Below are 57,671 nucleotides of genomic sequence, written 5' to 3'. Positions count from 1 at the left end.
TTCAGAAACGTTATATCCTTCTACATTTACTTTACATCATTGTTTTCAGCAGGACTTGCTCCATATTACCTTCTGATGACACAGACTTATAAGCTCAACGACAGCTACCTTGCAGTATTTTTCCCACTGCTCATGTCACCTTGGCTTATAATCCTCATGAAGAACTTCGTTAAGGCGATTCCTCATGAGATCACAGAGTCAGGTAAGATTGACGGAGCTGGAGACCTTAGGATCTTCACAAGCCTTATCCTTCCAATGCTTAAGCCTGCACTTGCTACAATAGGTCTTTTCCTTGCACTTGGTTATTGGAATGAGTGGTATCAGTCATCACTGTTCCTTAGCAGTAGAGTAGCAGTTAAGCCTCTTCAGTGGCAGCTTTACAAGGTTGTTAACGAGACACAGGCCCTTAAGAACTCTATCGCTGGTCAGTATATCCAGCTTACAGATGTTCCTACAGAGTCACTTAAGATGGCAACAGCAGTAATGGCTACGGGTCCTATCGTATTCCTGTACCCATTCGTTCAGAGATATTTCATTGGTGGTATTACAGTAGGTGCCGTAAAAGGTTAAGTTGAGCAGAACTATCTTGTTACAGGTACAAAAACACGGGTATAATTAACTATGTATGTAACCCCGAGGGGGGTTCAGATATTTTTCTTAAAGGAGGATTGAAATGAAGAAAAAGTTATTAGCAACATTACTTAGCTTAAGCATGGTAATGGGTATCGTAGCTTGTGGTAAAACACCAGCTGATACTAACACAGGATCTGACAACAGTCAGTCAGGAAACACAACTCAGGGAACAGATTCAACTGGATCTGAGACAGCTTCTGATATCGATCTTTCAGAGCACGTTGTTATCACTTACATGACAACTGGTGGTGCTCCAGAAGGAAACCAGACAGATGAGATGCTTAGACAGCTCAACGAGATCCTTACAGAGAAGGTAAATGCAGAGCTTGAAGTTTACTACATCGACTGGACAGATTACCTTTCAAACTACAACCTTACACTTGCTCGTATGGATGGAACAGTAGACCTTGTTGGTACTGCTTCTGACTGGCTTGATGCTTGGCCAAATGCTAAGAACGGCGCTTTCCTTGAGCTTTCAGAGGAAATGCTTCAGACATACGCTCCTAAGACATGGGAGTCAGTATCACCTGAGCACTGGGATCTCTGCAAATACAACGGCAATATCTACCTTATGCCTGAAGATAACTATGCACAGTGGACTAACCACGGTTTTGCATATCGTCTTGACTGGGCTAAGGAAGCTGGACTTGCTGATGGCGTAAAGAGCTGGGAAGACCTTACAACATACTTCAGATATGTAAAAGAGACATATCCTGATGTTATTCCTTGGGATTCAGACGGAACACAGTATGCAACAATGGTAGGTGGATGGATCACATCTCACTCTAACTATGTACCTATCGATGGTATCAACGCTGGCGCTATGTGGGGCGGTTCTAAGGACGACCTCTACACAGTATATTCTCCTTACATGACAGATACAGATTCACTTGTTGAGTTTGCTAAGATGATGAAGGAATGGGATGAGATCGGCGTTTGGAAGACAGACGTACTTAACAACACATCTTCAGATAACAGAGAAGATTACAAGATCGGTCGTGTAGCAGCTGAGCAGCACCACACACAGACTTGGACAGATCTTTGCTCACACAAGGATGGTTACACAATCTATGACGATCCTAACGCAGAGACAGGCTTCTTCTACTTCGGTGAAGAGACAAAGAACGTTGTAGCTCTTTCTATCACACACGGTGCTATGGCTGTATCAGCAGCTTCTAAGAACCCTGAGAGAGCACTTATGGTTTATGACCTTATCAGAAATGATGAGGAGTGCTACAGGCTCTTCAACTATGGTGTTGAGGGTGTTTCTTACGAGATCACAGAAGACGGCATGAGAAAGACTCCAGACGGATACAACTCAGCTACAGACGGAATCTCAGTTAACTACTGGTGGGGACGTAACGACGACCTCGAGATCAAGGATTCTACACTTAACTGGGATGCTATCGAGAAGCTTTACAAAGAGTATGATGCAATCAAGATCGACTATCCATATGGTCAGTTCGTTCCTGATGTAGATGATATTCAGTCTAAGATTGATAACATCAACGATATCCACACAACATACATGAAGCAGATCGCATTTGGTAAGTACAACGGAACTCCTGAGGAGATTGTTGCTGAGTACCAGGCAGCTCTTCAGAAGGCTGGTATCGATGAAGTTACTGCAGCTCTTCAGGCTCAGTTCGATGCTCTTTACAAGTAATTGACAGGCATATAGAATTCGAGATCAGAATAGCTATATTTGATGCTTGATTTAAAAGGGAATACTGTTAATTTTTGGCAGTATTCCCTTTATTAAAAAGAAAAGGAAACCAAAATATAATTTGTGGTTTACTTAAGGCTTTTATTTCTATATATTTATTTGGCTTTAAACTCAAGTAAATATATAGGCACAAAAGCTTATAGTTATTGTTATATGGGAGATCATACTATGGGAAAATTTGAGATCAAGGATACTTTTTATTTGAATGGTGAGCCTTTTAAGGTTATAGCTGGTTCTTTTCACTATTTCAGAACTGTTCCTGAATATTGGACTGACAGATTGCTTAAGCTCAAGGCTCTTGGCTGCAATACTGTAGAGACCTATATTCCATGGAATCTTACAGAGCCCAGGAAGGGTGAATTTAATTTTGAGGGCTTCTGCGATGTGGAGAAGTTCATTCAGACAGCTACTGAGCTTGGTCTTTATATCATAATCAGACCTTCTCCATATATCTGCGCAGAGTGGGAATTCGGCGGACTTCCAGCTTGGCTGTTAAAAGACAGAAACATGCGCCTTAGAGTCAGCTACAAGCCATTCCTTGATGCAGTAGAGGATTATTATAAGGTTCTTATGCCTAAGATCACCAAGTATCAGATTGATAACGGTGGCAACATCATCCTCATGCAGATTGAGAATGAATACGGATATTATGCTAATGACCATGAGTACATGAAGTCTATGAGAGATCTTATGGTTAAGTACGGTGTAACAGTTCCTCTTATTACTTCTGATGGCCCTTACCATGAGAGCTACAGAGGCGGATATGCTGAGGGTGCCCATCCTACAGGTAACTTTGGATCCAAGACAGAAGAGAGATTCAATGTTATTAAGGAGTACACCAATAACGGACCACTTATGTGTGCTGAATTCTGGGTTGGCTGGTTTGACCATTGGGGAAATGGCGGACATATGAAGGGCAATCTCGTTCAGAGCACAGAGGATCTTGATAAGATGCTTGAACTTGGTAATGTCAGCATCTACATGTTCCAGGGTGGCACTAACTTTGGCTTCATGAACGGCTCTAACTATTACAACGAGCTTACTCCTGATGTTACAAGCTATGACTATGACGGAATCCTTACAGAGGATGGTCAGATTACAGAAAAGTATAGAAAGTACAAGGAAGTTATTTCCAAGTACGTTGATATTCCTGAGGTTGAGCTTAAGGACGATATCAAAAGAACTGCCTATGGTAAGCTCACATGCAAAGAAAAGGTATCTCTTTTCTCTGTAGTTGATGATCTTAGCACACCAGTACATCTTCCATACACAGTTAACATGGAGGAGCTTGATCAGAGCTATGGTTACATTCTCTACAGATCAAGACTTCATTCCGAGGCAGGAATTGCCAAGCTTAAGCTGTGGGAGACTTCAGACAGAGCCAATGTATTTGTAGATGAGAATCCACTTATCACTCTTTACGATCTTGAGCTTAACGATGAGCACAACATTCCTATGGAGAAGTACCTGGCATGCTCACAGCCAGCTCAGATGCTTGCTGGTAAGTTCATGATGGAGCATGGTCTTACTCCTGAGACAGCAGCTGCTGCAATTGGAGAGGCAGGTCTTTCTACAGGCACATTACAGGGCCTTAACGAGAAGTTTGATATTCTTGTTGAGAATATGGGTAGAGTTAACTTTGGACCTAGAATGGAGACCCAGAGAAAGGGTATTAACCGCTGCGTACAGATTAACGGTCATATCCACAATGATTGGGATATTTACACTCTGCCACTTGATAACGTGAATAAGGTTGATTTCTCCAAGGATTACAAGGAGGGAGTTCCAGCCTTTTATAAATTCACCTTCGATGTTACAGAAAAGGGTGATACATTCCTTGATTTCGAGGGATGGGGTAAGGGCGTAGCCTTTATCAATGGCTTTAATCTTGGTAGATTCTGGGAGATCGGACCCCAGAAGAGGCTTTACATCCCAGCTCCACTTCTTAAGGATGGCGAGAATGAGATCATTATCTTCGAGACAGATGGTAAGGTTAGAGACACAATCGAGCTTAAGGATGAACCAGATATCGGTTGATCATATTAGATAATTCAGATTTTGGCGGTTCCGAAATCTTGGATTATAGATAGTTTTTTGCTTTTTGTTTACAGGAAGAGGCTGTAGTTCACTGGTTGGACTACAGCTTTTTTCTGTGTTTTTATGCCATTATTAGCGTCAATCCATGAATCTAATCTTGAAAAACAATATAAAAATCGTGAGAAACAATATAAATATATCGAAAAACAATAAAAATATATTGACATTCAATTTTGGTAGGTGTATTCTCTGAAATATAAAGAATATTCTTTTATCAAAAACGGAGGAAATTAGTAATGGAAAGAGATAAGAAGGGCAGATACAGTGGAGAGACACTTAGCATTTTTGCAACCAAGGCATTCATCATAGTTCTTGGAATCGGAGCAGTACTAATGTGCATCTTTGGACCATCAATTGTGGACATCATTATGCACAAGGCCACTCCACTTCTTCCAGACATCATCAGATATTGGGTGATGTTAATTGGCGGATATATCTGCGCAGCATTATTATTTGCAGTTCTTTTCTTATTATTTGGATTAGTTGTAAGGATTGAGAGAGGAGAGGTGTTCACAACTCAGAACGTTAAGAGCCTCAATCTTCTTAGTAAGCTGGTGTTTACAGCTTCACTTTCAACTTTCCTTATCGGTGTCACCTGTACCTACATGATACTGATCATTACTCTGGCAGCTTCATTTATCACATCCATTATCTGTGTCATCAAGCACGCTTTTGCTAAGGCAGTTGAGATGAAGGATGAATTGGATCTTACAGTATAAGGAGGCGGCCATGATAAGAGTTAATTTGGATGTTGTAATGGCGATGCGCAAGGTTGGCGCAGGAGATCTGGCGGAGCGAGTGGACATTACTCCCGCTAATCTGTCTATTTTGAAAAATAATAAGGCTAAGGCAATCAGATTCTCAACCCTTAACGCTATTTGCAAGGAGCTGAATTGCCAGCCAGGAGACATACTTGAATATGTCGATGAAGACGAGGAGTCTTAAGGAGACGAAAATGGAAGAAACAAGAAATAAAAAAGTATTTGTTTGGGCGGCTATAGCCAGCTACTTTGTTGGATATTTCTATATTAAAGAGATTGCCTTTGAAAACGGCATTTTTCATGGGGTTACTAATCTGGGCAGACTTGTATTTGTAGTTCTTTTCCTTGGTCTGGTTGAGGTATTTGCTCAGAAGATGGGCGTTACCTACAAATCCCTACGAGAGAGGAAGGTGTCTATCGTAGAACCAGCGATTTTCCTTCTTTGCTGCATTTTACAGACCGTTGGTATTTTCATCCGCGGAGCTTTCTATCGTGATGATAGCCTGACTTTTCTTGTGATCATGATGTGGTATTTCACAATTATCTACTATATTCTTGCAAGAACCGGCTCATTGTCCGCAGGCAGAAGTGGAATACTTTTCCCACTGGACGGTTTTCAGGGATGCTTCTCAGTGCCTGTGTTTAACGGCTTTTTGAGAGCAACAACTCTTTTACCTAAGAAGAAAGCTGACACTCCTAATTATGTAGCACCTGCAGGCGCTGATACACCATCTAACGGGGCTATTAGTAACGATGGGCTTGAGATGGTAGACCTTAATGCAAAAGAGCTGTCTAATAAGAAGGAAGAAGAGAAGAAGAGTTCAGTTGGAATCATTGCGATCAGCGTAGGTATCGCACTTGTAGTATGCATCTATGCAGCAGCGCAGCTGTCTGCAGCATCAGATACCTTTAAGGGAATTGGTAATAATTTGCTTAATAGCATTGCACATATCTTTGATAAGGATTTCCTTCGCAAGGTATGGCATAATTTGTGGCTCTTTGTTATGTCTATTCCTGTTGGAGCTTATCTCTTTGCTCTGGTAGCTGGCTCCATCAAGAAAAAAGGCCCATATTGCCCAATGGTCCGCTTTGAATATGAGACAAGAGACTGGCACAAGCTTCCTGGATATTCAGCTTACATCGTAGTTGGCAGTGTGATCCTGATCTACACCTTGTTCCTTGGCTCAGCAATTTATGATTTTGTAACTCATCAGGGCCTGTTCGCACAGTCTGCCCACATTGCAGCGATGCGTGCAATAGGTAGCTTCTGGAGCCTTATCAAGGTTGTTCTTCTTAACATTGCCATTATTGCCGGCTCCTGTCTGTTCTCTAAGAAGGCCCTGTGGGAGGATAAGAAGACTAAGGGACTTATCACAGTTCTTTTCATCTATGCCCTTGGATTTGCAATCCTTGCAGCCTTCAACCTCTATGTGGGCTACATTGGCCAGTACGGATTCACACCAAGAAGACTCCTTTCTGGCTGGGTGGTTGGAAACGTTATCCTGTGGTGCATCCTTCTTATCATCCGTTTCTACAAGAAGATTCCTGCAGCCCAGATTGGAATCGTAACAGCTGCCATCACCTTCTCAATGCTTTGCTGCGCATTCCCTGCTGGGGTTATGCACTAAAAATAGCGAATGCGGATAAGACAGTTCTTATCCGCATTTTAAATCTTATCCTACATGTCCATAAAAGTGACCATCAAATTCTTTGAAATAAGTCTCTTCAATCTTTCTCATATACAAAACGATGTCGTCATCGCCGAAATAGAGCTCAATACGGATAGATCCGACACTTTCGCCGATAAGATGTACCTTTATAAAGAGGACATTATCTCTAAGCCAGGTAGCACCTGCGGTGTAGGCAGTGTTGTACTTCTTAAAGACGCCTTCTTGCATAGAATCTATACCAAAGACAATTTGGCGGTCTTCAGATTCGGTGCTTAATACAATAGAAGAAGCGCCGTCATTAGATAAGGAGACCATAAGCTTTTTGTAACCGTGTTGGTTCTCTGATAGGCTATAGCTGTAACATCCAGATTTAGCAGAAGAGACTGACCTTTTAAGCAAATAGCTCTCCGGAACCCTTGGTGGTGCAATAACTAGTGCATCAGCATATTCCATAAGATTCTTGTAATCAAGCTTCAGATTAGTATTAGAATTATTATTAAAATCATTACTAACTTTATCTACACTATTTATTGTATTCAAACTTTTAGAACTATGCTCATCCTCCTCAATCCCCGGTAGCAGAACATCATATATCCCATCATAAATAATCTGATTTCCTCCAGCCATTCCCTGAGTATCAGCAGTAGTCATCACCAGCAGATCATAGGAAGGAATAGAGATTGCCAGCTGTCCGCCCATGCCGAACAGCACATAGCCGCCCTTTTCATTCTGCCAGATCTGCATGCCATAGCCCTGGCCCTCGCTTGGAAGAGGAGAGGTCATGATGGTATCACTGATATTAGAAGTGGCAGCCCCGATGTATTCAGGATTTATCAGGGTCCTGACCTGCCCATCAGAACAGCAGATAGTTCCTTTCTTACTGAGAACATATAGAACCTTAAGAACATCCATTGGTGTAGCCATAAGCCCCGAACCGCCCATAGAGACGCCAAAGGGATCCTTCACCATATATGAATCCTCACTAAAGTCCACATGCTTAAGGAGTCTGTTCTTCATGAAATCAAGAAACTCCATCTCAGAAACCTTCTCAATCAAGGCGCACAGCACATGGGCTGCAGAAGTGTCGTAGTGGAAGATGGTGCCAGGCTTATGAGTTGGAGCCACGGTAAAAAAGCTCTCCACCCAATCAGAAGTCATGTCCACCTTGTAGGTGCAGGCAGCGTGACAGGTTCGCATCTCTAGCATATTCCTTATAGTGGTAGCCTTGATCCAGGGATGAGTGTCAGCAGTAACATATTCTGGGAAATAGTCGCAGATAGACGCATCCATGGACACCTTTCCCTCATCTGTCAAAAGAGCTATGCCAATCCCCACAAGACTTTTAGTAATAGAGAACATGCGATGAAGTGTGGCAGCTTTGTATGGAGCATAGTATTTCTCAAATACTAGCTCATCGCCCCTCATAATAAGGAGAGAGTGCATAGGCACATCCTTCTTATTCCAGTATTCAAGCATGTTACGGATTGCTCCTGATGGAATTCCCTTTTCTTCTGGAAGTGCAGTTTTTATAGTGAACATAGGTTACTCCTTGATATTAGTAAAATGTTAAGGATTTCAGCAGTCTTATAAACCTTATTTATAAATCTATAATAGTGCATTTTTAATATAAAAATCATCTGGGATATCTGCAGCAATTACAGACAATTATGAACAGGAGGCTTTCTATTAGTCCTCGATAACCCAAGGCTTAGGATATGCAAATACATTTTCTTTGCTTTAATTATTATAATTGAATAAGGATGGCGATTTGTGTATAATTAATAGCTAGAATAATTGTTTTTGCGAGGGAATTATGTCATCTATTATCCAGAATAATCAGGTTTTTAATAATGAGATTCCATTCTGTAGAGTCTACAGCATGGACAGTAAGAAGCAGTTGGAAGAGAGATTTTTAGCCCACAGGATTTCTTATTTTATCGAGTGGCAGGATAAATCAATTCTTCAGAGACTCTTCGATAGAAGCGGTAGCAAGATTGTATGTACCTTCAAGATCAACAAGGGCGAGCTTGCAAGAGCAAGAGAGTTAGCTCAGGGAATCGAAGGCATCAAGTTCAAGGACCACGGAGAACTTAAGGACGACAAGATCAAGAGACGCAGCGAAGCGGTCAAGGAAGAGGACACAGGAATGGATCTTCCTAAGCTTAAGTTCGAAAACGGAGCCGAGAACACAGAAGAGGAAACACAGGAATAATTATTAGCGAGTAGGGGAGCAATTACTCTACTCGCTATATTTGAGTTTTGATACATTGAGTTTATGTTTTAAGGTAGAAGATTATGAGTGAGAAGAAGACAACAACTAGTAAATTTGGCAAGCCATCTAATAGCGGTAAAAGAACTACATATAAAAAGGCAGCACCAAAGCCTGCCCAGGAGAAGTCCACCCCATCCAAGAAGTCCCGTTGCCCATACTTCAAGAAATGCGGCGCTTGTCAGATGATCGACACCCCATATCCTAAGCAGCTTCGTCAGAAGCATGCCCACGTGGCAGAGCTTCTTGAACCATATACAAGAGTTGCATCCTTTATTGGAATGGAAGAGCCAGAGCACTACAGATGTAAGGTTCATGCTGTCTTTACCCATGATAAGAAGGGCAATCCTTTATCAGGTATCTACAGGGAGGGAACCCATGACGTGGTTCCTATTGATACATGTCTTTTAGAGGATCAGAAGGCAGATGCAATCATCGCTTCTATCCGCGGAATGCTCAAATCCTTTAAGATCAAGACCTACGACGAGGACAACGGCTATGGTCTTCTTCGTCATGTCCTTATTCGTATCGGTAAGAACACAGGGGAGATCATGGTGGTACTTGTTACTGTATCCCCAATTTTCCCATCCAAGAACAACTTTGTGAAAGCTCTTTTAAAAGAGCATCCAGAAATTACCACAATCGTTCTTAACGTCAATGACAAGCAGACCAGCATGGTACTTGGAGACAAGGAAAAGCCCATGTATGGCCCAGGCTTTATCTATGATATCTGCTGTGGCATGAAGTTTAAGATCAGTCCTAAGAGCTTCTATCAGGTTAACCCTGTTCAGCAGGAGGTTCTTTACAACACAGCCATCGAGATGGCAGATCTTAAGGGTGATGAAGTGGCCCTTGACTGTTATTCAGGCGTTGGCACTATCGGAATTATAGCAAGTCCTCATGTTAAAGAGGTTATTTCCGTTGAGCTTAACAAGGACGCTGTTAAGGACGCCAAGATCAATGCCAAGATTAATGAAGTTAAAAATATTACCTTTTATGAGAATGATGCCACACGCTTTATGCAGCAGATGGCGGAATCAGGAGACAAGGTGGATTTGGTGTTCATGGATCCTCCAAGGGCAGGCTCCACCCCGGAGTTCATTGAGTCCATGGCTGCACTTGCCCCTAAAAAGGTGGTTTACATATCATGCAGTCCCGATTCCTTAGCAAGGGACCTTAAGCTCATTGCCAAGAAGGGCTTCAAGGTAGAGAAGGCGGTGCCTGTAGACATGTTCCCATTTACAAGATCTATCGAAACAGTTGTTCTCTTGAAGAAGTCAAGCGTAAGCGTAGACTGAGTCTAGAGAACACTGTTGTTCTGGCGAGCACGAAGTGCGAGAGCAGAACTTCATTGTTTAATTCTCGCTACAATTCTTGAAGAAACATCGATATAATCCGCAATAATTGTCGCAAGAACAGCAACAATTGAAGAGAATGTGTAAAAAGTATGAACAAATTTTGATTTTTTCATACAAAATAGGAAATTTTGTTGAAACTACGTACACTTTGCTATTATAATCAAGATGAGACTGTTGGTTTCCTGAAAAGAGGTACATATGATTTATGTTGTATGTTTCTTTATTGCGTTACTAGTCCTTCTTTTTATAATAGCATTTGGGGAGATAGTGGATGTCAATATTGTACTTCTTGTGGTTGTAGTTTCCATAAGTAATGGTGGATACTATGCGTTAACCTTTTCCAAGAATATCGATGAGGCTCTTCTCGCTAGTAAGATTATTTACGTAATAGGAATATTTGCACCAGTTCTGGTGTTTCTAATATTATGTGATCTGTGCCAGATTCACATTTCTAACATTATCAAGTCTATTCTATACGCAGTTCAGTTAATACTTTATATGAACGTCTGCACAATTGGAAAGTCTCAAATTTTTTACAAGATAGTTGAATATCACGTTGAGGATGGCTTTGCCTACCTCACTAAGATTTATGGACCTATGCATACGGTTTATCTTTTTTCGTTGTTCTTTTACTCAGCCGCCTGTGTAGTGGTGGGAATGTACGCCATTAACAAGCGCAATGTAGTGAGCCGTATCAATGTGGACATCCTTCTTTTTGTAGAGATTTTAAATGGAAGTGTCTACTTTATAGAGAGATTCGTGCATTTAAATTATGAGTTAACACCGATCTTTGCAACCCTGTCCCTGTTTGTGATAATCTTGCCCACCGTCAAGTTGTCCATGTATTCGGTTTCCAACAACATGGAGATCTTTAAGGATGAAATAAGGAACATGGGGTGCATTATTTTTGATAAGAACCTTAAGTACATGGGGTGTAATGATTACGCCATAGCTCTTTTTCCAGAATTGTACAGCTGGGAAATAGATAAAAAAGTACCGGGGAACGGCGGAAGATTCAATACCTTCCTAAGACAGCCCCTGCTTAAATATATAAGAGATGATGACCATGAAAAATCCGAAAGCATGACCTACACCTACAAAGGTGAGGTGTACCAGTACAACCTTGGTACGCTGCTTAGGAACGGAAAGAGTGTGCGAGGCTATTTTATTCAGGTTTCGAACGTGACAGACAGTTTAGAACAACGGAAATTAAAACGGGAGAAATGAAAAAATGAAGTTTTTGAAAAAGATCAGATTTCTGCAACTCTTAGAAGATGGCATCAGAATAGCTGTACTTGTTCTTATTGCCATGGTTCTGATCATTATGGGGATAGCTATTTTTGATAAGAATGAAACTGGGGAAGCTCCTACCGGATCCTTTAAAGCCACTGACTTTAACGACGGCTGGTGGGTTTATGGAGGTGACCATTCAGACACTTTCTCTGTGCCTAAGGACTTTAACGGCTCAGAGGGAGGGGAGATAACCATTGTTAATACACTTCCAGAGGATCTGACTGATGGAACCAGCATCATGTTAAGATCATCCATGGAGGATGTATTTGTCTATGTGGATGGGGAGCTTAGAAGCGAATATTCTTCCCATTCTCTTGGGAATATTTCCTATTATGTTCCAAGCGCTTACGTAGTTACAGAGCTTTCAGCTCAGGATGCGGGAAAAGAGATCAGAATTCACCTGATCTTTAAGACCAACACTGTAATTAATTCAATATATATAAGCCATGGCAACAATGCCTGGTTTTCAATAATTCAAAAGGGCCTGTTCGTGAACCTTAGTGCCTTGTTCATTTTTGTACTTGGAGTATTTTTGTTTGTACCTGCTATCTTTTTGGATAATTCCTTTAAGGTGGGAGCAGCCAAGAACCTGGGACTTCTCATGATCAACATTTCCCTTTGGCTTATAAGTGAGTCTACACTTAGACAGCTCTATTTCCACAGGCCAAGCTTTGCAGTTTACTTCTCCTTTGTGCTGGTGGAACTGATGGGAGCAACGACCTGCCTTTACTTTGATGAGGTTCAGCATAGGAACTACCACAAGAGATATGTGATATTTGAAAGCATAGTTCTTTTCCAGATCATCGTGAACATTATCCTTCAAGCAGGTGGAATCGTTGAGCTTTACAATACCATGTTCGTTTCTCACTTCCTGACACTGGCATGCTCAATCCTTTCTCTTGTTAATATCCTCACGGACGCAAGGACAAAGAGAATCCGGGAGTATCACTTCACAGTCCTTGGAATGATCGGATTTATCGTCATGTCCATGGCAGAGCTCCTTGGATTTTTGCTTAACAGATTCCACGTATTTGGAACAGAGGTCTGCATCGGACTTCTCATGCTGACAGGTGGCACCATTGTCCAGACTCTTTATGATGAGATAAAGAACTACAATCAAAGAGCCGCAGAATACACCCAGATGACCATCAACACCATTGAGACTATCGCCAGTGCCATTGATGCAAGAGATGAGTACACCGGAGGCCATTCTGAGAGAGTAGGAATGTACGCTGAAAGACTTGCCAGAGAAATGGCAGCGGACTACGACCTTTCTGAAGAGGACATTCTCAGGATCCACTACATTGGCCTTGTTCACGACATCGGTAAGATCGGTGTTGCAGATAACGTACTTAATAAGCCAGGTAAGCTCTCTGATGAAGAAGCAAACCTTATGAAGAAGCATACAGAGATTGGCTACGAGATCATGAGCTCCCTGGGAGGCGGAATTGAGGGACTTCTTGATGGTATTAGACACCACCATGAGAGATTTGACGGTCTTGGATATCCAGATGGCCTGTCCTATACAGATATCCCTCTGGTTGCCAGAATCCTTGCCATCGCTGACTGTTACGACGCTATGACCTCTAACCGTGTCTATAGATTAAGACTTTCAGACGAGGAAGCCAGAAACGAGATCGAAAGATGCGCAGGAACTCAGTTTGATCCAACTCTTGCAGATATATTTGTAAGACTTATTGATTCCGGGGAGATCAGCGCCCTTACTGTTGAGGGCTCTGCTACAGACAGCCTTGGAATAGTGAGAAATTCAGCACTTCTTGAAAGAAGACTTCAGGACGACCTGTTCAAGGAGATGGATATTGTGAATCCTACCCACGTCAGAATGCTTTGCTACATCATGAAGCTCATGGAGAATAAGGGCAAGGATTACAAGGTGGTATTTGTGACAGTTCCAGATATGCAGGAGACCTACAGAGCTATATCCAGCGAGAACCTGGATGCCCACGACATCAACATCCAGTACACCAAGGACGTGTTCGTTGTTGCCTTCTACGATAAGGAAGAGCAGCAGATCCGGAGCTTTCTTGACACCGTTAAGGAGTCCTGCAAGAAGATAGAAATAGAAGAGTTTAACGCAGATACTTACAACAGTCCAATCACAGAGTCAGCAATAGCATGAGCTACAGCCAGCTTGTAAGCCTGGCGACTGTCCATAGGATCAATACTTATGTTAAAAGAGCTTTCTCTTTCTTCTATAATAATTGCATAATAGACAATTCCAGGAACGCTATCGTTGTTAACAGGATCCACGTTACCCATGGTACCTGTAACACCTATAGCTATATCTGAACCAAGATTATTCTTAGCAGCTCTTGCCATGGCAAGGGCTGTTTCTTTTGAGTAGACTCCAAACTTATCTATTGTTTCCTTAGGGACCCCCTGAAGGACCTTAGCCTCGTTACTGTAGGTGACAAAGGCCCCCTTTATTACGTTTGATGAACCTTCAGTATCTGTTAAAAGAGATGAAAGCAGCCCTCCAGTGCAGCTTTCCATAGTAGTGATGTGTAGCTTTCTATCTATGAGGGTTTTGACGATTTCCTCATATTCCCTGCTCACTTTACTTCTAAGCTCATCTACTGTAAGATTCTTGATTTCACTGATGCTTGTAGCAGTCATGTGCCTTTGCACTCCTTATTTCCTGATTCTCTTGTTTTCGTGATTCTATCATAATTGTACTCACAATTAACTATTCTTTCCAAGTATATTCTAAGAGTTTCCCTGTAAAAAGAGCTATTTGTCAGATTACGGTTATGGATTTTTTATAAGTTTACAAATTTTTTATAGGTGCCTTACAAAAAATCGGTCAATTATGATGACTTTTATGATTATGGTTACGATATCCTAGTTATGGATTTTTTTTATTTGGTGTTTTTTTATACTTTTTTTACAATTTCATATTTTTTCTAAAGAGGGGGACATTATTATGTCAAAGAAGCTGGAAAAACTCTTTGCGTTTATTCTGGCTATCGCTCTTGTGATAACCACATTTGGCAGTGATTTCGCAAGTGCAGTAGCTTACGCAGCAGAGGACAATGGCGAAAATGCAACAAACAGCGAAAGTATCTGGGAAGATGTATCTAATGAGGATGAGGGTCCAGTAATCATTGATACACAGGAACTGGGTACAGAAGACTCATTTAATGAAGATCAGAATACTTCAGAGGATGAGCAGTCCGACGTCGCAATCGACGAAAATTCATCTGATATTTCAAATGAAGGCTCTGTAGCCTATGATGCATCTTCAGATGCTGCAGCAACAGAGAATACAATTACAGGAGACGATGAAAGCGCTTCAGAGGATGCTTCTACAGCAGGCTCAAGTGATGAGGATGCTGCAACTGATGCTTCTTCAGAGGAGTCTTCAGAGGATGCTTCTGCGCTCCTTAGCTCAGAAGTAGTAGAGGAAATCGAGCTTGAGTTCAATCAGTCTGAAGAGATTGATGGAATCAAGGTTTCTCTTTATGCAAAAGAGGGAGTTCTCCCTGCAGATGCTAAGCTCGAGATCACAAAGGTAGAGTCAGAGGTCGAGGAAAAGATCGCTGATGTTATTGACGAGGAAATCGGAAAAGATAAGGATGTCATTAAGACATTCTCATATGATATCAACATTTACTCAAAGTCTGAGGGCAAATACGTTCAGCCTGAGGATGGAACAGTAAGCGTTAAATTTGAGAAGATTGAGGAAGCTGCAGATACAAGCAAGACTCTTGCTGTATTCCATGTAGAGGATGATCTTTCTGATGCTACAAAAGTAGCAACAGCTTATTCAGATGCAACGGAGGTTTCATTTGAGGCTGAGCACTTCTCAATCTATACAGTAACTTTATTTGAGGATCATTGGAACGACCGTAATGATAAGAGTTATGTTGCTAAGATTTCTGTAGTTGATGAAAAGGGAAAAGATATTACTGAAGGCAAGAACATAACTGTAAATCTTGATAGATATGGACAATCAAATACTTATTATGTTTATGTATCAGACATGGCATATACAGTATGCGATAAAGTTAATAACCAGAGATTTGCACTTACCAGCGCTACATGTAGAGGTCAGGAATTCGACCTTTTCTATAAGCCTGCAGACGAGAATAAGATCCAGCTTTTTAACGGCAATACATTTGTTGCCAACTTAGAAGACCTTGGCGAGGGCGATATTGTATTTACCTATGCACATACAACATATCACCACCTTGATCTTGGATTCATGGATCCAGATGAGTATTCATTCTATGTAAAGAATGCTTATATTACAGCTACAGTAAATAATCATACATATACAATGTATAAGACAGATCAGGACTCAGACATTAAGTCTTATGAATTCAGAGCAGATCTTAATGGAGCACAGGTTCTTTCTACAGATGAAGTTACCTTTAATATTTACTATGGCCAGCAGACTTTCACCTATACTACAACAGCAGAAGACAACTATACAGCAGCAGTTCTCTGCTATGATTCACATAAGCACAGAAATCAGAATGTATACGGCTTTGACTATGTACTTAGCTTTGGTTCAGACTTCCAGCTTAAGGGTGATGTAGTATATCACAAGAATGATGGAACAGAGGCTAAGTGGGCTGATACCGTTAATTGGAAATGGAGCGAAACAACAAATACAAAGTCATACAAAGTTCTTACAATCGATGAGGTTGCTAAGAAGGGCGATGCTCCAGCAAACTTTAACAAGGTTGATAAAAAGAAATTTGCAGGATGGAAACTTGCAGATGGTACAGCTGTTAATGGCAACATCACTATTACTAAGGGTCAGACAATAGATCTTTATGCAGCTTGGGAAGATGATCAGCCAGCTGTTTACTTCTATGTGCTTCTTCCTAACAAGAAGGTTCCTGCATCATCAGCTGGGCAGCCTAAGGCTGACTATTACCCAGTTGAGGGAAATAACTATTATTCATGGGCAGGAACAGCAATAGATCTGAAGGATGCAAGCCTTAACCCATATCGTGATAGTCTTGGAAACATCTTTGATGTTACAGGTATGAAAGTAAGAAAAGCTAATTACACAGCACCTGTAACTACAATCAATACTGATCTTGCAAATTCTGCATACTTTAAGAATGTTGTTATGATGGATGGCTCAAAGCCTACAGCAGACGACATCGTTTGGTACGTATATAAGCAGGCAGAAACCACTAAGTATCATATCGATGGATACATCAGAGGCGCTAAGATCACAGTAACATACCATGCTAACTATACAGATGCACCAGCAAATGTTTCTGAATATGCAGCATCTGGTAATAATTATACAGTCAAAGAGTATGGGAGAGTATTCGGAGACAGACCTGGTTATAAGTTCCTTGGTTGGAATTCACAGGCTGACGGTAAGGGAACATCTTACAAAGAGCTTGCTACAGTATTCCTTATGGCTGGATGTGATTTCTATGCTCAGTGGGAGGCTGTAGACTATACAACTACTTATGTTGACGAAGATGGTCAGACACTTCTTGGACAGCAGACACAGAAGTATGGCGATACAACATATACACTTCCAGCAGATCCAACTAAGAAGGATCATGTATTTACTGGTTGGGTAAAGGTTGGCGACGAGACTCAGACAAAGGTTACAACTGATGCTATCAAGCAGACAACAGTAGAAGGTAATGTTACATACAGAGCTACTTATGCTCAGAACATTTACGAAGCATACTACAATGTAGAGTATTATTATCAGGACAAGGAAGGAAAGAACTTTGTTAAGGATGCAAAGTCAACAAGAAAGCTTATCCCTGTCAGCATTGATACTCTTGTAAATGAAGGTAAGGTAGAAGTTTCTGTATCAGAAGATGATAAGAAGAGAACTACCTACAACAATTACACCTACGTTCTTGATCCTACAGATACAACATGGACAGGATATGTAACAAAGGACAATACAAAGCAGAATCCTCTTGTACTTAAGGTTTATTACTTAAGAGAGCATACAGGAATCCAGATGGTACTTACAGCTGGTTCAGCAACTAAGTACTATGATGGAACACCTCTTAACAACGATGAGATTACAGTTTCTGTAGTTGATAAGGATGGAAAAGATCTTTCTGCAAACTATAAGGTTACTTATACAAAGACAAGTGGCGGCGAAGAGAATGCTAATGATGCTGCTACTGAGAACATCATTATTGGATTCAAGGTTGAGAATACAGTAAATGGTGAAGTTTATTACTACAACACTACTGCTTCAGGAAATGCTAAGAAGGTCGAGTTTAAGAAGGGAAGCAACGTTTGCGAGATCAAGGATGATAAGTTTGAAGTATCCAAGATCACAATCAAGAGAGGATCTTTGAAGGTATTACCAAGACCTATTACCATTAATGTTCCTGGTGCATCCAAGACTTATGATGGAAAGGCTTATGATGCTGCAACATACACAGGTACTGTTACATACTCATTCTACTATACAGAGGAAGAGCAGGCAGTCGGTAAGACTCTTTCAAACATCACTCTTGAAGGAACAAAGGTTACTATTCCTACAGATGTAGTAACTGTTAATAAGAGTAAAGAATCTACAACAGAGATAGCTCTTTCTGACAGCTATTACTTCAAAGTAAATGGCAAGACATTAAAAGAGAAGTATAAGAAGAGAAATTTTGTTATCACAATCAACAACGGTGATCTTGTTATCAATCCTGCAGAGGTTAGACTTGAGTCAAAAGACCTTGAGAAGGAGTTTGATGGAACTAATCTTGTTAATGGTGAAGAGCCTCTTAAGGTAGAGGAAGGCTTCGCAGAAGGTGAAGGCGCAACATACGAGTTTACAGGTGCACAGCTTGATCCAGGTTCAAGCCCTAACTCATTTAGATATGTTCCTAAGAACGGAACAGACTTTAGCAACTACGTATTTGAGAAGGAAGATGGAACTTCACTTGTTAAGTTCGGTACCCTTACAGTTAATAAGCCTACTCAGCCATGGAAGATCGTGGTTACTTTCCAGGCAGATGCAGAAGGAAATGGCGCTGATACATACGTTAAGTACAGCGGAGCATCCCAGACAGCTAACCTTAACGTTACTGTTCATATCGTAACTAATGAGGAGTCTAAAGAAGTTCCTGATGTTCCTGAAGAGGATACAACACCAGGTGATGAGGGAAGAGCATTTGGCTACAACTTCATCAACGGTATGAAGAGTATGGCTGGTTCACTGGCTGCTGGCTTTATGGATCTTAGATCATTCTTCGTTCTTACAGCACAGGCTGCAGAGAAGGAGATCACAGAGACAGTAACAGTAAATGGAACAGAATTTACATTAACAGGACTTAAGGTTACTGGTGGTGAAGGAACAGATGTTGGAGATTATCCAATCAATCTTGACTACACAAATCTTAAGATCACAACACCTGATGGAGAAGTTACAACAGATATCCTTGATAAGAGCACAGATCCTATCGGATATCTCCACGTACTTGAGCGTGAGATCACAATCACATCTGCATCAGATAGTAAGACTGATGATGGTTCACCTCTTACAAACCACAACTACACACTTAGCGGTGAAGAGTTCGTAGAGGGTGAAGGTGTTGATATTACATTTACAGGATCACAGAGTGGTGTAGGTAGCAGCGCTAACTCATTCACATACGCAGCTAAGGAAGGCACAAAGCTTTCTAACTACAAGATCACTCCTGTATTTGGAACCCTTACAATTAATGGTACTGGCGGAGGCAATCCACCTAGTGGACCAAGCAATCCTCCATCAACATCTACAGTTGATACACCAGCACCTGCTCAGGCAGTACTTGGTGCAAGAAGAGAAGAGCCTGTAGCTGCTAATGGCCAGGCAGTTCTCGGTGCAAGACGTGGTGGCACAGCTGATGAGACCAACACAGTTCGTAGAATCCTTGCAATACTGGTTGCAGCAGGTATTGTAGGCACAGTTCTTCTCACTGGAAAAAGAAAAAACCTGAAGAAGAATAATACGAAATAATAATTCAAAAGTGGGGTATCTTTTGGGATATCCCACTTTTTATTTGACGTAAAAATGGTATAATTAGGTTATCAAAACTGAACATTGGAGGTAATGCTCATGACGTTTTTTGAAAAAACATTTGGATCAATTATCGACAAGGAAAAGAATAGTGCTGACACTGATCTCCTCTTGGAACAGACGGGTTCAAAAGAGAGAAAGCCAAAGGCTGAAATTTCCGAAGAAAACACAATTATCCTTACAGAGCGTGACCGAATCTGGGAAGGAATGAAGTAAATAATTTTAATGAAAAAATCCTAAAGAACTAGTATAATCTTCTTGTGTAAGTTTTTATTTAGTTCTGGAGGATCATATTTTGAAAAAGAATTCTAATAAAAAGCAGACACTTACACTTAAGTTCTGCTTTTTTTATTTTGCGTATACTTGTCTTTTTGCCCTGATGGTGTGGGCGGTCTTTGGACATTTCTTTAAGAACAACGTATCACTTATCAATACAGCAGATGCCTTCAGGCAGCATATCAAAGCCCTTGCTTATTATGCTAAGTGGATGAGAGGCATCATATATCACCTTTTCACAGACCACAGCCTTGATATTCAGACCTTTTCCTTTGGAATGGGCTATGGAACAGACATTTATCCAACACTTCAGTATTATGCTATTGGCGATATCCTTAATATCCCAGCAGCCCTTGTGCCTAACGAGTATATCTACATTTACTTCCAGGCTGCTATGCTGCTTAGACCTTATATTGCAGGCATTACCTTTTCAGCCCTTGTGTTCTATTTAAGACCAAAGGCTTCCAAAGTGGCAGTAATGGCGGGAATGTTCACCTATTCCCTTTGTACCTTTTACATGTTCCTTGGAATCTGGCATCCATATTTTGCCAACCCAATGATCTACATGCCACTGGTTATCCTTGGCGCTGAGAAGATCTTCAGAGAGGAAAAGAGCTCCTTCTTTGCCTTTGCAATTTTCCTTGCAGGCACTAACAATTTCTTCTTCTTTTACATGATAGTTCTTTTAACAGTTGTATATTGCATCGTCAGAGCAGCCTTTAGCTATGGCAAGGACTTTGCAAGCTGGGGCAAGACTATCGGAAAGTTTGCTATCGCTGGCGTTATAGGAACAGTGATGTCCATGGTGATACTGCTTCCTGTTATATTTGCATTCCCTGCTAATCCACGTACCAACACAGGGATTACATTCTCTCTTTTGTATAGCAAAGAGTACTATGACCAGCTTATCAGGAACTTCTATTCCTTTGTTTATCACGGCCTTTATGATACACAGATCGGCTTCCACGGCATAATCCTTCTTGCCCTGTTCATGCTGATCATTAAGGCTCTTATTACTAAGAACAATGCCAATAAGAAGAACAACCTTCAGCTCTTTGTAATTGGCCTTATACTTACAGCCTTCGTATCAATACCTTTCTGCGGATACGCTCTTACAGGCTTTGCTTACGTTATCAACAGATGGACCTTTGCATTTGCTCTTTTTGCAGCATTCATGCTGGTTGATATGTGGGAGGATCTCTTTAATCTTAAAAGGGCTGAGATCATTGCCCTAGTGGTGCTGGCTGCAGTCTTTATTTTGGTGTGCAAGCTCACAGGTAATCTTGGAAGCGACTTTGAGAACTCAAGAGCAGAGCTTATTCTTATGGGAATAGGCGGCGTTATCTGTATTATCACAAGTCTCTTTAACGCAGATAAAAGAGCTATCAAGACCATTGGGCAGTCACTTATACTGGCACTTTGCCTTGTGGGAATCGTACTTAATGGCTACTATGCCTACGCTCCTGAAAAGGGCAATATGATAGGTGAGTACTACGCTGATATCGATACAGAGCAGATGCATATTCTTCTTGAAAGCACTGAGGTTCAGGCTGTGGAAGAGGCTGCAGAATCAGAGGGCGTGGATAAGAACAGCTTCTACAGATACTCTGGAAGAGACCTTGTCTGGAATGCTTCCCTTATCGACGGTATCTCATCAACCCAGTTCTACTGGAGCCTTGCTAATGGCGTTGTTTCTGACTATTTCAAGGAAATGGGTAACAACGACCAGCAGAACTTTGCTTATTTTGCTTTGGATGACAGAGCAATCCTTAATACCCTTGCTGGTGTTAAGTATTATTCTCTTAGATTTAACACAGAAGAGGAGCAGAGGTTTGTTCCTTATGGCTTTACTCATCTGTATGACAAATACAACTTTGCTGTGTTTAAGAACACAACACCTTTATCTCTTGGATACACCTACTACAACGTGATCCCCAAGAGCCTTTACGATGGCATGAGCCAGGTGGAGAGACAGGAAGCTCTTTTGTATGGAATCGTTCTTGATGAGGACGATGCTTCATATCCGGAGGCTGAGGTTATGATCAGCTCCTATGAGGTTCCTTGCGAGATTACAGGTGAAGGCGACGTTGTGGTTGAGGATGGCAAGTGGACAGCCAAGGGAGGCTCTTCAGTTCACATTAAGTTTAGCGGAGCTGCAAACTGCGAGACCTACCTTAGACTTGATGACTTCTACGTAGAATCTGACAATGATTATCCTCTTATGGATGTGGTCTGCTACACTCAGGGACAGGAATTTACCAAGAAGCAGATCTGGTACAAGACAGAAGAGAACCAGTTCTACAGTGACTGGCACGACTATGCTGTAAACATGGGCTATGGCGGAGTTGCCATGGATGAGATCGTGATCAGCTTCTATAGAGACGGCGTATATACCTTTGATAATCTTGGTGTTTACTGTCAGCCTCTTGAGGGATTTGCAAATCAGGTTCAGGTTCTTTCAGAGGATATGCTTGAGAACATTGAACTTAACAAGAATCCTATATCCTACGCTACTAATACCGTTACCGGCGATATTACCCTTAAGGACAGGGGAGTAGTATGCCTTACTATTCCTTACTCAAAGGGCTGGACAGCTTATGTTGACGGCGTTAAGACAGATATTTATAAGGCCAACACCATGTGGATGGCTCTTAAACTTGATGAGGGCTCTCATCAGATTACACTTAAGTATCACACTCCAGGACTTACTCTTGGACTGATTCTTACAATACTTGGAATTATCGCGTTTATTATCCTTATCAGGGTGGAGGAAAAGAAAAATGCAGGCAAATAAACAGAAGTCTATTCTTAAGTTTTTACCATGGGTATTCATGGTTCTGGGGGCAATCCTTACCCTTATTCTTATTTACAACAAGGACTTCTATATGGAGAACAGTGATATTGCTTCGGACATGATCCTTGGTAAGCTCCTGTCACAGGAGGGAGGAATCCTTAGTAAGAACTGGTTCTATTCCACAGAGCTTCACGTTATCCATACTCAGCTTGTGTACAAGCTTCTTTTCTACATCTGGCCTGAGAACTATCTCATGGTAAGACTGGTAGCTGCAGTGATCTTCCTTGTGCTTATTGTGGCGAGCTTTATCTACATGACAGCCAGCGCAGGACTTAAGGAAGAGGGCATTCTAGCTGCATCTATCCTTACATGGCCTTTCTCACAGTGGTATGTAAGAATTGTGACCTTTGGTCAGTCCTACGTTACCTATTTCATTATTGCCTTTGTATCTATGGGACTTTTCTTTGGCATCGTAAAGGGTGGCAAGGGAATCGGTAGAATAGTTAAGATAGCTCTTTTAGCAGTGCTTGCCTTTGTGGCCGGCCTTGGTGGCGTAAGACTTCTTATGATCTGCTATGCGCCTTTATTTGCCACAGGCTTACTTATTCTTGTCTATGCTCATTACAACAAGTTCAAGGGACAGGATAGTGATGGAAAGGGCCTTTCCAAGGCACTCTTTGTGCTTGTCACATCCTTTGTGGCATTTCTTTTTGCAGTAATTGGCCTTTTCGTTAACAGGAACATCCTTTCCAAGGAATATCAGTTCCAGGATCAGTTTAGAGAGCTTTGGAAGGACTTCTCCTTTGATGGCTTCATGAATACACTGACAGATGCCCTTACATTGTTTGGATGGCATGCCAATGTTAACTTTGTAAGCTGGCAGGGTATCATCAACTGCCTCAACTTCCTTCTTGTGGTTCTTATTGTTGTAAGTATTGTAAGAGTTTATAAGAGATTTGCAGGATTTGATAAGGTTGTTCAGCTGTTCCTTACATATGTGGGCGTTCTTACTCTTATAACTGTAGTGACTCTTTCCTGCAGCTATAAGTATTATGTTTATTACTGGCTTCCAGTTATTCCTTATATCCTGGTGGTCCTTGCCATGGAGATAAGATCAGAAGACTTTGATTACTTTAGAACCTATAAGAGCGTAGTGGCTTCCTTTGTAGCTCTTTCTATAGCTCTTGCCAGCGTTTCAGTTTATGCAGACCCTAACCCTGATGATATCTATCAGGATTACGATATCGTAGATGCCATTGAGTGGCTTAAGGACACAGATTATACAGATGGCTTTGCCATGTTCTGGTCCAGTAACGTTGTTATTGCCCTTACTGATGGTAGGATCGACATGCACACAGTTAAGAGCATCGACCACTTGGATGACCTTTCCAATGAGTATGAGTGGCTTCAGAGTATGGATCACACCAGGGCTCTTCCTGAGGGCAGATTCTTTGTTCTTGTAAGTGCAAGGGATTATGATCTTGGTAACACCTATTCAGCAGATATTTTCAAGCTTTCTGACCACCTGGTTTATGGAACAGACAGCGCCTATATCTATTCCTTTGAGAATATGGATGACTACATTTACGCCATCAGTAACGCTGAATAAGACTTAAATCACGCTAAGGGCGGTGATTTCTGATAATAAGAGAAGGTACCGATTATGAAAAGAAATTATAAGCTGGCCATAAGCTATGATGGCACCAGGTTCTTTGGATGGGAGAGACAGCCTGGGAAGGATATGACAATTCAGGGAAAGCTTGAGAGCGTTTTCTCCAAGATGGTGGGTATGACCGAAGGAGAGCACGTTGATGTTATAGGCTGTGGAAGGACTGACGCCGGCGTTCACGCAAGGGGTATGATCGCCAACGTTGTCCTTGATACCGATATGACTGAGGAAGAGATCATGACCTACGCCAACACCTATCTTCCTGAGGACATCAGTGTCAATGACGTTAAGGTGTGCTCCGACAGATTCCACGCCAGATATAATGCTTTGGGCAAAACTTACCGATATACATGTTGGTATGGTCTGTCCAAACCAGTCTTTGACAGGAAGTATGTTACTGTACTTCCCCAGAAGCCAGATGTGAAGCGGATGGAGGATGCTGCACAGTATCTCATCGGAACACATGATTTCAAGAGCTTTTGTGGTAATACCAAGATGAAAAAGTCTACAGTCAGGAACGTAGACAATATTAAGATTGAGGAAAGTGGTAACTATATCAGGTTCTATTTTCACGGAAACGGCTTTTTGCAGAACATGGTAAGAATCCTTACTGGGACCCTGCTTGAGGTGGGCTATGGCAACATAGAACCTCTGGAAATGAAGGGTATTCTTGAAGCCTGTGACAGACAAAAGGCTGGTCCAACTGCCAGACCCGAGGGTTTATGCATGATGAAGGTGGATTACTGATTGTCTTTTAGACTGAGATTAGTTATCATTAGAGTACAACTATATAAAATGAGGGGTTAACAATGACAAAGAGAATCTTTTCAGCACTTCTAGGTACCGTTCTTGGCGCGGTAGTAGTACTAAGTGCCTTTTCTAAGTGCGGTGTGAGTTCACAGGCCGCTGGAACTGGCGCAGTTTCAATCGGCTCTGCATCTATCGCAGGATCTAACGTAGTAGTAAATGTCAGCGCATCTGACCTTCCATCCAGCGATGATGGACAGTTCTATTTATTCGCAGAAAAAGTTTATCAGGCAGGTCCAGCGGGAGCGCCTGTAGCGTCTGCACCTATCGGGGCAAGCGTTTCCTTTACAGTTCCTCTGGAGTACAAGACAACTTCCTGCCATCTCTATGACAAGTTCCAGGTTGCAGTTAAGCAGGGTGGAGCCTTTGTTGCGGTTACAGGAGCCAGGTATATCACCAATCCTGAAGCCCTTGCCACATCTTCACCAGCCCGTAAGAATAACGGCAAGAAGGGCCTTATTCTCGATGGAGCCAAGATCGGTAACGGCAACACAGAGTCTGTTACTCTTGGAGTTCAGCAGGGCGCATATAACATCAATCTTGAGGATGTAATCGGCGGCAACTCACAGGTTGCCTATGAATATAACGGAAAGACCTATCACTTTGATTCATCATATCTTAGCCAGTATGATCACTGTGTAAGGACCAGCACCTCACAGGGCATGGGCATGACCATGGTTCTTCTCAATCCTTATGCAAAGGGAGAGGAGTTCATGATCTCTCCATACGCAAGGGGCGGTCTTGGCAGATGCAGTTATTATTTGATGAATACCTCTGAGGATACAGGTCTTGAGTACCTTGAAGCAGTAGTTTCTTTCCTTGCCTGGAGATACAACGGTCAGAACGGCTTTGGACAGGTTGATAACTGGGTAATCGGCAACGAAGTTAATGCCAAGAACGTCTGGAACTACGCAAGTAACATGGATATCGGCACCTATGCTCAGTTGTATGCAGATTCCCTCAGAGTTTGCTATAATGCCATCAAGAGTAGAAATGCCAACGCTTATGTATGCTGCAGCTTCGATCAGAACTGGACCAGCATCAACAATGCTAACTACTTCTCAGCAAGAAGCCTTATGGAGACCATGAATGCGGTTATTATCGCCCAGGGTAACTTTGACTGGTGCCTTGCAGAGCATCCATACAATTATCCTATGAACTGGACCAGCTTCTGGACTCCTAAGAACGAGAAGGCAGCCAGCATGATCCAGCACAATATTGACACACCTTATATTTCAATGGAAAATATAGAGCAGCTGACAGATTTCATGTGTCAGCAGGGCATGAGAAACACAAAGGGCGCTGTCAGACCTATTCTTCTTACAGAGGTGGGCTATTCCTCAACTCAGGGAGAAGAGGCTCAGGCTACAGCCATTGTATATGCTTATCAAAGAGCAGTAACCAATCAGTACATCAAGATGATCATCTTTAACAGACAGACCGATTACCCTGTGGAGGTTAACCAGGGCCTGGCTGTTGGTCTTACAAGACAGGATGGTACAAGAAAGCTGGCGTTTGAATTCTATCAGCAGATGAACGGGGCTAATGCTGGTGCCTATATTCAAAGAGCCGCAGCCTATGCCGGTATCACCGACTGGAATGCTGCCATGCACGCCAGATAATAGTTGGGGAATCACAAATGAGAATAATTGACTATTACAATTATATAGCTATGGCTGCCTGCATCATTATTGGTGCAGCAGCCATTATTATTTACTATAAGAGGTCCACTGACCCCTATTATGTCAAAAAGAACTATGAGAATCCTTTAGACAATCCATACGTTCACAGGACAATTCTCTTTGTGATAATGCTTATTGCAGCCTTTTTGCGCCTGTATAAGCTGGGAAGCATTCCCTATGGCCTTCAGGCAGACGAAGCCTCAATTGGCTACGAAGCCTACAGCCTTTCTTATTTTGGAATAGACAGAAACGGCTATGCTTATCCTGTTTATCCAATAACCTTTGGATGCGGCGGTGGAAGCCCACTTCTTATTTATCTTAACGCAGTATCTGTCTGGTTCTTTGGAACCGGCGTCTTTAAGCTGCGCCTTATTCCTGCAATTCTGGGAATCCTTACAGTATTCGTTTTTTATCTTGTGTTAAAAGAGACCTTTTCTTCAGATAGATTCAGCTATTACAGAAATGTTCTCACTCTTTGTGGTACATTTTTCCTGGCAATCTGCCCATGGCACGTTATCCTTTCAAGATGGAGCCTTGATAGTAACATTATGCCTTTTACTCTGGGCCTTGCTACCTACCTGTTTATGAGAGCCTGCAGGAAGAAGAGGACAGCTCTTTTTATCTTAAGCTCCATCATGTACGGAATCTGTATGTACAGCTATGGCTCAGCTACAATAGTGGTGCCACTTCACCTTATCATCATGTCTGTATACCTGCTTAGAACAAGGAATATAAGGGTTTCACAGCTGGTGGCTTCAATTGTTGCCTTCCTTATTGTGTTTGCGCCGCTCCTTGTGTTCTACTGCATTAACTATCTGGGGTTTCCAGAGATTGTTACCAGCTTTATTTCTTTTAACAAATTTACAGCTTCAAGGCAGGAGGAGGTGTTCCTGACCTTTGACAGTACTATACTTAGCCAGCTTTGGCGCAATATCAAGACACTGTTTAAAATCCTTACTATAGGCGATGATTCAGATATGCTCTGTCACTATGTGAAGGGCTATGCTACGCTGTTTGAGTTCACATTCCCTATTACCTGTATTGGAATTGGAATCGGAGCAGTGGAGTTCTTTAAGGGCATTTTTGAGAAGGAGAAGAGAAGGAATTACTTTGCAGTGGCAATGTCAGACAGCGACGTGTCTGAGCACCAGAGGATGATCAACAACGCAGTGTGGTTCTCACTTTTCGTATCCGCATTTATCTTTTCACTACTGATCAAGGCAGATATCAGCAGGATGGTCATGATTTTCCTGCCTCTTTGCTACTTCTTTGTAAGGGGTATCTGCTTTGTATTCGAGAATGAGAAGAAGTTATATGGGGTACTGGTGACAATCGTGCTTCTGGCAAGTGTTTCCTTTGCCAAGGACTACTTTACAGGCTTTAACTCTACAGTTATCAGTATCTATATGCCAACCTACGGAGATGCTGTGAAGAGAGCATACCAGGTGGCTGGAGATGAGCGCCAGATCTACTCAACCTATGATGGCCTGTCATCACCTTACATAATCGCGCTTTATTACACCAACTACGATCCAAGGAAGTTCAGCTCAACTGTGGTTTATAAGGACCCATACGCTGAATTCCGCGTAGCACAGAGCTTTGGTAATTTCGTATTTGACGATCTGCCAGAGGACGTGCTCTCTGAGGAGTACCAGGACACAGTATTCGTTATTTCTGCGGCTGAACAGGCACTGTTTGATGGGGCAGAAGGGTACACCGTAGAGGACTTTGGTGGGTATAAAGTTGTATACCAAAGTGCAAATTAATAAATAGTTTAGAAAGCTTAAAAATGCATTAAATATGGGCTTTGCCACTATATTTCTGACCGTTTTTCTTGGATAATATATTTACAGTCTTAAAAATTCTTTTTGGAGGGAAACGGTTATGAAAAAACGGATTTTTTCTGTTATGGTCGCATGCATGATTACAATGGGAATGCTTCTTTTAGCGTGTGGAATTAACAAAACACCCCATGTAGCCTATGCATATGAGCCTTCTGCAAGTGATATCCTTATCCAAAATGAATATGTTATTCCTGATGTATCAGGATTTTTTACGTATTATGTTCTGGTAGCCCAGAACAATTCAGAGATAGATCTTTCTGTAGATGCTGATTTCACAGCCCTTGATGGAAGCGGAAATGCTCTCTACAAGGTCAATGACTACACAGATGCCGTTAAGAAGGGTCAGCAGTTCATTATCTACGGACAGTTTAGAAATGAGAGAATTCAGGGAGTTAAGAACTACGACTACGACATCAGTGTTAAGAGTGCAGATAACTGCTCATATTCTTCAGTAGATGTCAGCGCAGAGGCTGAAGGAAAGCTTATCGAAGTATCAGCCACCAATTATTCCCAGTTTGATGTGGACAGCGTTGGAGTGAGAACAGTGTTCCTCAAGAATGGAAAGGCAGTTGGCTTTGATACAGTAAATATCGCAGACAACGGATGCACCTTCCACGGAGGCAGCACCAATTCTCAGGTTATAGGATATAACACAACTTCATACGATGATTACATCCTTACATACACCTGTGCTTGTGAAGTGGCGTTAAACGACTAACGGCTTATTGAAAATAAAACCTGTTACTATTTACGTAAGAAAATCGTAAGTAGTAACAGGTTTTTCTGTTTTTTGTCTTTTTGAGTTCGCGATAATATGCTATACTTTACATTGGTTACACACATTCTTAGTATGAAAGAAGATTTCACATGACATCGGGGAAAGAGGGGAGCAAGAAGAAAACGTATAGTAAGCGTATTGCACGACTGCGCAAACTAATTGTTGGTGCAGTTATTGCGTCCTGTTTGATTCCCACCTGTATTTGCGTGATCCTGGCAATTAAATGTGACAGACTTTCTACTGCGTATGCCCAGTCTCAGGCAGACCTTGAATGGTACAGAGGTCGCTTCGGCACAGAGATGGAGATCCTGGCCGGTTCTGATTCTGGAGATGCACTGGCAAGTCTTGGCAGTTCAGCCTTTGAAGAGCCGGTTTATGAGGAAGACTTTGAGAGCGATATGGCAATCGTAGATCTTAGTGGTGCTCAGAACCCGGAAGATATCGAGGGTGTGAGATATGTATATCTTACCTTTGATGATGGCCCAAGCTCTTCAACTAATGATATACTTGATATACTGGCTGAATACGATGTTAAGGCCACATTCTTTGTTTGTGGTAAACCTGATGCGAGATATACAGATGTCTACAAGAGAATAGTGGATGAGGGGCACACTCTTGGAATGCACTCTTATAGTCACAAATATAGCACTCTCTATTCCTCTGTGGATGCATTTTCAGAAGATTTCGAGCAGCTAAGACTCTTTTTGGTGAACACCACCGGAGTCTGGAGCAAGTATTATAGATTTCCCGGAGGCTCATCCAATGATGTGAGCAAGGTTCCTATGACTGATTTTGTATCAGTTCTGGATGATGCAGATGTTACCTTCTTTGACTGGAACGTATCTGCAGGTGATGACAGAGCGGGAGCCACCAAGGAGACTATCTACAACAATATCGTTAGCAACGTGCCAAGGTTCAAGCACTGCGTAGTTCTTTTACATGACGCAGCTGACAAGAAGAGTACAGTCGAGGCTCTTCCTGAGATCATAGAAGCGATCCTGGCAATGGATGACACAGTGATAGTTCCGATAACGGACGACACGTTACCGGTTCAACATATCAAATATTAAGGAAATGCGAATGGAGGACGCAAAATGGGATTTTTTTCTGAGCTTAAGAGTGACTTATCTGGGCTGAAGACTGATCTTTCCCAAGCTGTTAATACTTTGATGCCAGAGGATGAGAATTCCGAGGCTGAGGAAACCAAGGAAGAAGTAAAAGTAGAAAAGGTTGATATTGACAGCATGCTTAACCGCCTCGACGACATCAAGCTTGATGAGGCTAAGGAAGAGGTGGAAGAGGACACTGAAGAAGCTACAGAAGAGGAGCCTGCAGTGGAGGTTACAGAGGAGCCAATACAGGAGCCTGAAGTAGAAGAGGTGGAGGAGCCAGAAGAGACTGAAGAGTCAAAAGAGGCTGAGGAAATCAGAGAACTCGAGGAGAAGATCGAGGAGCAGACTAAGGACGAGATAGTAAAGGATGAGCCAATGAGTGCCATCGAGGCTATCAGCGAGTCACATATTGATGAGTATGTTGCACAGGCACCTGTTGCAACTGCTGATAATAATACTTACAACGGGGGGAATGAAACTATGGATTTTGAACAGCAGACACCTACAGATGAGACAGCCAGCATAACAGAAGGTATGGTCATTACTGGTGACCTTCAGACTACAGGATCACTTGATCTTATTGGTAAGATCACAGGTAACATCAAGTGTCTTGGTAAGCTTAATGTAACAGGAGAGATCGCAGGAGATTCAGAGGCTGCAGAGATTTACGCTGAGTCAGCTAGAATCACTGGTGAAGTTAAGAGTAAGGGCAGCGTTAAGGTTGGCCAGAGCACAGTTATCGTTGGTAACATCTTTGGATCAAGCGCAGTTATTGCAGGCGCTGTAAAGGGCGACATCGACGTACACGGCCCAGTTGTTCTTGATACAACAGCTATCGTTATGGGTAACATCAAGTCTCAGTCAGTACAGATCAACAATGGTGCTGTTATCGAAGGTATGTGCTCACAGGCATATGCTGATGTTAATCCATCAGAGTTCTTTGAGACACTTAAGAACAGATAATCTGTCTAAGGTCTTTTAGAAGATAAATATTTATAAATGGAGTAGTTATGAGAATATTATTAAAGCTTAGTGGTGAGGCACTTGCAGGCGACAAGAAGACAGGCTTCGATGAGGAGACCGTCAGAAAGGTTGCTCTTCAGGTTAAGGAACTGGTTGATAATGGTACTCAGGTTGGTATCGTTATTGGCGGTGGTAACTTCTGGAGAGGCAGAACCAGTGAGAACATCGACAGAGTAAAGGCTGATCAGATCGGCATGCTTGCAACTATCATGAATTGCATTTATGTATCTGAGATCTTCAGAAGTGAGGGCATGATGACCAACATCTTAACTCCTTTTGAGTGTGGCTCTTTTACCAAGTTATTCTCCAAGGATCGCGCCAACAAGTACTTTGCTCATAATATGGTTGTATTCTTTGCTGGTGGAACAGGACATCCATATTTCTCAACAGATACAGGCGTAGTGCTTAGAGCAATCGAAGTGGAAGCAGACTATATCCTTCTTGCTAAGGCAGTGGATGGCGTTTACGACAGTGACCCAGCCAAGAATCCAAATGCAAAGAGATATGATGTAGTTTCTATCAATGACGTAATTGCTAACAATCTTCAGGTTGTAGACATGACAGCATCTATTCTTGCAAGGGACAACAAGGTTCCTATGAGAGTATTTGCTCTTCAGGAAGAGAATAGCATTATTAAGGCGGCTAAGGGCGAATTTAACGGAACTACAGTCACTACAGACTGACAATGGAGGAAAAAGGCATGAATGAAAGGTTAAAAGAATATAACGATAAGATGCAGAAGTCTCTTGATTTCCTTAAGGAAGAGCTTGCATCAATCAGAGCAGGAAGAGCTAATCCACATGTTCTTGATAAGATTAAGGTTGATTACTATGGAACACCTACACCAATCCAGCAGGTTGGTAACGTATCAGTTCCAGAGGCTCGTATCATCCAGATCGCACCTTGGGATAAGACTCTTATTAAGGATATCGAGAAAGCCCTTATGACATCAGATCTTGGTATCACACCAAGTAATGACGGTGCTGTAATCAGACTTGTTTTCCCAGAGCTTACTGAGGAAAGAAGAAAAGAGCTTGCTAAGGATATCCGCAAGAAGGGTGAGGACGCTAAGGTTGCTATCAGAAACGTAAGACGTGATGGTAACGACGCTCTTAAGAAGCTTAAGGGCTCAGACGTATCAGAGGATGAGATCAACGATCTTAACGACGAGCTCCAGAAGATTACAGACAAGTTCATCAAGGATATTGATGCAGCTGTTGAAGACAAGAATAAAGAAGTAATGACAGTATAATGATTAAATTGATGTAGGTGCCAAAGATGATTTGGCACCTATCTCATGAAATGGGATTTTTATTATGGATGAGATTACAAATATTCCTGAACATGTGGCTATAATACTTGACGGTAACGGAAGATGGGCTAAGGCCAAGGGCATGCCCCGTAATTATGGTCATATGCAGGGAGCTAAGGCAGTAGAGGACATTCTTGTGGATGCAAGAGATCTTGGAATCAAGTACCTTACTGTTTATGCTTTTTCTACAGAGAACTGGACCCGTCCTGAGGCAGAGGTTTCTGCTCTTATGACTATTCTTAGGAACTATCTTAAGACCAGTATCAAAAAATCTATGAAGAACAATGTTCGCTGCCGTGTTATCGGTGAGAGAAGTGCTCTTTCTCCAGATATCCAGGCTGCTATCAATGAGCTTGAGGAGGCTACAGCGGGCAACACAGGTCTTACCTTTACTATCGCCATCAACTATGGAAGTAGAGATGAGATCACAAGAGCTGTCAGGAAGGTGGCTAAGAAGGTTAAGGCAGGAGACCTTGCTCCAGAGGATATTACAGAGCAGATGATCGCTGAGAACCTGGATACCAATTTCCTTCCAGATCCTGATCTTCTTATCAGGACCTGCAATGAGCAGCGTATTTCTAACTATCTGTTATGGCAGTGTGCTTATACAGAGTTTTATTACACTCCTGTGGCATGGCCTGATTTTAACAAGGCTGAGCTTATCAAGGCTATTGAGTCCTATGGTAACAGGAATCGTAAATTTGGTGGTCTTAAAAAGGACCAGATCTAATCAATTATTTAAGGCTGGTATTTTATATTGAAAACACGAGTAATCAGTGGAATCATAATTGTACTTGTCTTAGCCGGAGTTCTTCTTACCGGTGGATATGTGCTTGCAGGAACTTTGTTTGTAGTTTCCTTTATCAGCTTCTTTGAGCTGTGCAGAGCAACCGGGATCCACAAGGAGGGCGTTAAGCTAAGTCCAATAGAAGCCTGTGGTTATGCTTCTATCGTAGTACATTATATACAGATGATACTTTGCGGAGACTATAGATACTACGTATTCTCCATTATGTTTGCGTTCTTTTTGATAATGGTGTGTTACGTTCTTTGTTTTCCAAAGTTTACTTCTACCCAGGCAATAACAGCATTTTTCTGCTTTGTTTATGCTCCGGTTAACATGTCTTTTGTCTATCTGTTAAGAATCAGACCATACGGACAGTATCTTGCATGGCTTCCATTCCTGGCATGGGTTTGTGATACCTGTGCATACTTTGCTGGAAGGACCTTTGGTAAACACAAGCTTGTACCTAAGCTTTCACCTAAGAAGACGGTGGAGGGCGCAATTGGCGGCGTACTTGGAAGTGTTCTGGTGGGCGTTATTTATGCCCATGTACTTAGAATCTATGTACTTGATAGCACCAGATTGTACTTCATCATGGCCATCATAGCCTTTGTAGCTTCCATTATCGCTCAGCTTGGTGATCTTCTTGCATCAGGTATCAAGCGTAACCATGACATTAAGGATTACGGTACACTTATTCCTGGTCATGGCGGTATTATGGACAGGTTCGACAGTGTAATCTTCGTAATACCATGTATCTACTTTTTAGTGGCAGTTCTTTTTCCATTTGTTATTTGATTAATACCCCTTAAGCAAGCCTTAGAATTGGCGGCTTAGGGGGATTTTTATGGGCTTTTTCACGGTTTTTCATCTCTAGGAAAAAGACCTGGTTAGTGGTATATTAGAATAGACTATCTGTGTAAGAAAAAGGATGGAAAAATGAAAAGAAATTTAGTTTTACTTGGAAGTACAGGGTCAATTGGAACACAGACTCTGGACGTAGTACGTAATAATAATACAGAGCTTAAGGTTATAGGACTTGCGGCTAACAGGCGTGTTGACGAAGTTGAGGCTCAGGTTAGAGAGTTTGCGCCTAAGTACGTGTGCATGTACGATGAGGCTGCAGCTAAGGACCTGGCTGACAGGATCAAGGACCTTGAAGTTAAGGTCTACAGCGGAATGGAGGGACTTCTTGAGATCGTATCCGTTCCTGAGGCTGACACAGTTCTTACAGCAGTTGTAGGTATGATCGGCATTCAGCCTACAATCAGAGCTATTGAGGCTGGCAAAGACATTGCCCTTGCCAATAAGGAGACATTAGTCTGCGCAGGCCATATTATCATGCCTCTTGCCAAGGAGAGGAATGTAGCTATTCTCCCAGTAGATAGTGAGCATAGCGCTATTTTCCAGTCTCTTAACGGAGAGCCTAGAGACAAGGTTGAAAAGATCTTACTTACAGCCAGTGGTGGTCCTTTCAGAGGTAAGAAGAGAGAAGAGCTGGCAAATATGACAGCTGCAGATGCTCTTAAGCATCCTAACTGGGATATGGGACCTAAGGTTACCATCGATTCATCATCCCTTGTTAATAAGGGCCTTGAAGTCATGGAGGCCAGATGGCTATTTGACGTAAGCCTTGATAATATCCAGGTTCTGGTTCACCCACAGAGTATCGTTCACAGTGCTGTTCAGTACGTTGACGGCGCAGTGATCGCTCAGCTTGGTGTGCCTGATATGAAGCTTCCTATTCAGTACGCGCTCTTTTACCCAGACAGAAGACCTATGGCGGAGAAGAGACTTGACCTGTTCGAGCTTCACAGCCTTACATTTGAGAAGCCTGATATTGAGACCTTTAGAGGTCTTAAGCTTGCTTTTGATGCAGCCTATACTGGAGGCAGCATGCCAACAGTATTTAACGCTGCCAACGAGATGGCAGTTAAGAGATTCCTTAAGGGAGATATTCGTTACCTTGAGATCTACGACATGATTGAGGAAGCAATGGAGCGTCATAACAGAATTGATAATCCTGATGTGGACGCTATTTTGGCTGCTGAGAAGGATACCTACGAGTTCCTTGGCAGCAAATATGGTCTTATCTGATACCCAGGGGGATTTAAGAATTGAGTAGCACAATAATAAGCATTTTTATTTTCTTTTTGATATTTGGAATACTGGTTACATCCCACGAATTTGGGCATTTCATCGTGGCTAAGACTGGCGGAATAAGGGTTAATGAATTCTTTGTAGGAATGGGACCAACTCTTTGGAAGAAGCAAAAGGGAGAGACCCTCTACAGCATTAAGCTCCTTCCTATCGGCGGTGCCTGCGTATTTGACGGCATGGATCCTGTTGAAGAGGAGAGGGCTAATTACGATGAGCATTCCTTCTTAAACGCTCCTGTTTGGAGAAGGATTGCCACATTATTTGCCGGTCCCTTTGCCAACTTTATAATCGCTTATATTCTTGCTGTTATTCTGGTTAGCTTTTCAGCCTGGAATTTCCCTGTTGTAAATGGAATTCTTGAGGATTCTGCCGCTGATGAGGCAGGTCTTTTGCCAGGGGATAAGATCATCAGTATTGATGGCGAGAAGGTTTATATGTCTTCAGAGGTTATCCTGATCTCCCAATTTGCGGAGGGGACTCCAATGAAGATTGTCTATGAGAGAAACGGAGAGAAGCTTAAGACTGTCCTTACTCCTAAGTACAGCGAAGAGGATGCCCGTTACTATATGGGTGTTATGATCGGTGAATATGGCGAGATCAAGGGCCCTGCTGCTCTTAAGTATGCCTGGTACGAGGTCAGGAGCTATTTTAAGACCACCTATAGAAGCCTTGCCCTTCTTGTAAGAGGTAAGCTTTCCAAAGACGATGTATCTGGACCTGTAGGCATGGTTAAGATCGTGGATGATACCTATGAAGAGGTCAGACCCTACGGAATATCCGCGGTTATTCTTACCATGATGTCTTTGACAGTTCTTTTATCAGTTAACCTTGGTGTTATGAACCTGTTGCCGCTTCCTGCCCTTGATGGCGGAAGACTGGTGTTCCAGTTCATCGAGGTTATCGTAGGTAAGCCGGTTCCACCTGAGAAGGAAGGCTTCGTTCACATGATCGGAATGATCGCGCTTTTGGGACTTATGGTATTTGTGCTGTTCAATGATATTTCGAAGTTCACTAGATAAAATGTAGACTTGATGAGATTTTTCGAATTGAAAGGATCATGACAATGTATAGAGATAATACTAAGGTTGTTCATATTGGAGACAGAGTGATAGGTGGAGGCAATCCAATCCTCATTCAGTCCATGACTAATACACGAACAGAGGATGTTAAGGCAACTGTGGAGCAGATCCATCGCCTTGAGGCTGCAGGCTGCGACATTATCAGATGTACAGTTCCAACCCTTGAGGCAGCCAAGGCTGTTGCTGAGATCAAGAAGCAAATCAGCATTCCTCTTGTTGCAGATATTCATTTTGATTACAAGATGGCCATTGCTGCCATGGAGAACGGCGCTGACAAGATCAGAATCAATCCAGGTAACATCGGCTCCAAGGACAGGATTGCAGCTGTTGTATCCTGTGCCAAGGAGAGGAACATTCCTATCAGAGTAGGCGTTAACTCTGGTTCTCTGGAAAAAGAGCTTGTGGAGAAATACCACGGTGTGACAGCCAAGGGTCTCGTTGAGAGTGCCCTTGATAAGATCGGTATCATCGAGGATCTTGGTTACGACAACATGGTTGTCAGCATTAAGTCATCTAACGTGCCACTTTGTGTAGAGGCTCACGACCTTCTTGCCAAGGAGTGTAAGTATCCTCTTCACGTTGGTATTACTGAGGCTGGAACAGTATATGGCGGTAACATTAAGTCTGCCATGGGCCTTGGAATCATCCTTAATAAGGGCATTGGCGATACCATCAGAGTATCTCTTTCAGGAGATCCTGTTGAAGAAATCAAGAGTGCCAAGTATATCCTTAGATTCCTTGGCATCAGAAAGGGCGGAATCGAAGTTGTTTCCTGCCCAACCTGCGGAAGAACCAGAATTGATCTTATTGGCCTTGCTAACCAGGTTGAAACCATGGTTCAGAGCTATCCTCTGGACATCAAGGTTGCAGTTATGGGCTGCGCTGTAAATGGCCCTGGAGAAGCCAAGGAAGCCGACATCGGAATCGCAGGAGGCGATGGTGAAGGACTCCTGATTAAGAAGGGCGAGATCATTAAGAAAGTGAAAGAGGACCAGCTTCTTACCGTACTTAAGGAAGAGTTGGATAATTGGAATAAGTAATATTAGTCGAACAGACGCGACATGGATGTATTATAAAGGGGAGCTATGGGGAAAAGTTTCTTTGACGTTTTTCCTGCCTTGAAGTTGGACTCACGAACCAGTGAGGCCATGGAGCAGACGGAGGTTACCAAAGTCTCCACCACAAGGAAACAGGATTTTATTCGAATATATATTTCAAGTAACAAGCTAATTGATAAGTCAGACATCATCAAGACTGAGAACAATATCAAGAAGCAGTTATTTGGCAATCAGGACCTTACTGTTAAGATTTACGAGAAGTTCAGTCTTTCTGCCCAGTATACTCCTGAGAACCTTTTGGATCTTTATAGAGAGAGCATCGAGATGGAACTTAAAGACTATGACCATATTGAGTATAGTCTTTTTCGTTCTGCTTCTTTTTCATACCCAGATGAAAACAACGTAATAATGCAGCTTGAAGACAGCGTTATAGGTCAGAAGAAGGCTCCTGACCTTATTAGAGTACTGTCCAAGATCGTCAATGAAAGGTGCGGTCTTGATGCCACCTTTTCGCCTGAATTCATCCAGGTAGATAAGGACACTGAAGAGCCAGACTATTCTGCAGAGTCAGCCAAGCTTATGCAGAAGCTTGAAGATGCTGAGAAGAAGTCTGAGGAAAAGAGACTTCAGAAGGAAGAAAAGGAAAGACAGAAGCAGGAAGCTAAAGAGGCCAAGGAGGCTCAGAGTGCAGGGGCAGGCGCTGGCAATCCTCAGGCAGGAGCTAAGCAGACCTTTACTAAGGGTAAATCCTTTGGAAAGCGTGACTTTGGCGGAAGCTATAAGAGATCTGACAATCCGGACGTTGTTTTTGGACGTGACTTTGACGATGAAGCTATGAAGCTGGTGGACCTTGTGGGCGAGCTTGGAGAGGTCACAATCCACGGCCAGATTTCATCCTTTGATAAAAGAGATATCAGAAACGAGAAGAGTATCCTCATCTATGACGTTACTGACTTTACAGATACCATCACAGTTAAGATGTTCGTTAAGACCGAGGATGTGCCTGATATCTGCAAGGACATTAAGCCAGGCGCCTTCGTTAAGATAAAGGGTATTGCCGCCGTTGATAAGTTTGATCATGAGCTGTCAATTCAGTCGGTTTCTGGCGTTAAGAAGATCCCTGACTTTACTACTAAGAGGAAGGACCTTGCAGATGTTAAGAGAGTAGAGCTTCACTGCCATACCAAGATGAGTGATATGGACGGTGTTTCTGAGGTTAAGGACATCGTTAAGCAGGCCTATAAGTGGGGAATGCCAGGTATCGCCATCACTGACCACGGCGTAGTTCAGGCTCTTACAGATGCTAACCACGTCTGGGAAGATCTTTATTCTGATGAGAAAAAGAGAAGGAAAGAGGCTGGAGAGCCTCCTATCGACAGACAGGATTTCTTTAAACTGATCCTGGGCGTAGAGGCTTATCTTGTTGATGACCTTAAGGAAATAGTTGTAAACGACAAGGGTCAGCCCCTTAGAGACACAACCTTCGTTGTATTTGATATAGAGACCACAGGCTTTTCGCCTATTAAGAATAAGATTATCGAGATTGGTGCCGTTAAGATCAGGAATGGCGAGATCGTTGAGAGATTCTCTGAGTTTATCAATCCACAGGTTCCGATTCCATACAGAATCGAGAAGCTCACCAGCATCAATGATGAGATGGTTATGGATGCCCCAACCAGAGAGGTTATCATTCCTAAGTTCGTTGAGTTCTGTAAGGACGCAGTTCTTGTAGGACACAACGTTGGCTTTGATATCAGCTTTATTAACCAGAACTGTAAAGAGCTGGGAATTGATGCGGATTATACAACAGTAGATACACTGTGGCTTTCAAGATACTTCTTCCCACTGCAGGCTAAGCACACCCTTGATGCAGTGGCCAAGACCCTTAACGTTGTTCTTGATCACCACCACAGAGCTGTTGATGATGCGGAGTGTACAGCTCTTATCTTTAATAAATTCGTGCCTATGCTTGAGGAGAAGGATGCCAAGACCCTTACCGACGTTAACATCCTTGGTAAGCCAACTCCTGAGATGATAAGGCACCTTCGCCCTAACCACTGCATTATCCTTGCCAAGAACACCCTTGGCAGAGTTAATCTTTATACCCTTGTAAGTAAGTCCCATATCGACTACTTTAGAAGATTCCCTCTTATTCCTAAGAGTGAGCTTATCAAGTACAGAGAGGGCCTTATCGTAGGAAGCGCCTGCTGCGCAGGTGAGCTCTACGGCGCTGTTGTTGAGGGAAGGCCACCTGAAGAAATCGCAAGACTAGTTGATTTCTATGACTATCTGGAAATCCAGCCTGTTGCCAACAACCACTTCATGGTGGGCTCTGAGAGATACGAAGACATCAATAGCGACGATGATATCAGAGAGATTAACAAAGAGATTGTTAAGCTGGGAGAAGAGTTTAACAAGCCCGTTGTTGCTACCTGTGATGCCCATTTCCTTGATCCTGAGGATGAGATCTACAGAACCATTATTATGGCTGGTAAGGGTATGGATGATGAGGAGCCTGCTCCTCTTTACCTTAGAACTACAGATGAAATGATGGAGGAGTTTGACTACCTGGGCGGCGATAAGGCCAGGGAGATTGTCATCGACAACACCAGGAAGATCCTGGATATGTGCGAGAGTATATCTCCGGTACGCCCTGATAAATGTCCTCCTGTCATTGAGAATTCTGATGAGATCCTGACCAAGATCTGTTACGACAAGGCTCATCAGATCTACGGCGACGAGCTTCCTGAGATAGTTCAGGAGCGTCTTGAAAGAGAGCTTAACTCTATTATCAAGAACGGATTCGCCGTTATGTATATCATTGCCCAGAAGCTGGTTTGGAAGTCCAATGAGGACGGATACCTGGTAGGTTCCCGTGGTTCCGTTGGATCCTCCTTCGTTGCCTTCACTTCTGGTATTACAGAGGTTAACTCCCTTAGCCCGCACTACGTGTGCCCTAAGTGTAAATACAGTGACTTTGATTCAGAAGAGGTTCTTGCCTTTGGTGGTAATTCCGGCTGCGATATGCCAGATAAGAGATGCCCTAAGTGCGGAACCATGATGTATAAGGACGGCTTTGACATTCCTTTCGAGACCTTCCTTGGATTCAAGGGAGACAAGGAGCCTGATATCGACCTTAACTTCTCAGGTGAGTATCAGTCCAAGGCCCACAAGTATACAGAGGTTATCTTTGGTTACGGCCAGACCTTCAGAGCTGGAACCATAGCTTCTCTTGCCGATAAGACAGCCTACGGCTTTGTAAAAAAATATTACGACGGAATCGGCGTAAGTAAGAGAAAGAGTGAGATTAACCGTATTGTTCAGGGATGTACCGGTATTAGAAGAGGTACAGGTCAGCACCCGGGTGGAATCATCGTTCTTCCTGTGGGAGAGGACATTAACTCTTTTTGCCCTGTTCAGCACCCTGCCAACGATATGACAACGGCTACCATAACTACACACTACGATTATCACTCCATCGACCACAACCTGCTTAAGCTTGATATTCTCGGACACGATGATCCTACCATGATCAGATTCCTTCAGGACTGCACAGGTCTTGATCCTAAGCTGGTGCCACTGGATGATAAGAATGTTATGAGCCTGTTTATGAACACAACTGCTCTTAACGTAACACCGGAGCAGCTTGGCGGAACTAAGCTTGGATGTCTTGGACTTCCTGAGTTTGGTACAGACTTCGCTATGCAGATGGTTATCGATGCCAAGCCTTCATCCTTGTCCCATCTTATCCGTATTTCAGGTCTTTCTCATGGTACGGACGTATGGCTTGGTAACGCTCAGACCCTTATTCAGGAGGGCACAGCCACCATCGATACCTGTATCTGTTGTCGAGATGATATCATGATCTACCTGATCCAGAAGGGCCTTGATAAGTCTGAGTCCTTCAAGATCATGGAGGCTGTCCGTAAGGGTAAGGTTGCCAAGGGTAAGGAAGGCAACTGGCCTGAGTGGAAAAAGGACATGACAGAACACGGCGTGCCAGACTGGTACATCTGGTCCTGTGAAAAGATCAAGTACATGTTCCCTAAGGCTCATGCTGCCGCTTACGTTATGATGGCCTGGAGAATCGCTTACTTTAAGGTTTATATACCTCAGGCGTTCTATGCTGCCTGGTTTAGTATAAGAGCTAAGGCCTTCAACTATGAGCATATGTGTCTTGGAGAGAATCATCTTCATGCCATTATGAGAGATTATCAGAACAGGAAGGATGAGCTTACCAATGCTCAGCAGGCTGAATACGGTGATATGAGGCTTGTAGAGGAGATGTATGAAAGAGGTATTGAATTCATGCCTATCGACATCTTCAAGGTTAAGTCCAGAGACTTCCAGGTTATTGGTGATAAGATCATGCCAGCACTTACAAGTATTGATGGTATGGGTGAAAAGGCCGCAGACCAGATCGTGGAAGCTGCTAAAGACGGGCCTTTCCTGTCTAAGGATGACTTCAGACAAAGGACCAAGTGTCCTCAGACTGTTATCGACAAAATGTCTGATATGGGTCTACTTGGAGACATTCCAGACTCCAACCAGATCAGTATTTTCGACCTTATGAAGGGATAACGGTAGAAAAACGAAGATTAAGAGAGAAAGTGGGAGCTATATAGAGATATCTTTTGATATACCAAAAAACATCCACTTGCAGAACATGCACTAAGCAAGTAGTATATGTTCTTAGAGGTTAGCACTCAAAACATTAGAGTGCTAACAAATAGTAAAAGATATTTATTTTAACATATAAAGGAGGCTTTAATCATGAAGTTAGAACCACTTGCAGACAGAGTTGTACTTAAGGCTCTTGAGGCTGAGGAGACTACTAAGTCAGGAATTGTTCTTCCAGGAGCAGAGAAGGAGAAGCCACAGCAGGCAGAAGTTATCGCTGTAGGACCTGGCGGAATCGTTGATGGTAAAGAAGTTAAGATGCAGGTTAAGAAGGGTGACAACGTTATCTATTCTAAATATGCTGGAACAGAAGTTAAGCTTGATGACGTAACATACATCATCGTTAAGCAGAACGATATCCTTGCAATTATCAAATAATTGAAATATAAAACTTGGAGGCAATTAAAATGGCAAAGACAATTAAGTACGGCGCAGACGCCCGCACAGCTATGGTAGAAGGCGTTAATAAGCTTGCTGATACAGTAAGAGTTACAATCGGACCTAAGGGAAGAAACGTAGTTCTTGATAAATCATACGGTGCACCAACAATCACTAACGATGGTGTTACAATCGCTAAAGAGATCGAGCTTGAGGATGCTTATGAGAACATGGGCGCTCAGCTTGTTAAGGAAGTAGCTACAAAGACTAACGACGTTGCTGGTGATGGTACAACAACAGCTACAGTTCTTGCACAGGCTATGATCAATGAGGGTGTTAAGAACCTTGCAGCAGGCGCTAACCCAATCGTTCTTAGAAAGGGTATGAAGAAGGCTACAGAGTGCGCTGTTGAGTCTATCAGCAAGATGGCTACAAAGGTTAAGGGTAAGGACCAGATCATGAGAGTTGCAGCTGTATCATCAGGAGATGATGAAGTTGGACAGATGATCGCTGATGCAATGGAGAAGGTTTCTAACGATGGTGTTATCACAATCGAAGAGTCTAAGACAATGCAGACAGAGCTTGACCTTGTAGAAGGTATGCAGTTCGACAGAGGATATATCTCAGCTTACATGGCTACAGATATGGACAAGATGGAAGCTACACTTGATGATCCATTCATCCTTATCACAGATAAGAAGATCTCTAACATCCAGGATATCCTTCCACTTCTTGAGCAGATCGTTAAGACTGGTTCTAAGCTCCTTATCATCGCTGAGGATGTTGATGGTGAGGCTCTTACAACTCTTATCGTTAACAAGCTCCGTGGAACATTTAACGTAGTAGCTGTTAAGGCTCCTGGTTATGGTGATCGTAGAAAGGCTATGCTTGAGGATATCGCTATACTTACAGGCGGTAAGGTTATTTCTTCAGATCTTGGCCTTGAGCTTAAGGATACAACAATGGATGACCTTGGACGTGCTAAGAGCATCAAGGTTGAGAAAGAGAAGACAACTATCGTTGATGGACTTGGCAACAAGGACGACATCAAGGCTAGAGTATCTCAGATCAAGAAGCAGATCGAGGAGACAACATCTGATTTCGATAGAGAAAAGCTTCAGGAGAGACTTGCTAAGCTCGCTGGCGGTGTTGCAGTTATCAGAGTTGGTGCTGCTACAGAGACAGAGATGAAGGAAGCTAAGTACAGAATGGAAGATGCTCTTAACGCAACAAGAGCTGCTGTAGAAGAGGGTATCATCTTCGGTGGTGGTTCTGCTTACATTCACGCTTCTAAGGAAGTTGAGAAGCTGGCTGCTAAGCTTGAAGGCGACGAGAAGACAGGTGCAAGAGTTGTTCTTAAGGCTCTTGAGGCTCCTCTTTACCACATCGCTAACAACGCTGGTCTCGACGGATCTGTAATCGTTAACAAGGTTAAAGAGTCTAAGCAGGGCATCGGCTTCAACGCTTACTCAGAAGAGTACGTTGACATGGTTAAGGACGGAATCATCGATCCTGCTAAGGTTACACGTTCAGCTCTTCAGAACGCTACATCAGTTGCATCAAGCTTCCTTACAACAGAGGCTGCTGTTGCAACAGTTAAAGAGCCAGTTCCTCCAATGCCAGCAGGCGGCGCAGGAATGGGCATGGGAATGTAATAGAATAAGGAAACCATCCGTGGTTTAAAATATTACGGAGCGCAGTCTCGGGTATGCCTGGGGCTGCGCTTTTTTACGCCCGAGAAAACGCATCAAATATGTGCTCCAAAATTTCATAATTTTAATAAACGCTTAAAAATTTATTGCGAGCCCATGATTTATGCGATATACTCAATTTTGAGTTTATAAAATTTTTATAATTTCATTTTTTTCATCATTATAAATGCTCAAAATTATAAGGCTTAACGGAGGGTGTATGAAAAGGGTAAAATTCTTATCTCATCTCAAGATGAGAGTGATACCAATGATGATGGTATCCACGCTGTTATGCAGCAACTTTGTTTCTATTAACGCATTGGCAGAGAGCGAGTCTACAGAGGCTACTTCTGAAGACACAGCAAATGGGGAGAAACCTGCCGATGAATCTACAGACGATTCCAAGGGTACAGAGAATAGTTCACAGGATGAATCAAGTGATGAGGCAGCTACTGGTGACACATCTGAATCAGATGACGCATTAGAGGGCTCAGATGATTCCAGTGACGAGGCATCTACAGAGGCTAGTGGCGAGGCTTCAGAGGGTGACTCCAGCGATGATGCTGTAGGCGATGCAAGTACTGAAGCTACAAGCGAAGAGGAAGAAGCAGCAGATGAGGCTTCTTCTGAAGAATCTTTAGATGAAGACCTTTTAGCAGAGTCTAAACTTGCTTCTACTAATGCACTTGCAAGTCCTTCACTTGAATTACAGTTTAGCGATATTGACATTACAATTGATGCTCCAGATGAAGCGAATTTTGAATTAAAGACAAACATCAGAAAAATCACACCTGTAACAGAGAATGGAGTGACAACTGATTACGTGGATTATACATATGCCACAGTATCAAGTAATGGAACATATCATGTTCTAAACTCAAATTACTTTGCGTTTGATTTTACGGTAAGTGAATTGTATTACGTTGAAATCGAATACGATGGAGAAACATACCCATATGAAGGTAGCGATACTTTTGAAGTTTACGATAGTGTAGGTGAAGCAAATGCAATAAAAGTAACTGCTATAAAGAAGGATAGTACTGAGCCTGTAATTAGTAATGTTGTTGTTCCTAAGCCAACTGTCGGAGAGTATATTTTTTCTGATAAAGCAAATGATTTAGTATTTAAGGCAGATGTTGTTGATAAAGGAACAGATAATAGAGCTGCTAGTGGAGTTGATAAAGTATATGTTCTGTCAGGAAATGATAAATATCTAATGACTAAGGATGCCAAATCCAATACTTATAGCTGGATGCCGGATAAGATGGGAATATACACTATCAATGGAATTAAAGCTATAGACAAATCAAATAACGAAAAAGTATATGAAATGGATTGTACTATATATTATCAGAATCAGCTGGATGATTATTTGGGGTTATCCATGAAAAATGGTGATATATGGTACACAACGGCAAATAGTAGTACAGAGAGCTTCGCTAAAAGGCCAGTTCTATATATCAGAGGAACTTCAGGCAATGCTATAGAATCTATAACTATAAAATGTGGTGATGACAAGGATACAATTCCCGAAGACAATTTTTCTTTGGAGGTTCTTCCTAATGGTTATTTATATAAACTAGATTATGATTTATCAGATCTTTGTAAAGAGGGCGATAATAAAATCGAAGTATTTGCTGAGTATCATGATGATGATGATCCGGAACCTTATTATATAATTAGTGACATAAATGTAAAAATTGACAGCACTGCTCCAAACGCGACCGTAACATATAATCTTTATAATGCCAAAGGTAATAAGCTGTCACATGATGCTAAATCTGGTTGGGATAATGAGTTAGGAATATATGTTGTTAATGGTGATGTATATGCAATTCCTACCATTACTTTGGTTGAACCGGAAGCAGAAGCAACTCCAGTGGAGGAAAGTGAAATTGCTTATTATACATACTACACTGATTGGGAATCTAATAAGAAATTAGGTAGTGGTAATAAAATCAAGTTTTTAAAACGTGATAATCAGGAGCACTATGTAAAAGGCATAAAAGTTGTTGATAAGGCCGGCAACAGCACATATATCGAAATGGCCAGCGACCATGTTATATTCGACGATGATAAACCAAAAATCGAATATGAATATAATACAAGCATTGTTGTAGATAACACCAGATATTACAGAGATGTTGATGCTACAGGATCTATTTACATTAAAGACAATTATGCCCTTAATACAGCAGATGGAAAAACAATAATAACAAAAGATAATGCAGATATTGGAAAGCTCACCAGCAAACAGCTTAATAAATCACTTATAGGAAAACGTTGTTGGCAAATGATTTATTCATTTAATATTTCGCTTGCTGATGAAAGTGAGGATGAATTCTTCATTACAACAACTGCGGAAGATCTTTCTAAAGATCCAGAAGAACAGGCTATAAATGTTACTACAGAGCAGAGTAATAAGATTGTAATTGATAAGAAGGCTCCAACTATAGATGTACAGTGCGATAACTCTTTTGTGACAAAAGGAGATTTCCAACATACAAAGGGAACTGTAGTTATCAAGATTTCTGTAAGTGAGAAGTATCCTGATATAGAAGCGATTGAAGGTGCAATCAGCGTAGCTAGATTGTCTAACTTTGATTCATCCGAATCAGGTTCATCAGTTTCACCTGAATGGACTTGGGATGAAAATGGTGGAACGTGTACTTTTACAATCAGTGAAGAGGGTGCATACGAATTCATACTCAATGCAGATTGCGCCAAGGATATTGTTGGTCACGGAGCAAAGGTAACAGGAAAAGAATTATCAAGGTTTATTGTTAATACAGGTGATCCTGAACTTACAGTTGATTTTGACAATAATCAGGCAGTAAATGGAAAGTATTACAACAAGGCTAGAACAGCAACAATTACTGTAAAAGATATTTCTTTTGATGAATCTACATCAGTGATTAATATTCAGAGTAAGTATGGATCAGTTACAACTCCTAGCTTTACTGGTGATGACGGAGTTTACACAGCTACAATAGAATTCAATCAAGATGGTATATATAGCTTTACGGTAACAGCCTATGATATTTTTGGTACCGAGAAAACGGAAACAGTTGAAGAATTCGTCATCGACACCACAGAGCCTAAGGTCAACGTTACATATACCAACAACGATGCAATGAACCAGATGTACTACAACAAGGCAAGAGTGGCGACTCTTGATATTGAAGACCTTACATTTGATGCTGACCTTGTAGAGTATGGCATGCAGCCTATTTCAGATGGTTCACAGCTCCCTTCAATTGGCAGCTTTAGTACATCAGACCTTAATAACACAGCATACATGACCTTTGATCAGGATGGTAAATACGCTTACGTAATCAACTGTACTGACCTTGCTGGAAATACAGCAACATCCTATATCTCAGATGTATTTGTAATTGATACTATTGCACCAGAAGTTAACTTCTCTGGAGTTGAGAACTACTCAGCTAACAACGGAACAGTAGCTCCTACAGTTAAATATGTTGATAAGAACATGGATATGGAAGCAACTGTTGTTACTATGACAGGTTCTAACAACGGTCCAGTAGCTGTTGGAAACGCTGTTACAGAGACAGAAGATGGATTTGTTGTATCCTATGATGACTTTGCTCATGATAAGAGCATGGATGACCTCTATACTCTTACAGCTAAGGTTTATGACCTTGCAGGAAATGAGTCTGAAGAGGAGCTTGTATTCTCAGTTAACCGTTATGGTTCAGTATTTGTACTTGGAGACGCAGCTAAGGTTCTTAACGAAGAGTACTACACTAATGATCCTAAGGACATTACAATCACTGAGATCAACGTAGATGAGCTTACATACAGAGATATTTCCATCAGCTGCGATGGCGATATTACAGAGCTTACCAAGGGTTCAGACTACACAGTAACAGCACAGGGTTCAGATACAACCTGGAAGACTTACACATACACACTTGGTAGCGAGAACTTTACTAAAGACGGTGTTTACTCAGTAACTGTTTACACTAAGGACAGAGCATCCAATACTCAGGATAACAAGTCTAGAGATGCAGAGATCAACTTTGCAGTAGATATGACTAAGCCTAGTATCGTAACTACAGGAATCGAGTCAAACACAACATATAACAAGAGTTCAATCGGCGTTAACATCAACGTTGCCGATAATATGGGACTTACAACCTTTGATATCTTCAGAGGTGAGAAGCATGTAGGATCTTACACAGCAGAAGAACTTGAGCAGAACGGTGGCACAATCGCCCTTACTCTTGAAGAGGCAGACAAAGAGCCATTCGACCTTAAGCTTGTAGCTGTAGACGTAGCAGGTAACGAAGAGGTACTTACATACAGCAACGTAACTGTTGCAGTAGAAACAACAGAGATCATCGATCCTCCAGTACCACCTGTTGGCCCAGATCCTAAGCCAAGCAACAACAATGTCATTATCTTTATCATCATTGGCTTTGGCGTAATCGCCCTTGCATCTGGAGCAGGCATATTTGCTTATCAGAATAAAAAGAAATCTGAATAATCTTAATAACAATTAAGTTTATATCTCATGGCCGTGTCAAAGCGGTCATGAGGTTTGTCTATATGGAAAGACGATTATTAAATGTCAAGGAGGACACATAAGTGTCAGAAGGAAATAACAGTTTTGAAGGTGGAGATATCATCGAGTGGAACCACCAGAAGATAGCGGATTACTTTGCTGAGTGTGGCAAAGTTTACGATACATTTGAAGAGAGCATAAATGAAGTAGCGATAGCTCTTAACGACTTTGTTAATGACGGAGAGCACAGGGGACCAGAGGCAGAAAGTGCCAAGTCCTTTGTTAATGAGCGTCAGATTGAGGCCGTAGAGGAGGCTATTTATTCTGTTGAGCACCTCCATGGAATGATGGAAGGAAGCAGGCTTTCAGATGAAGTATCACTTCTGGATGACTTCAATGAGAGAGTTGATGCCAGCGAAACAGCCATTGTTAAGAGTCAACACCTTGATAAAGTCATCAAGGACTACACAGAATACAACAATGGTTTCAGAGAAGCCTCTGATTCTATAAAGTCTGCAAGAGATGCCTGTCAGGAGGCAATTGCAGGCTGTTCTTTTCTTACCTATAAGAAATTCACAGAGCCAGACCCAGAGCCAACAAAGGAGTCTATGGAGGCTTTTGTTTCAGTTGAGAATGAAGATGGCTTTGTTCAGAAGTTTGAAAAGACATTCTTAGAGTTCATCGAAGATCACAGCGATGACTTTACTGGAAGTGAGTTCATGGCAATTTGCCCAGTCCTTCTTGAGAATCTTAAGAACGTTAACGCCGCTCTAGGAGACGGTTCTTTTGACCTTACAAGGTACGATGAGACCTTCCAGAACGTAAAATGGACAGACGTAAAAGAGCTAATGAGTGAAGAGATGAGAAATAAATTCCTCAAGTACATGAAGGACTTTAGTCTCTATCTCAAGGGCCTTGTTCCTAAGTGCCAGGTCATCAAGTACGATCCGGTTAATATGAACAATGGTAACTACATTAATGACATAACTGACCTTACAGTTCCTGGAAGATTTCCTCTGGAGTTCAGACGCTTCTACAACGCCCAGTCAGATAAAAGCGGCATCCTTGGAATGGGATGGAGCTGTGCTTTTGATGTACGCCTTAAAAAGGACATGGATGGCGACATCAGGCTCACTACCTTTGACGGAAGAGAGCTGATCTTTAGTAAGGCTAACATCAAGAAGGAAGAAGTGTATCTCGAGGTTCACGGCGAAGAAGGCATTCTTAGAGAAACTCAGACCGGATATGTGATCACAAGAGATGACAACTCCTACGACATGTATGATCTTGACGGATTCCTTGTATCCAAAGGCGATAACAATGGTGAGCACACCAAGATTGATTACACACTGGTCACTGTATCAGGTACAGATACAGCACTTCCTGTAAAAGTTACAACCAAGGATAGAACAAGCCTTTCTCTTAAGTACAACGAAGATGGAATTCTTACAGAGATCACAGACCATGCTGGAAGAACCTGTGCTTACGAATACGAGACAACAATTGCTGCAGATACTAAGCGCTATTTCCTTGTATCTGTAACATATCCTAACGGAGCTAAAAGAGAATATGACTACGATGACAAGGGCCTTATCATTAGCATCAAGAGCCCAGATGGAGTTGTATCCCTTGAAAATAAATACGATGAAAAGAGACGTGTCATCCATCAGTCTTTCCCAGACGGTGGTGAGATGTCTTATGAGTATGACGATGAGAACCGCATCACAACTGCAACAGAGCAGAATGGATGCAAGGTTCAGTACCTTTCTGATGAATTTGGAAGACACGTTGGAACAAGATATGTGGGCATCAGACCAGGTCAGATGACGATGGAGGGTACAGATTCTTTTATTGGTGAAAAAGAAAATGAATCAGATAAGTACCTCATCGAAGAGAAATTCACTTACAACGACAAGAATCAGAAGACCACAGTAACTGACAGAAATGGTTTTGTTACGAGACACCTTTACGATAACAGAGGACGACTTGTCAGCACTATTGGCCCGGAAGGCCTTCATGAGACCATCACTTATGATGCAGAAGGTCACATGACTTCAAAGAAAGATTCAGAGGGCAACAAGTATAAGTACAGATATGACCTTGAAGGAAATCTTTACAGCATCACAGATCCAGAAGGTAACAAGATTAAATACGACTACGTTGATGGAAGACTTGTTGATACAAGAGACGGCTTTGGTAAAAAAACTAAATATACCTACGACGATAATGGAAACATCGCATCAGTAACAGAGCCTTCAGGAAAGAAGACCAGCTACGAGTACGACTCACTTGGCAGAGCCATTAAGTCCATTGATAATGATGGAAACGAGACGAGCTACACATATGATGAAAATGGCAATATTACTTCAGTAACAGACCCTATGGGAAATGTCACACGCCATGCCTACAACAAGGCAGGCCTTCTTACTGAGACCATTAACCCAGATGGTACTAAGAAGACATGGCAGTACAACGAGATTGGTAAAGTAGCTGCTTTTACCGATGAAGATGGACGAACCACTTATATGGCCTACAACACCATGTGGCAGGAGGAAAGGATCATACTTCCAAATGGCGGAGAGATCAGATATAAGTACGACCTTCTTGGAAACAGAGTATCAGTAACAGATCCTGAGAATAGAGTAACTAAGTACACTCATGACAAGATGGGAAATGTCCTTACAGAAGGGCATGTAGTAAGCTCAGCAGGAGACAAGCTTGAAGTCATTTCTGTAAATAAGACCTACACCTATGACGGAAAGAACCGTATAAAGACTGAAACAGACGGCGAGGGCAATGTAACAACTTACAAGTATGATAAGAACGATAATCTTATCTGCAAGACAGATGCCCTTGGTGGACAGACAATAAATGAATACGACGGCCTTAACAGGCTTATTAAGACAACAGATCCAGCAGGAAGATCAATATCTTACACCTTTGATAAGAATGGCAATCTTAAGACAACAACAGATGCATCAGGCATTATCACTGAGAATCACTATGATAATAACCTGCTTATTAAGGTTACCCAGAGAGCAAAGGCAGATGAAGATGTAGAGATCACAATAAACGAGTATTCTTACGACGACCTGGGAAGAATGGCAACTCAGGTAGAAAGAGATGGCTTCACTCTAAACTACGAGTACGACAAGGCTGGAAGAGTAACAAAGACAACCTCATCCAACGGTAGAATCATCGAATACTCTTATGATTCAATGGGAAGAGTAACCACAAAGAAAGACTGCGGTGCTGTTACAAAGTACGCTTATACAGGAACTGGTAAGCTTTGCAGCATAATCGATGCTCTTGGCAACGAGACAAGATATACCTACAACGAACTGGATCTTCTTTGCAAAGCTGAGAGATTTGATGGAACTAAGAGTGATGCAGACGTTGAACTACAGGATAGCCATGCGTATCCTCAGGTTGATAGAAAAGGCCATGTAACTATCTATACCCATGATCTTTCTGGAAAAGTCATCAGCGTAACAGATGCCCTTGGAAATAAAGATATCTATAAGTATGACAGAAAGGGTGAACTCTGTGCGGAGATAGACCGTGATGGTAACGAGACAATCTACACAAGAGATAACAACGGCAACATCATCGGCATCAAGTATTCCAACGGTGAAGAGATTAAATACAGCTATGATGCCCTTTATACCCTTAAGCAGGTTCAGGACCATCTTGGAATCACAAAGATTGAGTCAGACTCTGTAGGTAGAACTATTATGGTAACCACTCCAGATGGACAGAGCGTAGGCTATGAATACGGCCCGGATGATGCCAAGACAGCCATTATCTATCCAGATGGAAAGAGACTTGAATACAAGTACGATGCTTTCAGAAAGCTTGTTGAACTTAGCGACCTTAACGCAGAAACAGGCTCAGTACAGTACTACTATGATTCAAATGCAAGACTTATAAAGAAATCCTTCCCTAACGGAACAACGACTTCCTATGATTACTATCAGGGAGGTCTGTTAAAGACACTCACAAACACTGATAAAGAAGGCGTCCTGGATAGATTTGCATACACTTACAACGAGAAAGGTAATAAAACAGTCATCGAGAAATTTAGAAGAAATCTCGACAATGTAAGTGGTATCTATGCTTATAGCTATGATGAAGTAGGTCGTCTTGAAGCAGTAACAAGAGAAGGAGAAGCTCTTTCTTCTTTCACATACGATGCCTTCGGTAATAGAACAAGCAAAACAGAGAACGATATTAAGACTATCTATTCATATGATGCTCAGGATAGACTTGTCTCTAAGAGTGACCAGAGCGTTTTAAATCCTACACCTGTTATCACAACATACTCGTATGATAATCGCGGAAACCTTGTTGCAGAGTATAAGAACGATGTACTTGATAGAGAGTACACATATAGTGCAAGAAATCTTCTTGAAAAAGCTCAGGTAAAAACTGATCCTTCAATGGACCAGTCTACTTACTATGACTATAACTATCTTGGACAGAGAGTTAGCAAAAAGTCCGTTAATAGTGAAATTTCATACCTCACTGACATCACAATGGATTACAATAACCTTCTTGCTCAGTCTGTAAATGGCAAGACATCTATGTTCATATATGATGACAAGATAGTCAGCATGGAAAAAGAGAATACAAACTCATACTACCTTCTTGATGAGCTTGGAAGCACCATGTACCTTACAGACACAAATGGAACCTCATCTGACGCCTATGCTTATGATGTATTCGGTAAAAGAGTAAATGTAGCAACTGGAAAAACTGTGAATGCATCAAATACTGCAAGTACAGGTGATGCTCTTGTCGACAGCCTTATTCAGCCATTTACATTCACAGGCTACAGAGAAGAGGAGAATGGCCTCTACTTTGCCCAGGCAAGAAGCTATGATCCAGAGACTGGAAGATTTACAGGAGAGGATAAGGTAAGAGGACTTCTCGATATACCTGATTCAATCAACCATTACATTTACTGCTTCAATGCTCCTAAAGACTATGTAGATAGAAATGGTTTATATCCAACTTGTTCAAATACTAATAACGAGCAGGCAGATGGCTTTTCTGGCAGATCATTACCACATGAAGCAAATGGCAAAGGCACTTATCCTACAGGTAGCTCATCGGAAGGTGGATATTATAATGGTGTTTTGGTGGGGTTGGGGCTTTCGCTAATGGCGATTATTCCACCTACAGAATTAGTGATATTAGCAAAGCTATTTGGAATATCATTATCTGATATAGAGCAAATATTGAAAGGATATATTCCTCATAATGTTCCTAATGAAGTTGTAGCCCTTGTAATGGCCGTGCTATCTAAAGTTAGTATTATATCCGATGGTACAACTAGTAAAAATTTGGAAATAAATCTTGATGAGATAAAAAATGTTTATGATGCAAGATATTTTATTGAGAATCAATCTAGTTGGGAAAAAGTTTTGTATGGCAATAATAATATGAAAAATGCAGGATGCGGAATAATTGCAACTATCAATGCGCTACATGCTATGGGGATATATCTGACCGATGAGGAAGTTGCAAATCTTATTTCTGAGTATGAGAAAGACGGAGCTGTGTTGAATGGGGTGTTGGGAACATCTCCTCTGGCTATAATCAATTATTTTGCAGAAGACCCGATGTATGATGTTAGTTACACAGCAACAAATGATTTTGATGAAATTGGCAAAATGGCCGAAGACAGTGATACTTTAATCGTTATGCTATACAATAATGAGGATGATGTTACAGCTGCCTTGCATTATATAAATATTGAGAAAAAGACTGATGCTGACGGAAATACATATTATGTAACGCATAATGCTGGTAATCCTAATGAACAATATGATTCTATTGAAGAAGCGATTGAAGCTACTGGAGAATACGATAATTCGAAGCCTATTGTAGTAATAGGAATAAGTGAAAATGATTTAGGGGATTATCCTGAAAAAGAGGAAAAAGTATGTTAAAGAAGTATAAATATATCATTGTGGTTATAGTGATTATTTCAACACTTGTTGGATGTACGTTTAATAGTAAGCATGCAGAATATATTTCATATATACGTCAATATGGACCTAATGAATTAAGTGAAAAATACTATTATCATTATGTGAGAAAAGAGCCATATTTTTATTCTGTACTAGCAAGGTTTGATGTAGACATCATGGAAGATTACGAAATATATGTATTAGATAATCCTGATAATCAGCGTATTGATGATTATTATGGTTTTGATTCTGGAGTTTATTTTATTATTAGTGAGTATAAGAAATTTACTGATAAGCCAAATTATTACGAATATACCTTATTATTTCATGATAATGAATCCGAACAGGACCAGACTATAATATGCTCGGAAGAAGAAATCATTTTTGATAAAAGTAAAGATGGATTAAGGGTTAAGGTGGCTGATAAGTATTATTTCTTAGAAGAAAATGCAGGTGAGTATTCACTTGAAGAAACTTCTGCTCCGGATGAGGATGAGACTCCTCAATACGAAAGTATTCTAGAAATTGAGGCAGAGGATGGTGTTAAAGCTGTTTTTTCTAAGAAATATAGGGAAGTAGAGTATAAATACCAGATAGGTGACAAGACAGGAACTATAGATGCACTAGATAGTAAATATGCTCCAAAATCAGCACTTTCTGATAATTATGTTGTAGAAGATGGAAAAGTAATCGGTATTGTTCAATATGCAAATCTGTATTTTAGTCGTTTCGATGAAGCTAAGAATCACACAGAGTATAAAGCAGTAAAGGGAGAAGTCCTTTATGAGTTTGATCTACAGACATGTGAGAGTAAAATTCTTTATAGAATTAGAGGCAATAAAAAGCTGATAATTGGATATAAGAATGGTCTAGTTTATCTATATTCGAAAGGTAACGTTATTGAACACTCATTAGATTCAGGAGAAGAAAACGTTATTTACAAAATTGAAGATAATCCTGAAGAACAAATGTCTTTTAACTGGATTGGAAATACGCTTATCATTTTTGATGAACATAACTATGTGGTTGTAGGATCAGTGAAGGTAGAGAATTAGTACATGTTTAAGAAATTTAGTATTACACTTTTGGAAATATTTTTTTTTGTGATTCTTTGTGGATGCACTAGTAAGCGTATGCAATACGTTCCTTACATTGGTGAATTGGGGCCAAACGAGTTAAATTGTAAATACTTTTATTATTATCATTATTTCTACAAAGAGGATAATTCGTATTCTGCACTAATTAGATATGATGTTGATACAAAGGAAAAACATGAAATATATGTAGTGGATAATCCTGATAAGCAACGAATTAATGATTATTATGGCTTTGATGAAGGTGTTATTTTTGTTTATAAAGAACACAAGAATGGTAGTTCTGAATATTTATTAGTGTTTCATGATAATGAATATGATCAAGATACGATAATTGCTCGTTCGTCAGAGGATATTATTGTAATTGGAAATTATAATAGTAAGCCTATAGTGAAAATTGAAGGAAAGTATTATTCGCTTGAAAATGATGAGGGAGAATATAATATTTCTGAAATGGCATATTATGTTGGAAATGAGGATTTTCAAGATGAGAACATTTTAGAAATTGAAAATGAAGAAGGCATCCGAATAGTTTTTTCAAAAAAAATAGAAGAAACAAATTTCAAATACCAGGTTGGGGATAGAAAAGGTGATATTGATGCATTAACTAATAAGTATTCTTCAAACTCAGGCCTTACAGACAATTATGTTGTAGAAGATGAAAAAGTAATTGGTGTAGTCCAGTACGCTGATTTAGATTATAGACATTTCTACGAATCTAAGAAGTACATAAGGTATTAGAAACTAAAAGGACAGGTACTTTATGAATTTGATTTACAGACTGTAAACGCTATTATAAAAGTTGACCAGTTTCATCCATTTCGCTAGCGAAAAAGTTTACCACCTTGTGTTAAGTCCTTTATGATTTTTTGTGTATGAAAAATCATGAAGGGAGAAAGGTGATGATAGTCGAAATGGATCTCTACTACCAAATCCGTAGCCGTTATAATGACGGCGAATCCATACGGTCCATCGCCAGAACACTGGGGATATCCCGGCAGACCGTTAAAAAGTATTGCAGAGGCGATACGCATCCTGATGAACGGAAGCCTTATCATCGGGACTCTGAGGTGGTTACTCAGGAAGTTGTTGATTTTGCTCGTGCCTGTCTTGAAGAGGA

Annotated in this window: 37 protein-coding genes (1 of these 37 running past the window's edge); 35 read left to right on the top strand and 2 right to left on the bottom strand. The window is 41.6% G+C overall.

Annotation, left to right across the window (positions count from 1 at the left end):
* From T541_RS0113640 to T541_RS0113615, 6 genes are all read left to right on the top strand, one after another.
* Positions 1-570, top strand: partial view of a carbohydrate ABC transporter permease gene (locus T541_RS0113640; RefSeq protein WP_081779977.1) — the 3' portion only. 351 nt of this gene lie to the left of the window's left edge; only the last 570 of its 921 coding nucleotides appear in the window; its start codon lies off the left edge, out of view; its stop codon occupies positions 568-570.
* A 103-nt stretch (positions 571-673) separates the two neighbouring features.
* Entirely contained in the window at positions 674-2,299 is a 1,626-nt protein-coding gene (locus T541_RS0113635) for an ABC transporter substrate-binding protein (RefSeq protein ID WP_026653242.1), read from the top strand.
* 228 nt (positions 2,300-2,527) lie between these two features.
* Positions 2,528-4,396, top strand: coding sequence for a glycoside hydrolase family 35 protein (locus T541_RS0113630; RefSeq protein WP_026653241.1), 1,869 nt, complete (start codon positions 2,528-2,530; stop codon positions 4,394-4,396).
* A gap of 296 nt (positions 4,397-4,692) precedes the next feature.
* A complete protein-coding gene (locus T541_RS0113625) occupies positions 4,693-5,175 on the top strand; it encodes a DUF2975 domain-containing protein (RefSeq protein WP_026653240.1) in 483 nt (160 codons plus the stop codon).
* A gap of 10 nt (positions 5,176-5,185) precedes the next feature.
* Positions 5,186-5,401: a helix-turn-helix domain-containing protein gene (locus T541_RS0113620; protein ID WP_026653239.1), complete on the top strand. Its 216-nt coding sequence runs from the start codon at positions 5,186-5,188 to the stop codon at positions 5,399-5,401.
* Between the two features lie 10 nt (positions 5,402-5,411).
* A complete protein-coding gene (locus T541_RS0113615; protein WP_026653238.1) occupies positions 5,412-6,845 on the top strand; it encodes a DUF4153 domain-containing protein in 1,434 nt (477 codons plus the stop codon).
* A 45-nt stretch (positions 6,846-6,890) separates the two neighbouring features.
* On the opposite strand, the gene T541_RS0113610 is transcribed toward T541_RS0113615, so the two are convergent.
* Entirely contained in the window at positions 6,891-8,426 is a 1,536-nt protein-coding gene (locus T541_RS0113610) for a serine hydrolase domain-containing protein (protein WP_026653237.1), read from the bottom strand.
* A 274-nt stretch (positions 8,427-8,700) separates the two neighbouring features.
* Between T541_RS0113610 and T541_RS0113605 the strand changes: the two genes are divergently transcribed.
* The 4 genes from T541_RS0113605 (at position 8,701) to T541_RS20800 (ending at position 13,947) form a co-directional block, all read left to right on the top strand.
* Entirely contained in the window at positions 8,701-9,099 is a 399-nt protein-coding gene (locus T541_RS0113605) for a hypothetical protein (RefSeq protein WP_026653236.1), read from the top strand.
* An 83-nt stretch (positions 9,100-9,182) separates the two neighbouring features.
* Positions 9,183-10,454: a 23S rRNA (uracil(1939)-C(5))-methyltransferase RlmD gene (gene rlmD / locus T541_RS0113600; RefSeq protein ID WP_026653235.1), complete on the top strand. Its 1,272-nt coding sequence runs from the start codon at positions 9,183-9,185 to the stop codon at positions 10,452-10,454.
* A gap of 258 nt (positions 10,455-10,712) precedes the next feature.
* Positions 10,713-11,741 carry a histidine kinase N-terminal 7TM domain-containing protein gene (locus T541_RS0113595; RefSeq protein ID WP_026653234.1) on the top strand — a complete coding sequence of 343 codons (1,029 nt, stop codon included), beginning with the start codon at positions 10,713-10,715 and terminating at the stop codon, positions 11,739-11,741.
* A gap of 4 nt (positions 11,742-11,745) precedes the next feature.
* Complete coding sequence (locus T541_RS20800) at positions 11,746-13,947, top strand: HD-GYP domain-containing protein (RefSeq protein WP_026653233.1); 2,202 nt, start codon at positions 11,746-11,748, stop codon at positions 13,945-13,947.
* Here T541_RS20800 and T541_RS0113585 read toward each other — a convergent pair.
* Positions 13,911-14,444 (bottom strand): CinA family protein, encoded by a 534-nt coding sequence (locus T541_RS0113585; RefSeq protein WP_081779975.1) that lies wholly within the window; start codon positions 14,442-14,444, stop codon positions 13,911-13,913. The genes T541_RS20800 and T541_RS0113585 overlap by 37 nt on opposite strands.
* A gap of 307 nt (positions 14,445-14,751) precedes the next feature.
* On the opposite strand from T541_RS0113585, the gene T541_RS0113580 reads away from it, so the two are divergent.
* The 25 genes from T541_RS0113580 to T541_RS21445 form a co-directional block, all read left to right on the top strand.
* Complete coding sequence (locus T541_RS0113580) at positions 14,752-19,767, top strand: InlB B-repeat-containing protein (protein WP_026653231.1); 5,016 nt, start codon at positions 14,752-14,754, stop codon at positions 19,765-19,767.
* A gap of 99 nt (positions 19,768-19,866) precedes the next feature.
* Positions 19,867-20,043, top strand: a complete 177-nt coding sequence (locus T541_RS21450; protein WP_155839530.1) for a hypothetical protein — start codon at positions 19,867-19,869, stop codon at positions 20,041-20,043.
* Positions 20,044-20,122: 79 nt separating this feature from the next.
* Positions 20,123-22,897 (top strand): YfhO family protein, encoded by a 2,775-nt coding sequence (locus tag T541_RS0113570; RefSeq protein ID WP_026653230.1) that lies wholly within the window; start codon positions 20,123-20,125, stop codon positions 22,895-22,897.
* Positions 22,884-24,506 carry a hypothetical protein gene (locus T541_RS0113565; protein ID WP_026653229.1) on the top strand — a complete coding sequence of 541 codons (1,623 nt, stop codon included), beginning with the start codon at positions 22,884-22,886 and terminating at the stop codon, positions 24,504-24,506. The genes T541_RS0113570 and T541_RS0113565 overlap by 14 nt, the downstream gene beginning before the upstream one ends.
* Positions 24,507-24,560: 54 nt before the next feature.
* A complete protein-coding gene (gene truA, locus T541_RS0113560; RefSeq protein WP_026653228.1) occupies positions 24,561-25,313 on the top strand; it encodes a tRNA pseudouridine(38-40) synthase TruA in 753 nt (250 codons plus the stop codon).
* A 62-nt stretch (positions 25,314-25,375) separates the two neighbouring features.
* The gene (locus tag T541_RS0113555; protein WP_026653227.1) at positions 25,376-26,995 is read left to right on the top strand and encodes a DUF5722 domain-containing protein; all 1,620 of its coding nucleotides are present in this window, start codon (positions 25,376-25,378) and stop codon (positions 26,993-26,995) included.
* Positions 26,996-27,012: 17 nt separating this feature from the next.
* Positions 27,013-28,821, top strand: a complete 1,809-nt coding sequence (locus tag T541_RS0113550) for an ArnT family glycosyltransferase (RefSeq protein WP_026653226.1) — start codon at positions 27,013-27,015, stop codon at positions 28,819-28,821.
* 118 nt (positions 28,822-28,939) lie between these two features.
* Entirely contained in the window at positions 28,940-29,617 is a 678-nt protein-coding gene (locus T541_RS0113545) for a hypothetical protein (protein ID WP_155839529.1), read from the top strand.
* Between the two features lie 149 nt (positions 29,618-29,766).
* Entirely contained in the window at positions 29,767-30,747 is a 981-nt protein-coding gene (locus T541_RS0113540) for a polysaccharide deacetylase family protein (RefSeq protein WP_026653224.1), read from the top strand.
* Positions 30,748-30,771: 24 nt separating this feature from the next.
* Positions 30,772-31,752: a polymer-forming cytoskeletal protein gene (locus T541_RS21915; RefSeq protein ID WP_026653223.1), complete on the top strand. Its 981-nt coding sequence runs from the start codon at positions 30,772-30,774 to the stop codon at positions 31,750-31,752.
* A 47-nt stretch (positions 31,753-31,799) separates the two neighbouring features.
* Positions 31,800-32,495, top strand: coding sequence for a UMP kinase (pyrH, locus tag T541_RS0113530; protein WP_026653222.1), 696 nt, complete (start codon positions 31,800-31,802; stop codon positions 32,493-32,495).
* Between the two features lie 17 nt (positions 32,496-32,512).
* Complete coding sequence (gene frr / locus T541_RS0113525; protein ID WP_026653221.1) at positions 32,513-33,064, top strand: ribosome recycling factor; 552 nt, start codon at positions 32,513-32,515, stop codon at positions 33,062-33,064.
* Between the two features lie 64 nt (positions 33,065-33,128).
* Positions 33,129-33,854: an isoprenyl transferase gene (locus T541_RS0113520; RefSeq protein WP_026653220.1), complete on the top strand. Its 726-nt coding sequence runs from the start codon at positions 33,129-33,131 to the stop codon at positions 33,852-33,854.
* A gap of 27 nt (positions 33,855-33,881) precedes the next feature.
* Positions 33,882-34,706 (top strand): phosphatidate cytidylyltransferase, encoded by an 825-nt coding sequence (locus tag T541_RS0113515; protein WP_026653219.1) that lies wholly within the window; start codon positions 33,882-33,884, stop codon positions 34,704-34,706.
* A gap of 141 nt (positions 34,707-34,847) precedes the next feature.
* On the top strand, positions 34,848-36,005 hold the full coding sequence (locus T541_RS0113510; protein WP_026653218.1) for a 1-deoxy-D-xylulose-5-phosphate reductoisomerase: 1,158 nt from the start codon (positions 34,848-34,850) through the stop codon (positions 36,003-36,005).
* Positions 36,006-36,025: 20 nt separating this feature from the next.
* Complete coding sequence (rseP, locus tag T541_RS0113505) at positions 36,026-37,087, top strand: RIP metalloprotease RseP (protein WP_242840788.1); 1,062 nt, start codon at positions 36,026-36,028, stop codon at positions 37,085-37,087.
* A gap of 44 nt (positions 37,088-37,131) precedes the next feature.
* Entirely contained in the window at positions 37,132-38,187 is a 1,056-nt protein-coding gene (gene ispG / locus T541_RS0113500) for a flavodoxin-dependent (E)-4-hydroxy-3-methylbut-2-enyl-diphosphate synthase (RefSeq protein WP_026653216.1), read from the top strand.
* 45 nt (positions 38,188-38,232) lie between these two features.
* A complete protein-coding gene (locus T541_RS0113495) occupies positions 38,233-42,786 on the top strand; it encodes a PolC-type DNA polymerase III (RefSeq protein ID WP_026653215.1) in 4,554 nt (1,517 codons plus the stop codon).
* 192 nt (positions 42,787-42,978) lie between these two features.
* Positions 42,979-43,263, top strand: coding sequence for a co-chaperone GroES (locus T541_RS0113490; protein ID WP_026653214.1), 285 nt, complete (start codon positions 42,979-42,981; stop codon positions 43,261-43,263).
* 29 nt (positions 43,264-43,292) lie between these two features.
* Positions 43,293-44,918: a chaperonin GroEL gene (gene groL, locus T541_RS0113485; protein ID WP_026653213.1), complete on the top strand. Its 1,626-nt coding sequence runs from the start codon at positions 43,293-43,295 to the stop codon at positions 44,916-44,918.
* Between the two features lie 256 nt (positions 44,919-45,174).
* Positions 45,175-49,464: a hypothetical protein gene (locus tag T541_RS0113480; RefSeq protein WP_026653212.1), complete on the top strand. Its 4,290-nt coding sequence runs from the start codon at positions 45,175-45,177 to the stop codon at positions 49,462-49,464.
* Positions 49,465-49,565: 101 nt separating this feature from the next.
* Positions 49,566-55,436 carry a DUF6531 domain-containing protein gene (locus T541_RS0113475; RefSeq protein ID WP_026653211.1) on the top strand — a complete coding sequence of 1,957 codons (5,871 nt, stop codon included), beginning with the start codon at positions 49,566-49,568 and terminating at the stop codon, positions 55,434-55,436.
* Positions 55,430-56,512: a hypothetical protein gene (locus T541_RS0113470; protein ID WP_026653210.1), complete on the top strand. Its 1,083-nt coding sequence runs from the start codon at positions 55,430-55,432 to the stop codon at positions 56,510-56,512. Before T541_RS0113475 ends, T541_RS0113470 begins: the two co-directional genes overlap by 7 nt.
* 3 nt (positions 56,513-56,515) lie before the next feature.
* Positions 56,516-57,292 (top strand): hypothetical protein, encoded by a 777-nt coding sequence (locus tag T541_RS0113465; RefSeq protein WP_026653209.1) that lies wholly within the window; start codon positions 56,516-56,518, stop codon positions 57,290-57,292.
* Between the two features lie 161 nt (positions 57,293-57,453).
* Positions 57,454-57,671 (top strand): helix-turn-helix domain-containing protein (locus T541_RS21445; protein WP_197025158.1); only part of this gene is annotated, 218 nt, incomplete at its 3' end.

The sequence above is a fragment of the Butyrivibrio proteoclasticus P6B7 genome (genome assembly GCF_000622085.1).
GTDB lineage: Bacteria > Bacillota > Clostridia > Lachnospirales > Lachnospiraceae > Butyrivibrio > Butyrivibrio proteoclasticus_A.
Note: the sequence above shows the minus strand (reverse complement) of the source record. Positions and strands in the feature narration are given on the sequence as shown.

What these genes read in the sequence shown, in the direction of transcription:
- T541_RS0113635 (WP_026653242.1), top strand. Translation starts at nt 674, where the DNA reads ATGAAGAAAAAGTTATTAGCAACATTACTTAGCTTAAGCATGGTAATG.
- T541_RS0113630 (WP_026653241.1), top strand. Translation starts at nt 2,528, where the DNA reads ATGGGAAAATTTGAGATCAAGGATACTTTTTATTTGAATGGTGAGCCT.
- T541_RS0113625 (WP_026653240.1), top strand. Translation starts at nt 4,693, where the DNA reads ATGGAAAGAGATAAGAAGGGCAGATACAGTGGAGAGACACTTAGCATT.
- T541_RS0113620 (WP_026653239.1), top strand. Translation starts at nt 5,186, where the DNA reads ATGATAAGAGTTAATTTGGATGTTGTAATGGCGATGCGCAAGGTTGGC.
- T541_RS0113615 (WP_026653238.1), top strand. Translation starts at nt 5,412, where the DNA reads ATGGAAGAAACAAGAAATAAAAAAGTATTTGTTTGGGCGGCTATAGCC.
- T541_RS0113610 (WP_026653237.1), bottom strand. Translation starts at nt 8,426, where the DNA reads ATGTTCACTATAAAAACTGCACTTCCAGAAGAAAAGGGAATTCCATCA.
- T541_RS0113605 (WP_026653236.1), top strand. Translation starts at nt 8,701, where the DNA reads ATGTCATCTATTATCCAGAATAATCAGGTTTTTAATAATGAGATTCCA.
- rlmD (WP_026653235.1), top strand. Translation starts at nt 9,183, where the DNA reads ATGAGTGAGAAGAAGACAACAACTAGTAAATTTGGCAAGCCATCTAAT.
- T541_RS0113595 (WP_026653234.1), top strand. Translation starts at nt 10,713, where the DNA reads ATGATTTATGTTGTATGTTTCTTTATTGCGTTACTAGTCCTTCTTTTT.
- T541_RS20800 (WP_026653233.1), top strand. Translation starts at nt 11,746, where the DNA reads ATGAAGTTTTTGAAAAAGATCAGATTTCTGCAACTCTTAGAAGATGGC.
- T541_RS0113585 (WP_081779975.1), bottom strand. Translation starts at nt 14,444, where the DNA reads ATGACTGCTACAAGCATCAGTGAAATCAAGAATCTTACAGTAGATGAG.
- T541_RS0113580 (WP_026653231.1), top strand. Translation starts at nt 14,752, where the DNA reads ATGTCAAAGAAGCTGGAAAAACTCTTTGCGTTTATTCTGGCTATCGCT.
- T541_RS21450 (WP_155839530.1), top strand. Translation starts at nt 19,867, where the DNA reads ATGACGTTTTTTGAAAAAACATTTGGATCAATTATCGACAAGGAAAAG.
- T541_RS0113565 (WP_026653229.1), top strand. Translation starts at nt 22,884, where the DNA reads ATGCAGGCAAATAAACAGAAGTCTATTCTTAAGTTTTTACCATGGGTA.
- truA (WP_026653228.1), top strand. Translation starts at nt 24,561, where the DNA reads ATGAAAAGAAATTATAAGCTGGCCATAAGCTATGATGGCACCAGGTTC.
- T541_RS0113555 (WP_026653227.1), top strand. Translation starts at nt 25,376, where the DNA reads ATGACAAAGAGAATCTTTTCAGCACTTCTAGGTACCGTTCTTGGCGCG.
- T541_RS0113550 (WP_026653226.1), top strand. Translation starts at nt 27,013, where the DNA reads ATGAGAATAATTGACTATTACAATTATATAGCTATGGCTGCCTGCATC.
- T541_RS0113545 (WP_155839529.1), top strand. Translation starts at nt 28,940, where the DNA reads ATGAAAAAACGGATTTTTTCTGTTATGGTCGCATGCATGATTACAATG.
- T541_RS0113540 (WP_026653224.1), top strand. Translation starts at nt 29,767, where the DNA reads ATGACATCGGGGAAAGAGGGGAGCAAGAAGAAAACGTATAGTAAGCGT.
- T541_RS21915 (WP_026653223.1), top strand. Translation starts at nt 30,772, where the DNA reads ATGGGATTTTTTTCTGAGCTTAAGAGTGACTTATCTGGGCTGAAGACT.
- pyrH (WP_026653222.1), top strand. Translation starts at nt 31,800, where the DNA reads ATGAGAATATTATTAAAGCTTAGTGGTGAGGCACTTGCAGGCGACAAG.
- frr (WP_026653221.1), top strand. Translation starts at nt 32,513, where the DNA reads ATGAATGAAAGGTTAAAAGAATATAACGATAAGATGCAGAAGTCTCTT.
- T541_RS0113520 (WP_026653220.1), top strand. Translation starts at nt 33,129, where the DNA reads ATGGATGAGATTACAAATATTCCTGAACATGTGGCTATAATACTTGAC.
- T541_RS0113510 (WP_026653218.1), top strand. Translation starts at nt 34,848, where the DNA reads ATGAAAAGAAATTTAGTTTTACTTGGAAGTACAGGGTCAATTGGAACA.
- ispG (WP_026653216.1), top strand. Translation starts at nt 37,132, where the DNA reads ATGTATAGAGATAATACTAAGGTTGTTCATATTGGAGACAGAGTGATA.
- T541_RS0113495 (WP_026653215.1), top strand. Translation starts at nt 38,233, where the DNA reads ATGGGGAAAAGTTTCTTTGACGTTTTTCCTGCCTTGAAGTTGGACTCA.
- T541_RS0113490 (WP_026653214.1), top strand. Translation starts at nt 42,979, where the DNA reads ATGAAGTTAGAACCACTTGCAGACAGAGTTGTACTTAAGGCTCTTGAG.
- groL (WP_026653213.1), top strand. Translation starts at nt 43,293, where the DNA reads ATGGCAAAGACAATTAAGTACGGCGCAGACGCCCGCACAGCTATGGTA.
- T541_RS0113480 (WP_026653212.1), top strand. Translation starts at nt 45,175, where the DNA reads ATGAAAAGGGTAAAATTCTTATCTCATCTCAAGATGAGAGTGATACCA.
- T541_RS0113470 (WP_026653210.1), top strand. Translation starts at nt 55,430, where the DNA reads ATGTTAAAGAAGTATAAATATATCATTGTGGTTATAGTGATTATTTCA.
- T541_RS0113465 (WP_026653209.1), top strand. Translation starts at nt 56,516, where the DNA reads ATGTTTAAGAAATTTAGTATTACACTTTTGGAAATATTTTTTTTTGTG.